Source organism: Gordonibacter faecis (assembly GCF_030077735.1).
In the GTDB taxonomy this organism is placed as follows: domain Bacteria; phylum Actinomycetota; class Coriobacteriia; order Coriobacteriales; family Eggerthellaceae; genus Gordonibacter; species Gordonibacter faecis.
The window spans coordinates 1-56284 of record NZ_JASJEU010000012.1; the positions used below are offsets into that span (position 1 = coordinate 1).

Annotated in this window: 53 protein-coding genes (1 of these 53 cut by a window edge); 32 read left to right on the forward strand and 21 right to left on the reverse strand. The window is 57.9% G+C overall.

Translation table 11 applies throughout. The features are described from left to right. Positions 1–664 precede the first annotated feature (664 nt). Together QNJ86_RS05135 and QNJ86_RS05140 are read right to left on the reverse strand one after the other, a co-directional pair. Entirely contained in the window at positions 665–1534 is an 870-nt protein-coding gene (locus QNJ86_RS05135; RefSeq protein ID WP_283831526.1) for a TrmH family RNA methyltransferase, read from the reverse strand. Next, positions 1528–2175: a cysteine hydrolase family protein gene (locus QNJ86_RS05140; protein WP_283831527.1), complete on the reverse strand. Its 648-nt coding sequence runs from the start codon at positions 2173–2175 to the stop codon at positions 1528–1530. The genes QNJ86_RS05135 and QNJ86_RS05140 overlap by 7 nt, the downstream gene beginning before the upstream one ends. Before the next feature lie 698 nt (positions 2176–2873). On the opposite strand from QNJ86_RS05140, the gene tet(W) reads away from it, so the two are divergent. From tet(W) to QNJ86_RS05165, 5 genes are all read left to right on the forward strand, one after another. Next, positions 2874–4793 (forward strand): tetracycline resistance ribosomal protection protein Tet(W), encoded by a 1920-nt coding sequence (tet(W), locus tag QNJ86_RS05145; protein ID WP_000691721.1) that lies wholly within the window; start codon positions 2874–2876, stop codon positions 4791–4793. A gap of 81 nt (positions 4794–4874) precedes the next feature. Further along, the gene (locus tag QNJ86_RS05150; RefSeq protein ID WP_283831528.1) at positions 4875–5360 is read left to right on the forward strand and encodes a helix-turn-helix domain-containing protein; all 486 of its coding nucleotides are present in this window, start codon (positions 4875–4877) and stop codon (positions 5358–5360) included. A gap of 573 nt (positions 5361–5933) precedes the next feature. Beyond that, positions 5934–6332, forward strand: coding sequence for a plasmid mobilization protein (locus QNJ86_RS05155; RefSeq protein WP_001126628.1), 399 nt, complete (start codon positions 5934–5936; stop codon positions 6330–6332). Positions 6333–6423: 91 nt separating this feature from the next. Further along, complete coding sequence (locus QNJ86_RS05160; protein ID WP_000945966.1) at positions 6424–8043, forward strand: recombinase family protein; 1620 nt, start codon at positions 6424–6426, stop codon at positions 8041–8043. 431 nt (positions 8044–8474) lie between these two features. Beyond that, positions 8475–9770, forward strand: coding sequence for an ATP-binding protein (locus QNJ86_RS05165; protein ID WP_283831532.1), 1296 nt, complete (start codon positions 8475–8477; stop codon positions 9768–9770). 156 nt (positions 9771–9926) lie between these two features. Here QNJ86_RS05165 and QNJ86_RS05170 read toward each other — a convergent pair whose 3' ends face one another. Both QNJ86_RS05170 and QNJ86_RS05175 read right to left on the reverse strand, forming a co-directional pair. Beyond that, complete coding sequence (locus QNJ86_RS05170; protein WP_283831533.1) at positions 9927–10835, reverse strand: VIT1/CCC1 transporter family protein; 909 nt, start codon at positions 10833–10835, stop codon at positions 9927–9929. A gap of 179 nt (positions 10836–11014) precedes the next feature. Continuing rightward, on the reverse strand, positions 11015–11464 hold the full coding sequence (locus tag QNJ86_RS05175) for a hypothetical protein (protein ID WP_283831534.1): 450 nt from the start codon (positions 11462–11464) through the stop codon (positions 11015–11017). A gap of 109 nt (positions 11465–11573) precedes the next feature. On the opposite strand from QNJ86_RS05175, the gene mazG reads away from it, so the two are divergent. The 4 genes from mazG to QNJ86_RS05195 all read left to right on the forward strand — a co-directional run bounded on the left by mazG (position 11574) and on the right by QNJ86_RS05195 (position 17616). Beyond that, a complete protein-coding gene (gene mazG, locus QNJ86_RS05180; protein WP_283831535.1) occupies positions 11574–12467 on the forward strand; it encodes a nucleoside triphosphate pyrophosphohydrolase in 894 nt (297 codons plus the stop codon). Positions 12468–12781: 314 nt separating this feature from the next. After that, positions 12782–15280, forward strand: coding sequence for an EAL domain-containing protein (locus tag QNJ86_RS05185; RefSeq protein WP_283831793.1), 2499 nt, complete (start codon positions 12782–12784; stop codon positions 15278–15280). Between the two features lie 173 nt (positions 15281–15453). Beyond that, entirely contained in the window at positions 15454–16197 is a 744-nt protein-coding gene (locus QNJ86_RS05190; RefSeq protein WP_283831536.1) for a GTP pyrophosphokinase, read from the forward strand. Positions 16198–16266: 69 nt separating this feature from the next. Next, on the forward strand, positions 16267–17616 hold the full coding sequence (locus QNJ86_RS05195) for a glycoside hydrolase family 30 protein (protein ID WP_283831537.1): 1350 nt from the start codon (positions 16267–16269) through the stop codon (positions 17614–17616). 86 nt (positions 17617–17702) lie between these two features. Here the strand turns inward: QNJ86_RS05195 and QNJ86_RS05200 are convergent, their stop codons facing one another. Further along, positions 17703–18692 carry a TDT family transporter gene (locus QNJ86_RS05200; RefSeq protein ID WP_283831538.1) on the reverse strand — a complete coding sequence of 330 codons (990 nt, stop codon included), beginning with the start codon at positions 18690–18692 and terminating at the stop codon, positions 17703–17705. Positions 18693–18940: 248 nt separating this feature from the next. Between QNJ86_RS05200 and QNJ86_RS05205 the strand changes: the two genes are divergently transcribed. Together QNJ86_RS05205 and QNJ86_RS05210 are read left to right on the forward strand one after the other, a co-directional pair. Next, positions 18941–19855: a LysR family transcriptional regulator gene (locus tag QNJ86_RS05205; RefSeq protein WP_283831539.1), complete on the forward strand. Its 915-nt coding sequence runs from the start codon at positions 18941–18943 to the stop codon at positions 19853–19855. Between the two features lie 48 nt (positions 19856–19903). Next, on the forward strand, positions 19904–21028 hold the full coding sequence (locus QNJ86_RS05210; RefSeq protein ID WP_283831540.1) for an aldo/keto reductase: 1125 nt from the start codon (positions 19904–19906) through the stop codon (positions 21026–21028). Between the two features lie 230 nt (positions 21029–21258). On the opposite strand, the gene QNJ86_RS05215 is transcribed toward QNJ86_RS05210, so the two are convergent. Next, on the reverse strand, positions 21259–21849 hold the full coding sequence (locus tag QNJ86_RS05215) for a hypothetical protein (RefSeq protein WP_283831541.1): 591 nt from the start codon (positions 21847–21849) through the stop codon (positions 21259–21261). Between the two features lie 244 nt (positions 21850–22093). On the opposite strand from QNJ86_RS05215, the gene QNJ86_RS05220 reads away from it, so the two are divergent. Continuing rightward, positions 22094–23548 carry a L,D-transpeptidase family protein gene (locus QNJ86_RS05220; RefSeq protein WP_283831542.1) on the forward strand — a complete coding sequence of 485 codons (1455 nt, stop codon included), beginning with the start codon at positions 22094–22096 and terminating at the stop codon, positions 23546–23548. A gap of 31 nt (positions 23549–23579) precedes the next feature. On the opposite strand, the gene QNJ86_RS05225 is transcribed toward QNJ86_RS05220, so the two are convergent. The 3 genes from QNJ86_RS05225 to QNJ86_RS05235 all read right to left on the reverse strand — a co-directional run bounded on the left by QNJ86_RS05225 (position 23580) and on the right by QNJ86_RS05235 (position 25356). Then, on the reverse strand, positions 23580–23861 hold the full coding sequence (locus tag QNJ86_RS05225; protein ID WP_283831543.1) for a helix-turn-helix domain-containing protein: 282 nt from the start codon (positions 23859–23861) through the stop codon (positions 23580–23582). After that, positions 23862–24419 carry a hypothetical protein gene (locus tag QNJ86_RS05230; protein WP_283831544.1) on the reverse strand — a complete coding sequence of 186 codons (558 nt, stop codon included), beginning with the start codon at positions 24417–24419 and terminating at the stop codon, positions 23862–23864. Between the two features lie 478 nt (positions 24420–24897). Then, positions 24898–25356 (reverse strand): Panacea domain-containing protein, encoded by a 459-nt coding sequence (locus tag QNJ86_RS05235; RefSeq protein WP_283831545.1) that lies wholly within the window; start codon positions 25354–25356, stop codon positions 24898–24900. Between the two features lie 133 nt (positions 25357–25489). Between QNJ86_RS05235 and QNJ86_RS05240 the strand changes: the two genes are divergently transcribed. The 8 genes from QNJ86_RS05240 to QNJ86_RS05275 all read left to right on the forward strand — a co-directional run bounded on the left by QNJ86_RS05240 (position 25490) and on the right by QNJ86_RS05275 (position 33729). Then, positions 25490–26494: an FAD-dependent oxidoreductase gene (locus QNJ86_RS05240; RefSeq protein WP_283831546.1), complete on the forward strand. Its 1005-nt coding sequence runs from the start codon at positions 25490–25492 to the stop codon at positions 26492–26494. Between the two features lie 97 nt (positions 26495–26591). After that, positions 26592–27941 (forward strand): SLC13 family permease, encoded by a 1350-nt coding sequence (locus tag QNJ86_RS05245; RefSeq protein WP_283831547.1) that lies wholly within the window; start codon positions 26592–26594, stop codon positions 27939–27941. 212 nt (positions 27942–28153) lie between these two features. After that, complete coding sequence (locus QNJ86_RS05250; protein WP_283831548.1) at positions 28154–29077, forward strand: branched-chain amino acid transaminase; 924 nt, start codon at positions 28154–28156, stop codon at positions 29075–29077. 171 nt (positions 29078–29248) lie between these two features. Continuing rightward, positions 29249–30832 (forward strand): citramalate synthase, encoded by a 1584-nt coding sequence (cimA, locus tag QNJ86_RS05255; RefSeq protein ID WP_283831549.1) that lies wholly within the window; start codon positions 29249–29251, stop codon positions 30830–30832. Position 30833: 1 nt separating this feature from the next. Next, positions 30834–31127 (forward strand): YerC/YecD family TrpR-related protein, encoded by a 294-nt coding sequence (locus tag QNJ86_RS05260; protein ID WP_283831550.1) that lies wholly within the window; start codon positions 30834–30836, stop codon positions 31125–31127. 234 nt (positions 31128–31361) lie between these two features. Beyond that, positions 31362–32432, forward strand: coding sequence for a C40 family peptidase (locus QNJ86_RS05265; protein ID WP_283831551.1), 1071 nt, complete (start codon positions 31362–31364; stop codon positions 32430–32432). Positions 32433–32476: 44 nt separating this feature from the next. Further along, entirely contained in the window at positions 32477–33040 is a 564-nt protein-coding gene (locus tag QNJ86_RS05270; protein WP_283831552.1) for an NAD(P)H-dependent oxidoreductase, read from the forward strand. Positions 33041–33159: 119 nt separating this feature from the next. Beyond that, positions 33160–33729 carry a cysteine hydrolase family protein gene (locus QNJ86_RS05275; protein WP_283831553.1) on the forward strand — a complete coding sequence of 190 codons (570 nt, stop codon included), beginning with the start codon at positions 33160–33162 and terminating at the stop codon, positions 33727–33729. 67 nt (positions 33730–33796) lie between these two features. Here QNJ86_RS05275 and QNJ86_RS05280 read toward each other — a convergent pair whose 3' ends face one another. After that, positions 33797–35482 carry an FAD-dependent oxidoreductase gene (locus QNJ86_RS05280; protein WP_283831554.1) on the reverse strand — a complete coding sequence of 562 codons (1686 nt, stop codon included), beginning with the start codon at positions 35480–35482 and terminating at the stop codon, positions 33797–33799. Between the two features lie 210 nt (positions 35483–35692). Here QNJ86_RS05280 and QNJ86_RS05285 point away from each other — a divergent pair, with 210 nt between their 5' ends. Further along, positions 35693–37216, forward strand: a complete 1524-nt coding sequence (locus QNJ86_RS05285) for a helix-turn-helix transcriptional regulator (RefSeq protein WP_283831555.1) — start codon at positions 35693–35695, stop codon at positions 37214–37216. Here the strand turns inward: QNJ86_RS05285 and QNJ86_RS05290 are convergent. The 5 genes from QNJ86_RS05290 to QNJ86_RS05310 form a co-directional block, all read right to left on the reverse strand. Next, the gene (locus QNJ86_RS05290; RefSeq protein WP_283831556.1) at positions 37213–37857 is read right to left on the reverse strand and encodes an NUDIX hydrolase; all 645 of its coding nucleotides are present in this window, start codon (positions 37855–37857) and stop codon (positions 37213–37215) included. The genes QNJ86_RS05285 and QNJ86_RS05290 overlap by 4 nt on opposite strands. 197 nt (positions 37858–38054) lie before the next feature. After that, positions 38055–38804, reverse strand: coding sequence for an NAD-dependent protein deacylase (locus QNJ86_RS05295; protein ID WP_283831557.1), 750 nt, complete (start codon positions 38802–38804; stop codon positions 38055–38057). A gap of 437 nt (positions 38805–39241) precedes the next feature. Beyond that, positions 39242–39706 carry an Hsp20/alpha crystallin family protein gene (locus QNJ86_RS05300; protein WP_283831558.1) on the reverse strand — a complete coding sequence of 155 codons (465 nt, stop codon included), beginning with the start codon at positions 39704–39706 and terminating at the stop codon, positions 39242–39244. Positions 39707–40197: 491 nt separating this feature from the next. Continuing rightward, positions 40198–40407 carry a helix-turn-helix domain-containing protein gene (locus tag QNJ86_RS05305; RefSeq protein ID WP_283831559.1) on the reverse strand — a complete coding sequence of 70 codons (210 nt, stop codon included), beginning with the start codon at positions 40405–40407 and terminating at the stop codon, positions 40198–40200. 15 nt (positions 40408–40422) lie between these two features. Beyond that, complete coding sequence (locus tag QNJ86_RS05310) at positions 40423–40608, reverse strand: helix-turn-helix domain-containing protein (RefSeq protein ID WP_283831560.1); 186 nt, start codon at positions 40606–40608, stop codon at positions 40423–40425. A 168-nt stretch (positions 40609–40776) separates the two neighbouring features. On the opposite strand from QNJ86_RS05310, the gene QNJ86_RS05315 reads away from it, so the two are divergent. Together QNJ86_RS05315 and QNJ86_RS05320 are read left to right on the forward strand one after the other, a co-directional pair. Next, complete coding sequence (locus tag QNJ86_RS05315; protein WP_283831561.1) at positions 40777–41301, forward strand: metallophosphoesterase family protein; 525 nt, start codon at positions 40777–40779, stop codon at positions 41299–41301. Between the two features lie 2 nt (positions 41302–41303). After that, positions 41304–42623 carry a S41 family peptidase gene (locus QNJ86_RS05320; protein WP_283831562.1) on the forward strand — a complete coding sequence of 440 codons (1320 nt, stop codon included), beginning with the start codon at positions 41304–41306 and terminating at the stop codon, positions 42621–42623. On the opposite strand, the gene QNJ86_RS05325 is transcribed toward QNJ86_RS05320, so the two are convergent. Together QNJ86_RS05325 and QNJ86_RS05330 are read right to left on the reverse strand one after the other, a co-directional pair. Then, complete coding sequence (locus tag QNJ86_RS05325; RefSeq protein WP_283831563.1) at positions 42620–43180, reverse strand: beta-class carbonic anhydrase; 561 nt, start codon at positions 43178–43180, stop codon at positions 42620–42622. The two genes, QNJ86_RS05320 and QNJ86_RS05325, sit on opposite strands and share 4 nt — an antisense overlap. Before the next feature lie 387 nt (positions 43181–43567). Beyond that, positions 43568–43837, reverse strand: coding sequence for a hypothetical protein (locus tag QNJ86_RS05330; protein ID WP_283831564.1), 270 nt, complete (start codon positions 43835–43837; stop codon positions 43568–43570). A gap of 71 nt (positions 43838–43908) precedes the next feature. Here QNJ86_RS05330 and QNJ86_RS05335 point away from each other — a divergent pair, with 71 nt between their 5' ends. Further along, complete coding sequence (locus QNJ86_RS05335) at positions 43909–44124, forward strand: helix-turn-helix domain-containing protein (RefSeq protein ID WP_283831565.1); 216 nt, start codon at positions 43909–43911, stop codon at positions 44122–44124. A gap of 423 nt (positions 44125–44547) precedes the next feature. Here the strand turns inward: QNJ86_RS05335 and ngr are convergent, their stop codons facing one another. Further along, entirely contained in the window at positions 44548–45150 is a 603-nt protein-coding gene (gene ngr / locus QNJ86_RS05340; RefSeq protein WP_283831566.1) for a nigerythrin, read from the reverse strand. A 404-nt stretch (positions 45151–45554) separates the two neighbouring features. On the opposite strand from ngr, the gene QNJ86_RS05345 reads away from it, so the two are divergent. From QNJ86_RS05345 to QNJ86_RS05370, 6 genes are all read left to right on the forward strand, one after another. Then, a complete protein-coding gene (locus QNJ86_RS05345) occupies positions 45555–45824 on the forward strand; it encodes a type II toxin-antitoxin system prevent-host-death family antitoxin (RefSeq protein ID WP_283831567.1) in 270 nt (89 codons plus the stop codon). After that, positions 45784–46119 carry a type II toxin-antitoxin system RelE/ParE family toxin gene (locus QNJ86_RS05350; protein ID WP_283831568.1) on the forward strand — a complete coding sequence of 112 codons (336 nt, stop codon included), beginning with the start codon at positions 45784–45786 and terminating at the stop codon, positions 46117–46119. The genes QNJ86_RS05345 and QNJ86_RS05350 overlap by 41 nt, the downstream gene beginning before the upstream one ends. Before the next feature lie 121 nt (positions 46120–46240). Further along, entirely contained in the window at positions 46241–47674 is a 1434-nt protein-coding gene (locus tag QNJ86_RS05355) for an aminopeptidase (RefSeq protein WP_283831569.1), read from the forward strand. 515 nt (positions 47675–48189) lie between these two features. Then, a complete protein-coding gene (locus QNJ86_RS05360) occupies positions 48190–48495 on the forward strand; it encodes a helix-turn-helix domain-containing protein (protein ID WP_283831570.1) in 306 nt (101 codons plus the stop codon). Continuing rightward, a complete protein-coding gene (locus tag QNJ86_RS05365; RefSeq protein WP_283831571.1) occupies positions 48492–49736 on the forward strand; it encodes a type II toxin-antitoxin system HipA family toxin in 1245 nt (414 codons plus the stop codon). Before QNJ86_RS05360 ends, QNJ86_RS05365 begins: the two co-directional genes overlap by 4 nt. A gap of 175 nt (positions 49737–49911) precedes the next feature. After that, positions 49912–51303, forward strand: coding sequence for a sodium-dependent transporter (locus tag QNJ86_RS05370; RefSeq protein ID WP_283831572.1), 1392 nt, complete (start codon positions 49912–49914; stop codon positions 51301–51303). 141 nt (positions 51304–51444) lie between these two features. Here QNJ86_RS05370 and QNJ86_RS05375 read toward each other — a convergent pair whose 3' ends face one another. After that, on the reverse strand, positions 51445–51879 hold the full coding sequence (locus QNJ86_RS05375) for a hypothetical protein (protein ID WP_283831573.1): 435 nt from the start codon (positions 51877–51879) through the stop codon (positions 51445–51447). Beyond that, entirely contained in the window at positions 51872–52078 is a 207-nt protein-coding gene (locus QNJ86_RS05380) for a helix-turn-helix transcriptional regulator (protein ID WP_283831574.1), read from the reverse strand. Before QNJ86_RS05380 ends, QNJ86_RS05375 begins: the two co-directional genes overlap by 8 nt. A 274-nt stretch (positions 52079–52352) precedes the next feature. Here QNJ86_RS05380 and QNJ86_RS05385 point away from each other — a divergent pair, with 274 nt between their 5' ends. Beyond that, positions 52353–53876, forward strand: coding sequence for an IMP dehydrogenase (locus QNJ86_RS05385; RefSeq protein WP_283831575.1), 1524 nt, complete (start codon positions 52353–52355; stop codon positions 53874–53876). Positions 53877–54027: 151 nt separating this feature from the next. Here the strand turns inward: QNJ86_RS05385 and QNJ86_RS05390 are convergent, their stop codons facing one another. Beyond that, the gene (locus tag QNJ86_RS05390; protein WP_283831576.1) at positions 54028–54948 is read right to left on the reverse strand and encodes a LysR family transcriptional regulator; all 921 of its coding nucleotides are present in this window, start codon (positions 54946–54948) and stop codon (positions 54028–54030) included. Between the two features lie 302 nt (positions 54949–55250). Between QNJ86_RS05390 and QNJ86_RS05395 the strand changes: the two genes are divergently transcribed. Next, positions 55251–56284, forward strand: the 5' portion of a protein-coding gene (locus tag QNJ86_RS05395) for a phenylacetate--CoA ligase family protein (protein ID WP_283831577.1). Its footprint extends 310 nt past the window's final position; 1034 of the gene's 1344 nt are visible here — the first part of the coding sequence; it begins with the start codon at positions 55251–55253; its stop codon lies beyond the right edge, outside the window.

The window sequence follows — 56284 nt, forward strand, 5'->3', positions numbered from 1 at the left end:
AGTCATCTACAACAGCGGCAACATGGTCGTGCTTGGCGATGTCGATTCCGATGAAGTACAAGGCTTTTCCTCCTTACTTTACGCTTTTTAAAAGACAGAGGTCTCCATCCGACGTCTGCGACACACAACCTCATGAGAGATACAACCCTTTGGCCATCCAGCCTAATTCATGTCCAATCGCAAGAGTCGGAGGCGCGATCCTACGAAACGAGGCTTTACCTCAGGGGCGATTCACGCGCCCTCCGTCTGTGTGTACGCCCTTTATCTCACATGCAACCTACATTGGAAAGGACGTACTCGCCATAAATCTGGCGACATAAAGAGTATATGAGGGGCGGTTCACGAACCGCCCTTTCGCGCGAAGCGCGAAAATGCAGGTCAAGACTACCATTCTGCCCACTAACGACAACTAGGTACGTCAACTTCTGTAGGGATGCTCTCTAGAGCATCCGTTCGCGCGAAGCGCGAAAACGCAGGTCATGGTTGGATTCTCCGCCTGACGGCGGAGAGGGCGCTTCGTGAAGCGCCCCTACTAAGGTAACCTTTTTAGTTATGATTATCGTACATGAAAGAGCCCTCGTCATAATGGTAGGGAGGGTAACCATCTTTTGGCGTAATCAGTAGCGCGAAAGCGCGTCACTCTTTGCGAAGCGAGAAGGGGCTGCTACCGCGTGCGCAATTGCCAGAAGGCGACGGCGCTGGCGGCAGCTACGTTGAGGCTGTCCACGTTGTGATACATGGGGATGCGCACGGTGTAGTCGCAGCGCGCGACGGTGGCGGGGGACAGGCCGTCGCCCTCGGTGCCCAGCACCAGCGCCAGACGTTCCTCGGCGTTGAGTGCAGGGTCGTCCAGCGACACGGAATCGTCCGACAGGGCCATTGCTGCCATCTTAAACCCCAGCTCATGCAGTAGCGGAATGCCCGTCTCGGCCCAGCCGCCTGCGCGCATCACGTTGCCGTGCACGCCCACTCCCTGCACGTCTTCGCCAATACGCGTCCACGGAATTTGGAACACGGTGCCCATGGACACGCGCACGGCGCGGCGGTAGAAGGGGTCGTAGCAGGCGGGTGTCACCAGCACGGCGTCCACGCCAAGCGCCGCGGCCGAGCGGAAAATGGCGCCCACGTTCGTGTGGTTCGTGATGTCTTCCAGCACTGCGACGCGGCGCGCCCCGGCCACCACCTCGGCCACGGAGGGCAGCGCGGGCCGGCGGAAGGCCGCCAGCGCACCGCGGGTCAGTTCAAAGCCCGTGAGCTTCGTCAACTCATCATGCGGCGCCACGAACACCGGCACGTCCGCGCCCCAGCGCGCGGCTACCTCATCAATGACGGGCGCCAACGCGTCAAGCCATTTCGCCTCCATGAGCAGGGATAACGGCTGCAAACCCGCTTCCAGTGCGCGCTCTATCACCTTGCCCGACTCGGCAATAAGCAGCGCGCGTTCTGGCTCCAGCTTGCTGCGCAGCTGCGCGTCGGTGAGGCGCGCGTACACGTCCAGCCGCAGGTCGTCGAGCGTTGCCACCTCCACTAGCACGGGCGCATCTCCCGCACGGCAGCCGCCACCTCAGCCGTAATGTCGCGCACGTTGTCCAGTCCGTGCGTGCAGAAGTCATCGCACGTGAGCATCTGCGCGCCGATGTGCGCCATATCCTCAATGTTCGCCGCTTGCACAGCGGGCGTGCGCGAGGACGTGCAATCTTCCAGCACCACCACGTTGTAGTCGAGCGAAAGCGCGTCGTAGCAGGTGGTACGGATGCAGTTCGGCGTGGTGGTGCCCGCGAGCACCACCGTGTTCACGCCCAGGCGGCGCAACACGTTGTCGAGATTCGTGTTGAAGAACGCCGAGAAGCGCGGCTTCACCACCACGCGGTCGCCGGGCTGCGGCGCGAGTGGCGCGGGCTCATCGAGCGAGTGCGGGTTCACGCAGGCGCGCGACACGGGTTTGCCGCCGTCGTGCCAGGCCGTGTGGCGCACGGCTTCCACATCCGAGCCATCTTCAGCGTACTCGCGCACTACGTGGAACACCGGCATCCCCAGCTCACGCGCCCGGTCAAGCGCTCGCGAGCACGCCGGCACCGTAGCCGCCGCCCCCTCCACGCACAACGCCGAGTTCGGATCAACAAACCCATTCTGCATATCAATCAAAAGCAACGCCGCATTCCCAGCCTCAACCATAGCGCGCTCCCTTCTACCACTTGTTACCCTGAGTGGATGCTCATGTACGGTAAAGAAGCAAGCAACCGAAAACAATAGATAGACCGCCAGCACTACACTATTCCGAACCAAAGACCAAAAGATAAGCATTTTGAGAAAATCTAAACTTTTGGATTTTCCTACAATGCCGACTACGGCGGAATCCCTCCCACTCCTTATATATTTCTTTCTGTATACATTGAATTTGTATTTAGTAAAATGCAGACAACACCACGGATCGGCTTTTGGCTGGACAATTCCAACCAAACACCGCAGCAGACAGTAGAAACCATTCTGAACGTTAGGAAGCCGGTATGATTGTTACATATAAGGGGAAGAAAAATTTCTTTTAGATACTTGTTTTCCTAAAACTGATGTGATATAATAATTCAATTCCAGAAAAGGAGTAAAAAATATGCGGCAAGGTATTCTTAAATAAAACTATAATCAAATAGTGGGAACAAAGGATTATGATAGTCCCTTTTGTAGGGGCTTAGTTTTTTGTACCCAATTTAAGAATACTTTTGCCTTATCAATTTTGACATATCCCCAAAAACAGCACTCACAAACAGGTGTATGCTGTATATGTGTATGTCCGCAAATTATCATCCCCAGTGGTAAAAGTATTTTACTGCTGGGGATTTTTATGCCCTTCGGGGCAGTAAAGGGAGGACAATCACATGAAAATAATCAATATTGGAATTCTTGCCCATGTAGACGCTGGAAAGACGACCTTGACGGAGAGCCTGCTATATGCCAGCGGAGCCATTTCAGAACCGGGGAGCGTCGAAAAAGGGACAACGAGGACGGACACCATGTTTTTGGAGCGGCAGCGTGGGATTACCATTCAAGCGGCAGTCACTTCCTTCCAGTGGCACAGATGTAAAGTCAACATTGTGGATACGCCCGGCCACATGGATTTTTTGGCGGAGGTGTACCGCTCTTTGGCTGTTTTAGATGGGGCCATCTTGGTGATCTCCGCTAAAGATGGCGTGCAGGCCCAGACCCGTATTCTGTTCCATGCCCTGCGGAAAATGAACATTCCCACCGTTATCTTTATCAACAAGATCGACCAGGCTGGCGTTGATTTGCAGAGCGTGGTTCAGTCTGTTCGGGATAAGCTCTCCGCCGATATTATCATCAAGCAGACGGTGTCGCTGTCCCCGGAAATAGTCCTGGAGGAAAATACCGACATAGAAGCATGGGATGCGGTCATCGAAAATAACGATAAATTATTGGAAAAGTATATCGCAGGAGAACCAATCAGCCGGGAAAAACTTGTGCGGGAGGAACAGCGGCGGGTTCAAGACGCCTCCCTGTTCCCGGTCTATTATGGCAGCGCCAAAAAGGGCCTTGGCATTCAACCGTTGATGGATGCGGTGACAGGGCTGTTCCAACCGATTGGGGAACAGGGGAGCGCCGCCCTATGCGGCAGCGTTTTCAAGGTGGAGTATACAGATTGCGGCCAGCGGCGTGTCTATCTACGGCTATACAGCGGAACGCTGCGCCTGCGGGATACGGTGGCCCTGGCCGGGAGAGAAAAGCTGAAAATCACAGAGATGCGTATTCCATCCAAAGGGGAAATTGTTCGGACAGACACCGCTTATCCGGGTGAAATTGTTATCCTTCCCAGCGACAGCGTGAGGTTAAACGATGTATTAGGGGACCCAACCCGGCTCCCTCGTAAAAGGTGGCGTGAGGACCCCCTCCCCATGCTGCGGACGTCGATTGCGCCGAAAACGGCAGCGCAAAGAGAACGGCTGCTGGACGCTCTTACGCAACTTGCGGATACTGACCCGCTTTTGCGCTGCGAGGTGGATTCCATCACCCATGAGATCATTCTTTCTTTTTTGGGCCGGGTGCAGTTGGAGGTTGTTTCCGCTTTGCTGTCGGAAAAATACAAGCTTGAAACAGTGGTAAAGGAACCCACCGTCATTTATATGGAGCGGCCGCTCAAAGCAGCCAGCCACACCATCCATATCGAGGTGCCGCCCAACCCGTTTTGGGCATCCATCGGACTGTCTGTTACACCACTCCCGCTTGGCTCCGGTGTACAATACGAGAGCCGGGTTTCGCTGGGATACTTGAACCAGAGTTTTCAAAACGCTGTCAGGGATGGTATCCGTTACGGGCTGGAGCAGGGCTTGTTCGGCTGGAACGTAACGGACTGTAAGATTTGCTTTGAATACGGGCTTTATTACAGTCCGGTCAGCACGCCGGCGGACTTCCGCTCATTGGCCCCGATTGTATTGGAACAGGCATTGAAGGAATCAGGGACGCAACTGCTGGAACCTTATCTCTCCTTCACCCTCTATGCGCCCCGGGAATATCTTTCCAGGGCTTATCATGATGCACCGAAATACTGTGCCACCATCGAAACGGTCCAGGTAAAAAAGGATGAAGTTGTCTTTACTGGCGAGATTCCCGCCCGCTGTATACAGGCATACCGTACTGATCTGGCCTTTTACACCAACGGGCAGAGCGTATGCCTTACAGAACTGAAAGGGTATCAGGCCGCTGTCGGCAAGCCAGTCATCCAGCCCCGCCGTCCAAACAGCCGCCTGGACAAGGTGCGCTATATGTTTCAGAAGATAATGTAACGTCTTGCGCAATGCAAGCGTTCATTGCTGGCTATTGCGAAATATCATTGATAAAATCAGTATCAGAGAGGAGAAACTATTTTGAACCAGGAACAGACGAATATTACAACAGGAAAGCAAATACGTCATCTGCGAACACAATTGGGAATGACACAGGAAGAACTAGCCGGGGAATTGAATGTTACCCGGCAGGCACTATCGAATTGGGAGAGAGATGTTAATGAACCCGATTTAAATATGTTGAAAAAAATTTGCTTTCTTTTTGGAGTCAACATGGACGATTTTGCGAAGGAGGTAATAACAAAGATGGAAACATATGAAAAAAAGGAGAAACGACAATTTAATAAGTACGATATGGCAATTGGACTTTTTTATGGTGTTGGTATATTTCTTGGCATTGGTATTTTCTTTGTTGGCGGTTTTATGACAATGTCAGGTGCAGGGTGGGGAGCATCACTATTTGGCGGTGGCTGTTTTTCTCTTGTATTTGGCTTGATATGCCATGCAGTTATTACATTGAGAACAGGAATTTATTGTGCTATCCATCATCGGGCCAACCTGACCTGAACTTTCAAAACTGAATATCCACCGCCCATCGGCGGCCAGCGAAAGCAGTAAGTCTGAAAAAGATTTGCTGCTTTTTTCTTTATCCGTTTGGCAAAATCGCAAAGTCATCCGTAGTAGGTAGGTGAAGCCGGAAACAAAAAATTTTCTGCGGCGGTAGCCAAATCTGCATTTTCTGTATTTCTAAGGCAAAGGAAAATTTGAGAAAATTCCCGGCAAGCGGGTAGCTGGCGGCCTTTGAAATGTATCTTTAGCGGAAAGAAAGAACTGCGGGTAAAAATCGCCCCACGCCGTAAGATTTTTGCAGAAATCCGGCCAAAACAGGCGGCAGCTATACGAGTAGTAAGTGCAAGGGGAAATCTACGGCTTACTTAGAGCAAGTTTCTACCACGGTGCCAAAATCCGCAATTCTGCGGTTTTGCCCCTCGCGGGAAACTTGTTGGGGAGTGCCTTCCCCAAACCCTGCTATGCGGCTTACGCCGCAAAAATATTTCTGTCCGGCAGACAGGAAATGCCCCGAAAATAGCTAACAGACCAGCCCATTTTTTGTGATAAGTGAAAGGAGGTTTACAGCCCATGCCGAAGCGATACAACACCCCCCACCGCAGCCATGTTGTGAAAACCCGGCTGACCGATGAAGAATACGCCGACTTCACAGAACGGCTTGCGCCCTATGGTATCAGTCAGTCCGAATTTCTCCGGCAGGCCATCCGGCGCACTACCATACGCCCCGTACTCCATGTGTCGTCAGTCAATGACGAGCTGCTCTCCGCTGTCGGGAAGCTCACAGCCGAGTACGGCAGGATTGGCGGCAATCTCAACCAGATTGCCCGCACCCTCAACGAGTGGCATAGCCCCTACCCGGCTATGGCAAAGGAATTGCGGGAAGCGGCCGCCGACCTTGCCGCCCTCAAGTATGAAGTCCTAAAGAAAGTAGGTGACGCCGTTGGCAACACTCAAGCATTTAGGCTCTAAGAACGCCGACTACCGCTGTACAGCCGCCCCTGTTCCGTGGTACAATGAAACCACGGAATAGTGGGGCTGGCTGTCGGAAACGGAGGATTTTATGTTAAGACAAGCCACCCAAAACCTCATTACCGCCCTTTATCCGAGATTGTCCCATGAGGACGAATTGCAAGGCGAGAGCAATTCCATTTCCAACCAGAAACGGATTTTGGAAGCCTACGCCAAGCAGAACGGCTTTACCAATCTGCGCTGGTACACCGACGACGGCTACTCAGGTGCGAACTTCCAGCGGCCCGGATTTCAAGCCATGCTTGCAGACATTGAAGCCGGGAAAGTCGGCACCGTCATAGTCAAGGACATGAGCAGGCTGGGGCGTAATTACTTGCAGGTGGGATTTTACACGGAAATGCTGTTCCCTCAAAAGGGCGTGCGTTTTATCGCTGTCAATGACAACGTGGACAGCGCAAACGGCGGCATGGACAATGATTTTACCCCTCTGCGGAACTTATTTAACGAATGGCTGGTGAGAGATACGAGCAAGAAAATCAAGGCAGTAAAGAAAGCAAAAGGCATGAGCGGCAAGCCTGTAACCAGCAAGCCAGTCTATGGCTATCTCATGGACAAGGACGAGAACTATATCGTTGACGAGGAAGCCGCCCCGGTTGTCCGGCAGATTTACCAGCTTTGCCTTGCGGGAAATGGCCCGACCAAGATTGCCCGTATGCTGACGGAGCAGCAAATCCCCACGCCGGGGACGCTGGAATACCGCAGGACGGGCAGCACCCGACGCTACCACCCCGGCTATGAGTGCAAGTGGGCGACAAACACCGTCGTCCATCTGCTGGAAAACCGGGAGTACACTGGCTGTCTGGTAAACTTCAAGACGGAGAAGCCCTCTTACAAGGTCAAGCACAGCGTTGAGAACCCCATCGAGAAGCAGGCTATCTTCCCAAATCACCATGAGCCGATTATCGACACGGAAACATGGGAGCGTGTGCAGGAGTTACGCAAGCAGCGAAAACGCCCGAACCGCTATGATGAAGTGGGGCTGTTCTCTGGTATGCTGTTCTGCGCCGACTGCGGCCATGTGCTGTATCAGCAGCGGTATCAGAACAAGAACCGCAAGCAGGACTGTTATATCTGCGGCAGCTACAAGAAGCGTACCCGTGACTGTACGGCACACTTTATCCGCACCGACCTTTTGACGGCGGGCGTGCTTTCCAATCTCCGGCAAGTGACGGAATACGCCGCCAGGCATGAGAGCCGCTTTGTAAAGCTGCTCATCCAGCAGAACGAAATCGGCGGCAAGAGAAAGACCGCCGCAGCCACGAAGCAGCTTGAACAGGCCCAGACACGCATTGCCGAAGTGAACCGCATTATCAAGCGGCTGTATGAGGACAATGTAAGCGGCAAAATCAGCGACGAGCGTTTCATGGAGCTGTCGGCGGACTATGAGCAGGAGCAGCGGGAACTGAAAGACCGGGCTGCCGCTTTGCAGGAGGAACTTTCCAAGTCGCAGGCCGCCACCGTCAACGCCGAGAAATTCATGGGGATTGTGAGAAAGCACCTTGCTTTTGAAGAATTGACCCCCACCCTCTTGCGGGAAATGATTGAGAAAATCGTCGTGCATGAGTGCAGCTATGACGAGAACGGCACCCGCAGGCAGGACATTGAGATTTATTACAGCTTTGTCGGCAAGATAGACTTGCCGGAAGCCTAACGCCTGACCTATCCGACACAGCCCTAAGTGCCGGATAGGAACGGCAAAATTTTTTACACTTCTATTACTTCTTTATCGCACATTAGCAAAACTATAAGGTTTGTCATCCTGAGCGGAGCGCCGTAAGGCGCGAAGTCGAAGGATCCCGTGTGGCGTTAGCTGGAAGTCTCCCGGCTATTGCCGCACGGGATCCTTCGACTTCGGCGCTCTGCGCCTCCGCTCAGGATGACAACCTCGCAGTGCTCAGGATGGCAAATTTCCTGGAAGTCATGATACCTTCTTTTGACTCGCAACAGCACACTCCACCTTCGAAGGTAACCATCTATCCTCTAAAACCGGATACAATTTGCCTCTAAAAGCGGATTCATTTATACTCTAAAACCGGATTCCAAATGCCTCTAAAAGCGGATCGCTATACGAAAGGGCTGGTCATGCAGCAGGGATCGCTTAAGCCAGAAGGATATCTGCCCAGGGTGTGTGACAGCGTGTTGTCCGAACTGCTGGAAACGTTCGCGGCTGTTGAAGTGGCGGGTACCATGTGGTGCGGGAAGACGTGGACATCCCTCTCGTTTGGGGAAAGCGTGACCCGGGTGGGGCGCGCTAACGTTAGGCAGGCGGTTGAGACCGACCCTGCGGTTGCGCTTATTGGTGCCAAGCTTCACGTCATTGATGAGTGGCAGAACGTGCCTCCCATCTGGGATGCCGTGCGTGATGCTGTTGATAGCTCGGAGGGCGAGACCGGGAGTTTCATTCTCACGGGATCTTCATCGCCCAACAAGCACCTGGTGAGCCACAGTGGTGCGGGGCGCATTGCGAAGCTTCGCATGCGCACGATGTCGCTTGCTGAAACGGGAGAATCTTCCGCAGCGGTTTCTCTTGCGGGACTGTTCGATGGGCAGTTCAAGCCAGCGCTTGTGCAACAGCGACTTGCCCCGCTTGCGGAAACCATCTGTCGAGGTGGCTGGCCTGCCTTGCGCAACGCGGATTCCAACAAAGCTTCCCGTTATCTCGATTCGTACTTCGACGCCATTTTTGAAACCAGCATTCCGCGTCGAGGCCTTGATGGTGGCGATTCGCGAAGGGTTGCTCGGTCGCTCGCGCGTAATCTGGGAACTTCTGCGAAGCTGGCAACCATTGGGGCCGATGCTTTTTCTGACAAATTATCTGCGGATACCATCGAGAAAAAAACGGCAGAGCATATTGCTGCGCTTGAAGCGTTGTACGTAATTGAAAACGTTGCAGGGTGGGATGCGCCTGTCCGGTCAAAGAGCCGGCTGCGTACCAAGCCAAAGCGCTACTTCGCCGATGCATCGTTGGCGGCTAATCTGCTGCAAGTAGATCCGCAGAGGTTGGTGCTGGACGGGCAGCTTTTCGGTATGCTGTTCGAATCGCTTTGCATGCACGACTTGGCAGTGTACGCTTCTGCCTTGCCGCACGCTCCCGCAGATCCCCTCCACTATTATCGCGACTCCGACGGGCTGGAAGTGGATGCCATCATCGAGTTGCGCGACGGAAGATGGGCCGGCTTCGAGATAAAGCTAGGCGACAGCAAGGTGGAAGAGGGTGCCGCAGCGCTCAACCGCTTGCGCGCGAAGGTGGCCGCGAATCCCGCTGCCCGCAACCCCCAGCCCGAGTTCATGGCGGTGATCGTAGGAGCAGGGGAATTCGCCCGCTACGATGCCGCATCAGACGTCTACGTAATCCCACTTACCGCCCTGGGCGCGTAAAAGTGTGACGCGCTACAGCGCTAACTAGTACGCCAGCGCGAAGCACGTCACACCAGGGTGTAAAAGCCGTAACGGTTAGGGTGTAAAATCCGAAATGAAAAGGGTGTATTTTCCCGAATTACCTGATGAGACGCTTGCCTGTTCAGGACCTGCTTTCTAAATATCTACGCCCAGGAATTGTTTGACCAGGATGCCTATGACGAAGGAGAGGGCGGCCACACCCAGGCTGATGCCGGCCATTTGACCGAGACCGAAGCGTTTTTTGAACGGCAGGTCTTGCGCCACGGAGATGTAGTAATTGAACACCACAAGGATGAGCAGCACAATCACAATCATGGTGCCCATGGCCCACAGGTAGTGCTCCGCGTCGAACAAGAGGTACGGCAAAATGAGCAGCGCCACCGTAATAAGGTACGCGATGCCTGTGTAGGTGGCGGACTTGAAGGCGTCCTCGCGGTCCTCGCTTTTGGCCGACAGGTATTCGCTCGACGCCATCGACAGCGTGGCGGCAATGCCGGTGATCAGGCCCGATAGCGCAATGAGGCGCGTGTTCTGCATGGCTAGCGTGAGGCCCGCTAGCGTGCCGGTCATCTCCACCATGGCGTCGTTCATGCCCAGCACCATGCTGCCCACATACGACAGGCGTTCCTCGTCCAGCATGTCCAAGAGCGCTGCTTCGTGCGCTTCTTCGTCATCGCGAATGCTCAGGGCTTCGGGCGCTTCCTTCGCCAGTTCTTCGTAGGAAATTTGGGCTTTGGCCTCGCCTTTCTCCATCAGCTTAACGGCGAAGGTGAAGCCGAATATGAGCGCAAGCAGCGCGTACCGGCGCACTCTGCCGCCTTGCGGTCGCAGTTCCTCGCCCGTGTAGCGCTGCCAGATGGCGGCGTGCTTTGCTTCTTCCTCGGAAATGCGCAGCAGCGTTTGCCGGTTGCCTTCGTCCTTCGTGCGCGCTGCGATGCGTCGATACACTTCGGCTTCGGTAACCTCGTTTTGCTGGAAGGCGCGAATTTGCGCGAGCACCGCGGGCGACAGGTTCTTTCCGCGCGCGTCCGTGTCTGCTGCCATGAGAAAACTCCTTGTCGTGGGTCGTTTTTGAACAACTGCCCAGTATAGCCGATTTTGTATACGCTCGGCAGAAGCGGGTTTTAAGGCAAGGGAGAAATGTGATATACTCGCCTTGCTGGCGGTGCCCGAGTGGTTAAAGTGATCGGGCGACGCTTAGATAGTTGGACCGGTAGTTGCCGCTACCGGTCTTCCTTTTTACTGCGCGACATCCTTTTCAAAATTATAAACGTGGCGGTCATGAGAATGAGGCCGGCGGCGTCGAAGGTGATGAAGCGGTTGATGGTGGCGGCGAGAGCTGCGTGGTTCGCGGGTAGCGTGAGGCGGATCCACGACTCGCCGACAACACCGATAACTTGCTGCACCAGCACCATCACGTAGAGCGCACGAAAGCGCTGCGGGTTCGCGATGACGGCGGGGTAGGTGGCGTTCCACATGAGAAAGGCCACGCCCAGGCCGCGCACGGCGATGACGCCTTCTTCTCCGGGCAGCTCGAAGCCGGCGACGTACGCCTCGGGGTGCACTACGTACAGTACGGCGCACTGCACGTTGATGACGAACACCAGCGCTACGGCCACACGCGCGGCGAACGCGGCGGCCTTCTGACCTCGTGTTTCCGTGCGCTCGTTCATGGTGTCAATCCTTTCGCTTGGCGCTTTCGCCGATCATAGCGCATTCGGCACGCCCCGGGTTAACGAGGGGTATACTGCTTGCAGACTATTAGCTTGAAAGGAATCCGCGATGAACGAATCCGAACGTACCGCGCCCGCCTCGGCGGCCTCGGCGCATCCCGCCTTCGACGACTTTGTGGCCACCATTGCGGCGTTGCGCGCGCCGGACGGGTGCCCGTGGGATCGCGAGCAGACGCACGCAAGCATTGCGCACAACATGATTGAGGAAGCGTACGAAGCGGTGGATGCTATCGAGGCTGGTGACGTGGCACATCTGCGCGAGGAGTTGGGCGATGTGCTTTTGCAGGTGGTGCTGCAAAGTCAGATTGCCGCCGACGCGGGCGAGTTCACCATTGATGACGTGTGCGCCGACGTGAACGCGAAGATGATCCGCCGCCATCCGCACGTGTTTGGCGAGGCTAAGGCCGCAAGTGCTGGCGAGGTGCTGGATCTGTGGGACCAGGTGAAGCTGGCCGAGAAGGGGGAGGCCGACGCCGCCACCACCGCGGCCGCCGACGCGCCCGAAGGCCTGCTTAATGGCGTACCCACCAGCTTTCCCGCGCTCATGCAAGCGCAGAAGGTGTCGCGCAAAGCCGCAGCGGTAGGCTTCGAGTGGGACACGGTTGATGACGTATGGGACAAGGTGCGCGAGGAAGAGGCCGAACTCAAGCATGCCTACGCCGCCGCTGCGAAGGAACCCAACGGCAAAGTGGAAGGTGCGGATGCAGCGGCCGTGGAACTAGAGCTGGGCGACGTGCTGTTCTCGCTGGTGAACGTCGCGCGCCGCATGGGCTTGGACGCCGAGGGCGCGCTGCGCGCCACCTGCGCGAAGTTCCGCCGCCGCTGGTCGTTTATGGAAGGCGCCGCATGGGTGCAAGGCCGCCGCATTGAGGATCTGTCGTCCGACGAATTGGAAGAGTTGTGGGTCCAGGCAAAAACTCAGGAAGCGCAAGGTTGCTCGTAGGACAAAGGTCTTACGCGGCGAACCCTTCCCTCTGTTTTAATCACAAGTTGTAGCTCCTTCCGATGGCACTATCCCCCTGCTAAAGGGTAAACTAGAACCCTATACATGAAGTATGGTGGACAGGCGATGCAGATAACCACACGATCAAACGGAGGCGAGGGGGGCGATGCGTCCTGTATGGCAAACTGGAGGCGCAGAAGGCTCGACGTCGAAAAAGGCAGACGGGGGGGGGGCGCTCACGTCACTCTTTTGGGCAAGACTCCCTTACAGGGCTGCTGAGCCGCAGCGGATTTAACTCTCGAGTTAGAGCGCTTATCAGCGAAAATCCCGGCGAGTCGTTCGTCATTGTGTACGGCGATATCGACCGTTTCAAGGTCTACAACGACCTCTTCGGCACCCACGCGGGCGACCAGTTGCTGGCCGCAATCGGTGCCATGCTGCGCGACCTGCTTCCTCCGAACACGGCTGTCGCTCGCCTGCGCGCCGACCACTTCGTGTGCTGCTGTCCTCATTCCCTGCTTTATCCTGATCGTTTGCTATCCCTGCTCGACGACTGGTTCGCGAACTATCGAGAAGACTTTACCTTCTTCGTGCGCCTGGGTATCTACGTCATTGACGAGCCTGAGCTTGACGTCAGCCTCATGTGCGACCGCGCGCTGTTGGCGCTGAAGGCCGCGAAGGACGGGCATGCGGGCAGCAAGTATGCCCTGTATGACGAGACGCTGCGCGCCTCGGTGCTCAAGGAGCAGCAGCTGGCGGGAGAAATGGTAAAGGCGCTGGAGGAGGGCCAGTTCGTGCCCTATTTCCAGCCGCAGTACCGCTACGCTGCTGGCCGCATGACGGGCGCTGAGGTACTGGCGCGTTGGAATCATCCGGAGCGTGGGCTGGTGTCGCCCGCCGAGTTCATTCCGGTGCTTGAGCGCAATGGGCTGATTGCGCGGCTCGACTACTATTTATGGGAGCAGGCGTGTAGCTGCTTGCGCGACTGGATTGACCGCTTGGGCGCCGACCGGGTGCCGCGGCTGTCGGTGAACCTGTCGCGCGCGGATATCTATCGCGCCGATTTGTGTTCCTACTTGAATGACCTGCTGCGTCGTTACAATCTGCCCACTGATTTACTGCATTTGGAAATTACCGAGACCGCCTACATGGAGGCGCCCGAACAGCTGGTGGATGCGGTGACGAAGCTTCGTGCCGCCGGTTTCGTGGTGGAAATGGACGATTTCGGTAGCGGTTATTCGTCGCTCAACACGCTGAAAGATGTGCCCGTTGATGCGCTCAAGATTGACATGGGCTTTTTGGACGCACGGGACCGTACGCGTGGCGGCATCATTTTGGCTTCGGTCGTACGCATGGCGCGCCTCTTGGATTTGCCCGCCACGGCTGAGGGTGTGGAAACGCAGGAGCAGGCCGTTTACCTGGCGAGCATTGGCTGTGAGTACATGCAAGGCTACTTGTTCTCAAAGCCGCTTGACCGCGCATCGTTTGAGCGCCTCTTAACAGAACAGCCTTCAGCTGGTGAAGAGCCACCAATTTCAGAAGATGCGCGTGAGGACGCCATTCAGCAGCGACTCTACGATGCTATTCCGTGTGGCATCGTGCGCTACACCGCCGACGATATACCGCGCATGTTGTTTATGAATCGGAAGGCGTGCCAGATTCTGGGCTATCGCGATTTGGTGGAGTATCGCGAGGTGACGGGCGGTGACGCGTTCGCGCCCATTCTGCCCGATGACCTCACTGTCCAACAGTCATATTTCGAAACCTTGCGCGAGGGTGAGCCGCCGTGCGATTTCGCGCTCCGGTATCAGCGTCGCGATGGTTTCGTTGGCTGGATTGAGGGCACGTCCGCGTTTGAGGTGAACGAGGAGGGTTGCCCACTCGTGCAGAGTGCCTTTATGGAAGTGACTCAGCAGCGCCTCGACCGCGCCGAGAGCGCATGGCAAAACGAGCGCTATCGCCTGCTCAGTGAAATGACCAACACCATCAGCTTTGACTATGATTCCGAGTCCGATACGGTGCTGCTCTACATCGACCGTACGGGCAAGGGCATGGAAGCGCAGGTCATTTCCCACTACTTGGAAACGTTGGAATCGACGCGCAAAAGCGTGCTGCACCCAGACAGCGTGGCGGATGTTCGCGCCATGTTCGAGCGGGCGCGTGCCGGAGCCCAAGAGGTGGGCACCGAATATCGCGCCGACTACTATGGGGGAGGGTATGCGTGGTATCGCACGAAGCTGTATGTGGTACACGACCAAAATGGCGCCTGGCACTTAGTGGGTATTATTGAAGATATTGAAGACGAACGTGCGCTGCGGTTCCGCGCAGAATTCGACGCCGTTACGGGGCTCACGAATCATGCGGCCACGCAGGAGCTGGTGTCTGCGGCACTGGCCAACCCTGACGTGCGGGCAAACAGTGTGTGCGTGGTGTTGGACATTGATGACTTCAAGCTGGTGAACGACACGTGCGGTCACATAGAGGGTGATGCGCTGTTGCACGCGGTGGGTATGGTGCTGCGTACGAATTTCCGCGAAGGTGATGTGGTGGGCCGTGTCGGCGGCGATGAGTTCGTGCTGCTGCTGAAAAACATCGACCCCGAGGTGGCGCTCCGGAAGCTTCAGCGGGTGCGGACGCAGATAGCTGCCGTGCCGGTGGTAGGCAGAAGCACGGGGGCTTCTATTAGCGCTGGCGTGTACCTCACCTGCGACGATGATCGTTCCTATCGCGATGTGTTTGTAAAGGCTGACGAGGCGCTCTACCAGGCGAAGCGTGCGGGCAAGGATCGCATTCAGATGTATCAGGAGGGGTAGGGGTGCGTGTCGGCTGACGCACCGGGCCGCGCTGGTGGGCGGCGGTGACCGGGTGCGGCATGTTCCCCACCACGGCATTTGGTGTTTTGCCAGAATGAGGCGCGGCGGCTACGCGGGTGTCCGTTGACGGGGTATCATGGAACCGTTGATAAACCGTCGCCGAGGAGCACCACATGCCAGAAGTAGCGCAGCCAGATTTCGATCACCGCATGGAAGCCCAGGCGAGCCCCGAAGAACCGGGCACCCGCTCCGCGTTCGACGTGACCGACGATTTGCGCGAGCCCATCGACGATATCACGCGCCTCAAAGATGCCGAGGCGAAAACCCGCGAGATCATCCAGAAGTACCAGGCCGCCATGCGCGAAATGGAAGTGCGCTTCGAAATTCTTGACCAGGACCTCAACCTCAAGAAGCACCGCAACCCCATCCACCACGTGGAGTCGCGCATTAAAAAGCCTGCGAGCATTTTCGAAAAGCTGGGCCGCTACGGCAAAGAAGCCACGTTGGAAAACATGGAACGCTACATCATGGACATTGCAGGCGTGCGTGTGATCTGCTCTTATATTCACGACGTGTACAACTTGCTGGAGCTGTTGCGCAAGCAGGACGATCTCGTCATTGTCACGGTGAAAGACTACATCAAAGACCCGAAGCCCAACGGCTACCGCAGCCTGCACGTGATTGTGCGCATTCCTGTGTACTTTTTGGACAACAAGGAACTCATTCCCGTGGAGGTGCAGCTGCGCACCATCGCCATGGACTTTTGGGCCAGCCTTGAACACGATTTGAAGTACAAATCGGTGAGCGAGGTTCACGGTATTGACTCGTATGATGAACTGAAAGATTGCAGCCGCATCATCGAAGACGTGGAATCTCGCATGCAAATTCTTGCCCGTGCGTTGGAAATTGAGGACTGACGCGGCACGGGCCTGAGGCGCGGCGGACGCGAACTGAGGCGGAGGCAGGCCTTGAAAGGAGTCACGCCCATGCGCACGTATACAACCGATGCTCACGGCACATTTCAACGCTCCGACGTGGAGTTTCATCGCAACGAGAGGGCGGAAATGGAGTTGGTGGTGTGCCGGCCCGACCGCACCTACCAGCGCATCGTGGGGTTCGGCGCGGCGTTCACCGAGGCCTCTGCCTACGTGTTTGCGCAGATGCCGCCTGCGGTGCAGGATGACTTTCTGCTGCGGTGCTTCGGCGGCGCGGTGGAGGGCGACGAAGGGCGCGGCGGCAATGCGTACACGCTCTGTCGCACGCACGTGCAAAGTTGCGACTTCGCGCTGGGCAACCACGCCTATGTGCGTCCGTTCGACCGCACGCTGCGCACCTTTTCCCTTGAGCGCGACCGGAAGCTGCTGCTGCCGTTCATTAGCTGCGGGCTGGCCGTGAACCCGGCGCTTCAGTTGATTGCGGCACCGTGGAGTCCGCCGGCCTTCATGAAGACGAACGGCCGCATGAATGGCGGCGGGCGTTTGCGCCGGTCATGTTACGAGCCGTGGGCGCGGCTGCTGGCGCGCTACGTGGAAGCGTACGCCGAGGAAGGCGTGAACATTACGCGCATGACGGTGCAAAACGAGCCGTGTGCGGTGCAGACCTGGGATTCGTGCCTGTTCACAGCCCAGGAAGAGGCGGAGTTTGCCGTGCACTATCTGCGGCCGGCGCTGGATGCGGCGGGCTTTTCGCACGTGCGGCTGCTGGCGTGGGATCACAACACCGATCGCATTCTTGAACGGGTGGACGACACGTTTACCGTGTCCGGCGCGGCGCAAGCGTTCGACGGCGTGGCCTACCACTGGTATGCGGGCGACCACTTCGAGCAGCTGCGCGCCGTGGTTGACGAGCATCCCGACAAGGAACTGCTGTTCACGGAGGGATGTGTGGAATATTCGCACGGCGGCTCCTGCGCTTCCACGGAGGAACGCAAGGCCGAGCAGTACGGGCATGCGCTCATTGGTGCGCTGAATGCGGGCGCGAACGGCTTCATCGACTGGAACATGCTGCTGGACGAACGCGGCGGTCCCAACCACGTGGGCAACTTCTGCGAGGCGCCGCTCATGTACGACCGCGCGACGGGTGAGCTTATGGAGCACCGCTCGTTCGCCTACCTGGGGCAGGTGTCGCGGTTTGTTTCGCCGGGGTCGCGGCGCATGTTGGTGTCGCGATACTGCGATGACGTGGAGTGCGTGGGCTTTGTGCGGCCGGATGGCCAGCGCGTGTTGGTGGCGCTCAACCGCCGCGACGAGGTAGCGCGCTTTGACGTGGCCGAACGCCCACGCGTGGTGCGCATAGAGGTGCCGCCCCACGCTCTCACCACCATGGTGTGGGAGTGAGCGCAGGGCGGCCGGAGAAGGGGTAGGCGGGTTCGCTGGATTGCCGGTGAGGGTGAATCGCCAGGCTGCCAGCTCGTTCGTTCCCGCTAGTTGTCGAAGTTCTCGGAGAAGTGGGCGATCTGGGCGTTCTCCTTTTGCACAGCGGCGCTTTGCGGCTGCTCCACGCGGCGGACGAAGAAGCGTACGTAGTGGATGAGCACGTAGGCTACCATGAGCGTGGCCAGGCCCGTTTCCACGTAAAACAGCACGTCAAAGGCGAAGGGGAGCGCCAGGCCGTTCGCGCGCAGAAACGCGGTGGCCTGCCCGAGCGCGGTGGCCGTAATGACGAAGGGGAACGTCATGGCCGCGTAGCTGGGGTAGAACTTGAGGCGCAGCAGTTTCGGCAAGCGCCACAACACCACGGCGAACAGCAGTTGGGCCAGCACCAGCAGCACGCCCACGAATACGACGCTCGGGCGGGCGGCCGTAGCCAGGTAGCCCACGATGGACAGGCTCATGGGAGCGGTGTAGATGCAAAACAGCGGACGCGCGGCCTCGGGCGCCTCGTGCTTCGCGTAGCGGTAGGTGACCAGGCCAAGCAGCGCCACGTAGCAGATGAAGCCGAACCAAAACAGCAGGTGACCCGTTTGCTGCATGCCGAACGTGGGCGACGTGGCCGACGCCACCCCAATGCCCACGTAACAAATAAAGTAGGTGGGGAACACCTCGTGCAGCTTGAAGTCGCCGAAGAAGCGTGTGGTGAACCAGGCGATGAGCACCAGGTGGCCGACCACAGCCGCAATCCACAGCGCGAAGGCGGGCACGTACGCCACCGGTGCGAGGTAGGCCGAGAACTGCATGAACGTCATGAACACGGTGCCGCTGACGCTGGCCATGATGGAGTTGTGCAGGTCGTCGCGGATAAGCTGCGGAAACAGGATTACTTTTGCAGTCAGCAGCGCCACCAGCGCAAGTGCCAGCACGCCGCAGAGAATGTGGATGCCTTCGTAGGCGGGCTGCAACAGGTTGCCGAGTGCCGTAAGAGCGAGGGCGACGCCCGCAGTGGGAATGGGGACTTTCTTGATGATGTCGCGCATGGGACACGTGCCTTTCTTTCGCTTTCGTCGTGTGCTTTGAAGAATTCTGGCAGTGTTTTATCAGAAAGAAAAATGATAAATTGTTATGCTGTGATAACATTAGGTAATGGTTATGGAACGTGTCGGAGCGCGCCGAGTTAGGTTGTAGGCTGCGCGGCACGTATGACGTGCGCTGTTGCCGCGACGTTTCCACGCGCGTAGGGCATCTGGCACCGAAAAACGAAAGGGTTCCCGTGCAAGATTTCCGCATGAGTACGTTTCTCAGCGTGTGCCGAACGTTGAACTATACCCGGTCAGCGGTAGAACTCAACATCACGCAACCCGCCGTGTCGCAGCACATTGCCCACCTGGAGAAGGCGTACGGTGCGAAGCTGTTCTCATATCGCGGGAAGAAACTTGCGCTCACGCCGGCGGGCGAGTTGGTGCGCGATGCGGCCGCCACCATGGCGCACGACGAGTCCGTGTTGCGGGATGCCATTGCCGCGCAGACGGGGCAGCGCCGCACGTTGCGCCTGGGCATGACGCTGACGGCCGGCGAGTACGTGTTGGCGAAACCCCTGGCCGTGTATCTGACGGAGCACGAAGATGTGCAGGTGCGCATCGTGTCGCACGACACGGAGCGGTTGCTGGCGCAACTGCACGAAGGCTCCATTGACTGTGCACTGGTAGAAGGCTTTTTCGACAAGAGTGCGTATGACTGGCGCGTGTTCGGCACAGGGAGCCTGGTGGGTGTGTGCGCACCGAGCCATCCGTTGGCCGGGGATGAGGCGGGCGAGAGCGCGGCTGTCGCGTACGACCTCGCGGACCTGCTGGATCAGCACGTTCTCATACGCGAAAAAGGTTCAGGCACGCGTGCCGTGCTGGAGCACGCTTTGGTCGCGCGCAACCTCACGGTGGAAAGCTTCGCTCGTGTAACTGAGGTGGGCAGCATCAACATCATCAAAACACTGGTGGAAAGTGGCTATGGCATCTCGTTTCTCTACGAGGCGGCCGTTGCTCGCGAGCTGGCCGCCGGCACGTTGGTGCGCATTCCCCTCATCGGCCGCCCCATCGAACACGACATCACACTCATTCGCCTCAAAGGCACCGTCTTTCAAGAAGACTTTAACGAGTTCTACCAATCTCTCCGCGCCGCTGCACAGAAAATGCCCCTCTTGACTTGAAGTATGCTCCAGGTTCTATGATGGGGTTACCCAACGAGAGGAGAACCTTTGAAACCCGAGTTTGAATCAATACCTAAGCTGGGCTTTGGCTGCATGCGCCTGCCGCTTTTGGATGCCACCGATCAGACGAGCATCGATGTGGAACAGTTTAAGCAGATGGTGGACGCGTTCATGGAAGCCGGCGGCACCTATTTCGACACGGCGTTCGTGTACCACGAGGGCGCGTCGGAGAAGGCGCTGAAGGAGGCGCTGGTGCAGCGCTACCCGCGCGACGCGTTCACGGTGGCCACGAAGTGCCTGGCGTGGGCCATCGACAGTAAGGAAGAGGCGCAGTCGAACTTGACTACCTCGCTTGAGCGCATGGGCCTGGATTACGTGGACTTCTACCTGCTGCACAACGTGGGCGGCGGGCGCACGGCGAAGTTCGACGAGTACGGTATGTGGGATTTCGTGAAGCAAAAGCAAGAGGAAGGCCTCATCAAGAATTGGGGCTTTTCGATGCACGCCGACGCTGACACGCTGGATGCGCTGCTGACGGCGCACCCCGATGCTGACTTCGTGCAGCTGCAGGTGAACTACCTGGACTGGGACGACCCGGTGGTGCAGGCTCGCGCGTGCATGGACGTGGCTGCGCGCCATGGCGTGCCGGTGGTTATTATGGAGCCCGCGCGCGGCGGGCGTTTGGCTGAACTGCCTGAAAGCGTGGCTGCGCCGCTTGTGGCCGCCGACCCCGACGCGCCGCTCGTGTCCTGGGCGTATCGTTTCTGCATGAACTTGCCGAACGTGCTCACGGTGCTGTCGGGCATGTCCACGCTGGAACAAGCGCGCGAAAACGCTGCGCTGCTGCGCGAAAGCCGCCCGTTCTCGCCCGACGAGCAGCGCGCGTTGGACGAGGCCGTGGAAGTGCTGCGTGGCCTGGCGAACATCCCGTGCACCAACTGCCGCTACTGCGTGAAGGACTGCCCGCAAGGCGTGGTTATCCCCGAGATTCTGGCGCTGATGAACCTGGAGCTGATGACCAAGAACCGCGACTTCGTGAAGGGCCTCTACTCCTGGCAAGCCGCCCCCGGCCCCGCCTCCAAATGCATAGCCTGCGGTGCCTGCGAAGCCATGTGCCCCCAAAGCATCAATATCATCCAACACCTGGAAGAAGCTGCAGAGCACTTCGAGTAACCCTGCCCGCGAAGGGCACACGTTTCGCGCTGCGCCCTTCGCACTTGTCTTAAAAAGTTCTCAATCAAATGAAAACTTTCCCCCAATTTCCCAAAAGTTCTCAATCAATTGAGAACTTTTTGAATAGCGCCTACATAGTGCATCTCGTTAAGCGCTACAACATGAAGGGTGGGAAACTAGCGAACTAGTCGAGGGCTTATCTGCTTTGGCTTGAAACGTGGGGAGCCGTGCTACTTCACCTTGATGCTTGCGAATATGCTGTCGTAAAAGCTGGGATCAGCATTGTAGGCGGACTCGGGATATATTCCCGTGATAGCGGCTGCGATGGCCCCATCCGCTTCCACGTAGTAGTCGCGCACTATAACTCCCTTAAGCGTCATGGTGCGTGTGAGTGCGCTCATGCCGTTAAGTTCGACTACTTCAGCATCGGAGAATTGTGCATCCTTCGTCCCTTCGGCAACCTTAAGTTCAAGTTCGCTCATCTCGCTGGGGTCTTTCGCAACGGGCTCCAGCACGGCCTTTGCTGCTTCAAGTCCTACCCGATTGGGATCATCGACTTCGGCTACAACGAAAGCAATGCTTCCATCGTCATTTGCAACCGTCTTTGCCCATGCGTCCATGTCTTCGGGCAAGGATGCACTGGCATTCGTCCTTTCATTGTGAACCGAAAACCCGTCGGGAAAACTGAGGGAAACGCGACCTACTTCCACGGTTTGACCGCTGGCGCAACCGGTGATCAGCGCAAACAGTACAACCGCAATGCCGAAGAGAAGACCTGCCATCGCGCCGTGGATCCGTCGATTACCTGTCGCTGTGCTCATGTCTTCTCCTTAGAATGCGGTGGCACACGCGTGCGGCTTGGAGAACTTCCGCCACTCATAAAGTACAGCAGGTGTTTCCTGCAAAATGAGTTCTTATGATAGTATCATGCTGACCATATTCTATCAATTAATTACCATGTTCGCTTAATTGATTACTAGATAACTAGTTATTTACTGAGCATATAACGAGGCGAAGATGATTGGCGTTTTCGATAGTGATTCACCCAATAACGAACCTCAAGACATGCTTGCGGAGAACTCAGAATCGTTCGATGTTGGTCAAAAGCCGAACGGGAGACGGAGGTTCGCCTGTGTGTTTGGGGTGCTCATTGGGCTGCTGCTGATGGTGTATCTTGCCGGTTCTTTCTTCTTCGCTACCCACTTTCTTCCTGGGACAACACTTTCGCAGCGGGATATTTCGCTGAAGACCCCAAGCGAGGTGGGTGATCTCATTGAGGCCGATCTTGCTAACTATGAAGTAACGGTGTCGGGCCACGGGTTTTCGACGAAGATATCAGCGGCACGTGCCGGTGTGAGGCTTGACGCCGAAAGAACGGCTGCAAACATGTTGGCGACCACCAGCTTCTGGCTCTGGCCTGTGAACATCTGGCAAGAGCGCGATGTTGCCAGAGAACTTGCGGCCTCCTACAGTGCAAGTTCGCTTAATGCGGTGGTTCGCGGCGCAGTGGATGCCTTCAACGAAACCGCTGATCTTCCGGTTGACGCATGCATCGTTTTTGATGAGCCGTCCGAGTTGTTCGTTGTGCAGCCTGAGAAATTGGGAACCGCCCTTGATGCCTCCGAAGTGACCAAGTCGGTTGCCCAGGCGGTTGCGTCGTTGCAGCCAACGGTCATGCTCACCGACGAGCACTTGCAAACGCCGGCACTTCTTGCCACGGACGCCCACCTGAAAAGCGCGGCCCACGAAGCGAACGCGCTCATTAAGGCACACATACAACTCACGCTGGGCGGAGCGGAGGCCGGTGTGGTCTCACCTGCGCTTGTTGCCTCATGGGTTCGCTTCGGTGGTGACCTCGCGGCAACTCTCGACGAAGGTGCTCTTTCTTCATGGGTGCACGACCTGACCACCGCCTGCACCACCACGGGCGCGCAGCGCACCTACACAAGACCCGACGGAAAGGTGATAAGTGTTTCCGGTGGGCCCTACGGGTGGTCGATTGACGAAGAACTTCTCCTTGCCCTGGTGAAAGAGGGGGTGGTGAACGGTTCGGTCGGCCCGTTCGAGATTCCCTGCAAAACGACCGGTACCGCCTTCAACGGACTAGGGGCGCAGGATTGGGGAGCGCGCTATTGCGATATCGACCTCTCAGAGCAGTACGTTCGCTTTTATGATGACGCGGGGGCTCTTGTGTGGGAATCGGCTTGCATTACGGGCACACCGAACGGCGTGCACAATACGCCCGCTGGCGTCTATTGGCTCAACCAGAAGCAAAGTCCCTCCGAGTTGAAGGGTACGAATCTGGATGGCACGAAGTACACCTCAACAGTTCAATATTGGATGCCCTTTGTGGGCAACGTCATTGGGCTCCACGATGCCGACTGGCAAACCTCCGGTTTCGGCGGTGACCTGTATCGCCAAGGCCTCGGAAGCCACGGGTGCGTGAATCTTCCTCCGTATCAGGCGGCTGCGCTTTACTCCCTTATTCAAGCGGGGGATGTTGTGGTGTGCCATTGGTGAGGCACGGGTGAGGTGCGCTTTCGCCGGAATCTCATTCGTCAAGATAGCGGTGATACTTTTCGACAAAGTCGTCTCCGTATCGCTGGCGCGCTTCGTCGTCGGGGATGTATTCAATAATATCGCCAGGTTGGCAGTGAAAAATCTCACACAGTTCATCAAGGGTATCAATGCGTAGCGCTTTAATTTTTCCGGTTTTGATCCGCGATATGGTTTGCACGGTGCAGCCAAGTTTCTCCGCCAGTTCCACGCCGCGCATCTTGTGTTGGGCCAACAACCGATCTAACCGGAAAATGATCACAGCAGCATCAACCACCTAAACAGTATCGTCGGAGAGCCGCTGGAGGAGCGCGCCATATTTGAAAACGTACGAGAGAAAGAAGCAGATGATAGCCGTAATAAACGCCGAGATGTCAATGGTGGTCATAGGTGTGCCGTTTCCATAAGAGTGTGGCACGAAGCCAAATTCGACAGCATCAGTTTCGAGAAAATCCACGGAACCTGTTGGTATAAACAGTTTTAATACGAAGGATATAAGCAGAAGAATTCCAATGACTTTTATTCTTCGAGCTTGAATAAGCGTGAAGGGAGAACTGCCTTTGGCTATATCTTCAGCAACACTGATAAGCACAAACAGCGCAATAGCTCCAGTGATTATACTAAGAAAGAGAGCCAAAAAAGACAAATTGATTGGTAGTGTATTGAAAGGTAAGACGCCAGGTGCCAGATAGGTTATTGCTACTGCACCATAAAAAAGAAGTATACAAAAGCAGTATGCCACTAAGAGAGCCTTAAGCAGACGAGCAATAGAGCCACATACCTTACTCATATGAGCAAGTGAATCTGCAATGCGTAAAGAATCCTTGGATGCCATAGCACATATTCCTTTCAGGCGATTGCGTTTCCAAGGGGAGTTCGGCCACGATCATAACCTATTTTTCTGCAGCACATTCGCCAACTAGCCAGCGTAAAGAAAAACAACAGGCCTTTTGTATATTATGAGCAAAATGAATAGGGCTGTAACAAAGTTCCTTACCTGTCTCACCGTAGACAAAAGTGTGACGCGCTATTGCGCTAGCTATTATGCCACGGGTTTCTCACATCCCTTGCCTTACGACGCGGGTTGACTGGCTGGTGGGTGTTAGCCAGCGATTGGCATAACCCCCCGTAGGGGATTACCAAACAAGTACGTTAACCAGATGAGAGTATATCCTCGTCATTATGATAGGGAGCCGCATTGCATTTTGGCGTTATCGGTAGCGCGAAGCGCGTCACACTTTTGCGGCAGGTGAGTGCGGCTCCCTACGGACTACCTGCAAAGGGCTTTTTATTGCTGCCCCTTGTAAAAGCAATTATGCGAAAACAGGGTTCGAACACGCTGGCGAAGAATAGAAGTTCCTCATAGCGGTAAGTTCGATAGGTGAACGAGAGCGAGCCCCCTCAGGCAATCCATATCGTGCATCACGCCAGGGACTTTCGCTGTGAGTCAAGTCGCTCAACTGGGCTCCTGTCAAACATCCAAGAACCTCAATAACATGGTCAATGGTATGGGCTTCTTCACCCTGAATGTGATTGGCACGAGCATTCGGCAAGTCTTGCTGGTTGATGACGTAAATTCCTCGATGCTGCGCAAAAAGCTCGGGTACTACCGGGCCGTTTGCCCATGCTTCGACCGCTTCCGAAAAAAGAGGGCGTCCTGTTTTCACGAAATGATAGGCTTGGCTGTAGTAAACGAGTTTCTGAAGTTTCATGGTGGACACGTCTCCCGTTTTGCCAAGTACATACGCCGCTACGTCAAGCACGTTAGCCATGTCCACTCCTTTCGATATTCCTGCGTCTTCTTTTCAACAACGCAATCTTTCAGTTCTTTTAGCTATAGCATATCACGTTAAAACAAGTGCTCTATGAGAAAGGAATATAACTTAACGAGGGGGGTGAGTATCTGTGAGAATTGAACCAAAATATTCAAAGAATAGAGTGCGGTCGGCGGGCGAAAGGTTGTGCGAATCAGGCCAGGTCAATTCGGACGAATTGGACGTTGTTGACTATTGGCGAGCAGCTCATCAGCACCCTCTTGACCAAATGTCTGAAGTGCTAGAACGCTTTATCCGAAAGGGCGACGGATCCTTTTTAGCATGTCGTCTAAAGCGTATCGACTCTATTAAAGGGAAGCTTGCGCGCGAGAGTCATACCTATAAACTTAACAGCATGTATGACATAGCTGGTTGTCGTTTTGTGGCGAGTGACTTAGAACGCGTATATCAAGTGGTGAACGATCTTTCGCATCTCGATACCTACCGCTCGAGCAAAGATTATATCGCGCATCCGAAATTGTCTGGTTATCGCTGTGTTCACCTTATCCACTGTTTTGATTCGCCAGAATATGGATATCAAGGACTTCGGGTCGAAACGCAAATCAGGACGAATCTTCAGCATATGTGGGCAACGGCTGTTGAGGTTTATGACGTGGTAACACAAGCATCCCTAAAGTTCGGGGCTGGATCTCGAGATGAGGAATATTTCTTTGCGCTTGTTTCGCAATTGTTTGCTATCGAAGAGGGCACCTCTTGCGTACCAAATGTTCCTTGTAATTCGCGAGACGTACTGAAAGAGCTAGTTCGCCTCAATGAGCAGTTGCGGGTGACAAGCAAGTTAAGAGCGTATTCTGAGTCTGTCTCTGTGGTTAACGAAGTGGCGCAACAAGTTCATGCGGACTACGTTCTGCTCACGATTGATTTTGATGTTCAACAGATCAGGCTTGAAACTTTTTCTCCTGGAAAAGAGAAAGAAGCGATTGCTGCTTACGGTCGCTTTGAGCGGACAAAACGGGAGTCAGAAGATGCGGTGCTGATTAAAGCGTCTTCGATGGAAGATATTCAAAGAGCGTATCCTAATTACTACTCAGATATATCATCGTTTATTGATAAACTCCAAGAATGTTTACCTTAGATCTTATCGAAGAATCTTTTGACATTGTGGGTAGATATTCTTGGCTACTCTGCGTGCTACACTGTGCGGCATGAGAGTGTGGAAGGGTGACAAGGTTATGACGAGTGCCTCCGGGGGTCGGGGGCACTTTCGCGTGCGGGGTGTGCGGGCCTGGGTTGGGCGGTTTGTGCGGGGGCATGTGGTGCTGGTGGTGTCGGCGGTGGCGGCGCTGGTTACCATGGCAATGGTGCCGCCGGATGCAACGTATCTGGGGTATTTCGATCTGAAGACGCTCGCGTGTTTGTTTGGGATTTTGGCGCTGGTGGGGGCGCTGCGCGGGGTTGGGGTGTTTGAGCGGGCGGCGCAGGCGTTGGTGGCCCGGTTCTCTACGTGCCGCGCTGCGGTGGCGGCGCTGGTGGGGTCAACACTGGTGCTGTCGATGTTCGCCACCAACGACATGGCCCTGGTCATGATGTTGCCCCTAGCCGCAGCCACGCTGCTGAGGGCGGGATGGGAGCGTGTGCTGCCGTTCACCTTCATCATGCAGAATCTGGCGGCGAACCTCGGCGGTATGATTCTGCCGTTTGGCAACCCGCAAAACCTCTACCTGTCCGAGCGTTACGCCATCCCGCTGGGCGACTTCATGGCCACCATGGCGCTGCCTTTCGCGGTGTCGATGGCCCTCATTGCGCTTTGCTGTTTTGCGTTTACGAAGCCCGAGCCGCTACAGCCCGCGGTGGGGAAGGGGAAATCGAAAGGGGAAATGCAGGCTGAAGCGCCAGCTGAACAGGCGGCGGGTGCTAAGCACGCATCTCCAGATGTCTTCGGAATAACGGACAACTCGGTAACAGCTAGTCCCGAAGCTTCCGTTTCTGCCCCTGCCGCAACTCCCGCAACTCCAAAAGACTCTCAACTCTCACGTCGCGTGCGGGCGCTTGCGTATGGGGCGCTGTTGGTGCTGGTCATTGCTTCGGTGCTGCGCGCCGTTCCCTATCCAGTGGCGTTCGGCGTGGTTCTTGTCGCGCTGGCCGTGCTCGATCGCAGGGCGCTCAAGTCGGTTGACCTGGGGCTTTTGCTCACGTTCGTGTGCTTCTTCGTGTTCGCAGGCAACATGGCGCGCATTCCGGCGGTCGAGGCGTTCTTCTCGCAGGCCATGGAGCACAGCGCCCTTTTGGTCAGTGCCGGCGCCAGCCAAATCATCAGCAACGTGCCGGCTGCGGTGTTGCTCTCGCACTTCACGGACAGCTATCCCGCCCTGCTCATCGGCGTAAACGTGGGCGGCGCGGGCACGCTGGTGGCCTCACTCGCCAGCCTCATCGCCTTCAACGAGTACCGCGCCGTGCGCCGCGGCTTCCCGCGTCGCGAGGCCCTGGCACGCGTGACCCCCGGCCGCTATTTTGTGCAGTTCACCGTCTTCAATTTCACCCTCCTTATTGTGCTTTTGGCGGTGTGCCTACTAATTATATAGGGCCGTTCGATTCTGTCTCTTTCGTCAAAATTGCGCCCCTTCGCCGGAAACGTTTCCGCACTTTACTCGGTTAGAGTACAATGAGCGAGCACATTGGGAATGAACCCGCACGTCAGACCGCACGGGCTCGTTCGTCCGCATCGCCGCCCCGCGCGGCACCCTGCGAACGATCGCGTGCGGCGGCGTCCGAGACTGCGAGAAAGGACGCGTTCATGGCCGACATCACCGAAGTGGATTACATCTGGAAGAACGGGGAGGTCATCCCCTGGGCCGAGGCCACGACGCACATTTTGTCGCACTCGCTGCACTACGGCTCTGGCGTGTTCGAGGGCATCCGCTGCTACCAGAACCCCGACACCGGCAAAAGTTACGTCTTCCGCCTGCGCGACCACATGGAGCGCCTGCACCGCAGCTGCAAGATTGCGCTCATTGATCTGCCGTACACGGTGGACGAGTTGTGCGAGGCCACGGTGGAAATCATCCGCAAGAACAACCTGCCGTCGTGCTACATTCGCCCGCTGGTGTATCGCGGTTACGGCGTGATGGGCGTCGACCCCTCGGGCGCTCCCACCGACGTGGCCATCGCCGTGTGGCCGTGGGAATCGTACCTGGGCGCGGACGCGCTGGAGAACGGCGTGGCCGTGGGCGTGTCGTCGTGGCGCCAGCGCTCGAACAACTCCATCCCGCCGGCGGTGAAGGCCACCGCGTCCTACATGAATTCAATTTTGGCGAAGCTGGAGGCCAAGGAGCATGGCTACGCAGAAGCCATCATGCTGAACGAGGCGGGTCTTGTGTGCGAAGGCACGGGCGAGAACCTGTTCATCGTGCGAGATGGTGTGCTGTCCACGCCGCCGCTGTCCGACGGTCTGCTGGAAGGCATCACGCGCGACACGATTCTCTGCCTGGCCGATGACCTGGAGATTCCGGCTATTGAGGAAAGCCTCACGCGCAGCGACCTCTACATTGCCGACGAGGTGTTCATGACCGGCTCGGCTGCCGAACTTACGCCCATCGGCAGCGTTGACGGCCGCGTCATCGGCAAGCCGGGCGAAATCACCCGCGCGCTGCAGGATCGTTTCTTTGCTGTGGCGTATGGCCAGATTGAAGAATACGCTGATTGGCTCACCGAGATTTAGTAACCCTGTCATCCTGAGCGGAGGCCGAAGGCCGAAGTCGAAGGATCCCGCGCGGCGTTAGCTGAACGATTGTCGGTTGACACCGTACGGGATCCTTCGACTTCGCGCTGCGCGCTCCGCTCAGGATGACACGACGCAGGTGTCCTCTGGAAGTGGAAAGGTTGTTTATCTGTGAATCACATCCTCACCTACGATAGCACCTTGCGGGATGGGGAGCAGAGTGAGGGCGTCACGCTCTCGCTTGAGGACAAGCTGCGCATTGTGGAGCGCCTTGACGCGTTCGGTATTGACGCCATCGAGGGCGGGTTCCCCGCGTCGAACCCCAAAGACATCGCGTTTTTCGAGCGCGTCCGCACGATGCCGCTCAAGCATGCGCGCATCGCGGCGTTCGGCTCCACGTGCAAAAAGGGCGTTGCGGCGGCCGATGACCAGGGGCTCAAAGACCTCGTCGCCAGTGGCGCACCCATCGTTACCATCGTGGGGAAGACATGGGATGCCCAGGTCACGCGCGCATTGCAAACCACGCTCGACGAAAACGTGCGCATGATTGCCCACTCCGTGGCCTTCCTGAAAGCGCAGGGTCGCGAGGTGGTGTTCGATGCCGAACACTTCTTCGATGGCTACAAGGCCAACCCCAGCTACGCGCTTGCCTGCGTGCGCGCGGCTAGCGAAGCGGGCGCGGATTCCATCGACCTGTGCGAAACGAACGGCGGCGCGCTGCCCCACGAAGTGGAAGACATCGTGGCGGCCGTCGCGCGCGAACTGCCTGGTCAGCAGCTGGGTATTCACTGCCATAACGACTCGGGCTGCGCCGTGGCGAACACGCTGGCCGCCGTGCGCGCCGGCGCAACTCAGGTGCAGGGCACGGTGAACGGCATCGGCGAGCGCGTGGGCAACACCGATTTGCTCACGGTTATTGCGAACCTCGAACTAAAAATGGGCTGCAGCACGGTGGGCCCCGACAACCTGCGCGACCTCACCAGTGTTTCCCAGTTCGTGGCCGAGGCGTGCAACATGTCGGTGCCGGTGCACCACCCCTACACGGGCGCGTCGGCGTTCGCGCACAAGGGCGGCCTGCACGCCAGCGCCATCGCGCGCTTCCCGGAGGCCTACGAGCACGCGCGCCCCGAAAGCGTAGGCAACACCCAGCGCATGCTGGTGAGCGAGCTGGCCGGCAAGGCGTCGCTCGTGGCGAAGGCGAAGGGCCTCGGCATTGACCTGGCCGAACATCCCGACAAAACGCAGGCCATCCTTGACGACATCAAGGCGCGCGAGGCGCTTGGCTACTCCTACGAGACTGCCGACGGTTCGCTCGCGCTCCTGCTGCAACGCCATCTGGGCGCGTACCGCCCGCACTTCACGCTGGAAAGCTTCCGCGTTATTGTGGACGACCACGAGGACACGGGCGCGCTCGCGAAGGACGCCATGTCGGAAGCCACCATCAAAATCCATGTGGGCGACCAGCGCTTCGTGGCTACCGGCGAGGGTGCGGGCCCGGTCGGCGCGCTCGACAACGCGCTGCGCATGGCCATCGTGGCGTTTTATCCCCAGGTGGCGGACATGGAACTGGTGGACTACAAGGTGCGCATCCTCGACGAAAACGTGGGCACCGACGCCATCACCCGCGTCATCATCACCACGCACGACAAGCACGGCAGCTGGGGCACCGTAGGCGTATCGGAAAACATCATCGAGGCCTCATGGAACGCGCTCGTCGATTCCATCGAGTACGGCCTGATGCGGATAGGGGACTAACATGAGCGATATTCGGACGCCGGAAGTGGAGAACCTCTTGCGCGTGCTTGCGGCGCTCGACGACGAGGACACCGTCTTCGCTCTGCTCGAGGACCTGTTCACCATTCGCGAAATCAAGGAAACGTCGCAGCGCTTGGCCGTGGCGCGCCTGCTTGACGCCGGGAAATCCTACGCCGCCATCGAGGAGGCCACCGGCGCGTCGGCCACCACTATCGCGCGCGTGTCGAAGTGCCTCTCCTACGGCAGTGGCGGCTACACGGCCGCGCTCAATGTGTTGGACGACACCCGCAATTGATGCCACACGCCGATTTTTCGTGCCAAAAAGCGGCTTGCAAGCGCAAAACAACTTCGCTACACCCTTCGCCACCAGCGAGTACGTGCAGCCCGTGAAGATGCTTGGGTGTGAAGCCAGATCGTGCTATAGTCGTCACCGACGCGGGAAGCACCAAAAACAGCCTTAAAACAACAACGATGACCTGGGGTTTATACCCTACGGGAAGGCTTTCCGCTTCGAGGGAGGTTTTCGCACATGGACGAATATTCGCGCGGCTTAGATCGCCGCACGTTTCTGACGGGCGCCGTGGCCCTTGGCGCTGCTGTGCTCTTGAACCCGTCGCGCGCCTTCGCCGAGCCTACGGCTGCCGATAAACTTGCCGAAGCCGAGGCCGTGCGCGCCCGCATTGTGGGCATGCAATCCCAGTTGGACGTGGTGACGGAGGAATACTACAAGGCGCTCGACGAGCATGCGGCCGCTCAACAGGCCGTTTCCGATGCTCAGGCGCGCATCGATGACGCGAACGAAAAGATTACCGCGCTGCAAGACCGGCTGGGTGCCCGCGCACGCAGCATGTATCGTTCGGGGCAGTCCTCGGTGCTTGATTTCGTGATGGGTGCCGCCACCTTTGAGGAATTTGCCAAGAACTGGGACCTCTTGGAGCAGATCAACGACAACGACGCCGACCTCGTGCAACAGACGAAAGACCTGCGCGCCGAAGTGGAAGCTGCCAAGGTGGAACTCGAAGCGCAGGAAAAGCTTGCTGCCGAAAAGGCCGCCGAGGCCCAGCGTATCAAGGAAGAGGCCGAGCGCACGGTGAAGGAGCTGGAAGAACTCCTGTTGAAACTGGACGCCGAGGCCCAGGCGCTGCTCGAAAAGGAACAGGACGAAGCGCGCGCCGCCGCCATTGCCGCTGCGCGTTCGCGTTCGTATAGCTACACCGGTACGAGTTCGCCCATTCCCTCGCAGGGATCGGTGGTGGATTACGCGCTCTCGCGCATTGGGTGTCCGTACGTGTGGGCGGCCGAGGGGCCGGACGCGTTCGACTGCTCAGGCTTGGTTCGCTGGGCGTATCTGCGTGTGGGCATGTCGCTGCCGCACCAGACCGAGGCGCTGTACCACGCCGCGAAGGCGCGTTTGCCCGTGTCACAGGCTCGTCCCGGCGACGTGCTGTGGGTGGGTTACGGCGATGGCTTCAACGGCCACGTGGGCATTGCCTGCAATGATGGCGGCACGCACTACGTGCACGCGCCCACCTTCGGCGCTTACGTGCGCGACACCGACGACCTCAGCTGGGCCGGCTTCACGCACGCCCTGCGCTTCTAACCAACCCGCGCCCCCGGCGCCCGCATCAGTATAAGGAGAAACCGATGACCACCCTGTTCGTGAACGCCTGCATGCGCGGCGAAGAGTCTCGCACCCTCACCCTTTGCCGCGAGTATCTGGCTGGCATTACCGATGATGTTGTAGAAGTGGATCTGGCCGCGCTTGACCTCAAGCCCTTCGACGCTTCGAAGGTGGCGTATCGCACCGAGAAGCAGAAGACCCAGGCCTGGGACGACCCCATCTTCGACCTGTCGCATCAGTTCGCCGAGGCCGACCACATTGTGGTGGGCGCGCCGTACTGGGACTTGTCGTTCCCGTCGGCGTTGAAGGTGTATCTCGAATACGTAAGCGTGTGCGACATCGCGTTCCACTATACGGAAGACGCGCGCTGCGAGGGCATCTGTAAGGCGAAAACGCTCACGTATATTGCCTCGTGCGGTGGCTTCGTGGAGGGCGCGAACTTCGGCTACGAGTATCTGTGCGGCATCGCGAAGATGTTCGGCATCCCCGAGACGCGGTTTGTGGCCGCCGAGGGCCTGGACATTGTGGGCATTGACGTGGACGAACAGATGAACAAGGCGCGCGAGCAGATAGCCGCGCTGCGCTAATTATTCTTGGAACTTCGCCTGCCGCGCCGCTCGCCCCGTCTGCGCGGCCGCCCGGCTAGTCTTCTGGCGCGCGGTGTCGCCGGGGACGATAATGGCGGTTCCGAGATGAGGAGGATAACATGAAACGGCTGCTGCTGGTGGTCGACTTCCAGAACGATTTCGTGGATGGTGCGCTGGGGTTTCCCGGTGCTGAGAAGCTGGAAAAGCCCATTGCCGATAAGATTGCCGCTTACCGCGAGGCGGGGGATGACGTGGCGTTCACGTTCGACACGCATCATCGCGATTACCTGCACACGCAGGAGGGGAAGAACCTACCCATAGAGCATTGCGTGGAAGGGACGCCCGGCCACGAGTTGTATGGCCAGGTGGCGGAGTTGATGCGGCCTTCCGATACCATGTTCTGCAAGCCGGCGTTTGGCTCGGCCGCGTTTTTTGAGCGCTGCCGCCAGTCGCAGCGCGCGGCCGACGAGGTAGGCAAGCTGCCCTTCGAGAGCATTGAGATTGTGGGTCTGGTGTCCAACATCTGCATCATCTCGAACGCCATCCTGGCGAAGACCGCCTGCCCCGAGGTCCCCGTCATCGTAGACGCCGCCTGCACCGCATCATTCGACCCCGACCTGCACGAAAAGGCCCTCGACGTCATGGAAGGCCTCCAGATCCAAGTGATCAACCGCCCAGAAAAAGCGTAATCGCAACCAAAAAGGGCCGCGCATGTGCGGCCCTTTTTGCATTACTGCGGAATGTCCGCGCAAGCTCCTACTTCGCGAGCGCTTCCACGTCGGCTTCTGTCACAGGTTTGGCCGACTCAAGCTTGCCGCCGGTGGCTGCTTGGATGCCGCAGATGCGACCCGTCATGATGCAGTGGCCGGCCGACATGCCGCCCTGGTACATCGACCAGTCGGGGCTGCCGCACAGCTGACCTGCGCTAAAGCCGGTCACCCACAGGCCTTCGATAACCTCGCCGTCGGTGCTGAGCGCCTGGTAGTTCTCGTTCACGGTCACGCCGGCGCACAGGGCAGACACGCGCACGTGCTTGTGGATGCCCCAGAACGGTGCCTTCTCGATCTTCTTCAGGTACTTCTTCTGCTTGCCGAAGTCCTCGTCGAAGCCCGCATCCACCATTTCGTTGTAGCGTGCGACGGACTTCTTCAGCGCGTCGGCGGGGATGCCCAGCTTTTCGGCCAGCTCATCCAGCGTATCGCAGCAGTGCGTGTCAATGAGGCTTTCGATGACGTTCGCGCCGCTCTCGGCCGAGCGATCCATCTCCACCGCAGGCATGTAGACCTTGATCTTCTCCTTGTCGGTGGGCTTGCCGCCCCAATCCGTGACCTGCTCAATGTAGTTGTCGTCGAAAATCTGCGAGTACCAACCGGGTTTCGGCTGGTTGCGCAGCACACAGTTCACTTCCTCGAACACGCAGTCCTCGTTCATGAAGCGCTCGCCGTTCTCGTTCACCATGAGGAACGGCTCGTTGAACATGGGGCCCGAGTCGAAGTCGTGCATCATGTGCGCGTGACCGACGGGCACCAGGCCTGCGCCGGCGGCCATGGACATGAGGATGCCATCGCCGGTTTTGTTGTTCTGCTTGCGGTCGAATTCCTTCACGTCGGGGCAGTAGCGCTCCACGAGGCTTTGGTTGTTCTGGTAGTCGCCCGTGGACAGGATGACGCCCTTGGTAGCGTTGAACTTAATGAACTTGTTGCCGTCCTTGCCAACGACGCCGGTCACGCGGCCGCTGTCGTCCTTGATGAGCTGCACGCCCGGCGTGGAGTAGAAGAATTCGACGCCCTTACTTGCGGCGAATTCGGCCAGGTGCTCAATCATGGTGCCGTTGTTGTAGGGCTTGGGGCCGAACACGATGCTGCGGCGCGCGCACTTGCTGCCGTCGTCGTACTCGGCTACGGCCGTGGGGCGCACCTGATAGGGCGGGAAGCCCGCTTCGGCCGTGCGCACCTGCGTCCAGCGGATGGCCTCGCCGGAGTACTTGCAGTACGTTTCGGCCAGTTTGCGGTCGGCGCGCCAGCGGCAATCTTCCAAGAAGCCTTGCAGGTAGTTCATTACGCCCTGCTCATCGCTTTGATCCAGCAGCACGCCGGAGCAGGTGCCGCCCTGAGCGACGGGCTTGGATTCCTTCTGCAGCACGGCCACGGTGGCGCCTTCTTCCAGCGCCGAGAGCGCGGCGGGCACGCCGCCCGTTCCGGCACCAACCACCACGACGTCGTAGGTTTTTTCTTCGGCGAAGTCTTTGATGGGCTCCAAGATGGCGGCCGAGGCGTCGAAGTCGCTGGCCTGCAGACCCTCGGGGTACGCCACGCCGTTCTCGGATTTCGCGGTGCCGTCCTTGGCGGCTGGCGCGCAGCCGGTCAGGCCCACGCCCGCGCCCGCAGCTACGATGCCGGTGGTGAGCGCCCCCTTCAGGAAATCACGTCGATTCAGTTCCATATCCCTCTCCTTCCCTCTGTTTTTGTGCGGTCGAACCGCGCTCGCGTTCCCGCGTGGGAGGGGTTGCGGTGTGGCGAGCGGGGTTCGATGTGTCTCTTACCCTACCGACGTCGCGGCTTTTTTTCCTACCACAAACGGTATGAAGTTGCCGCGTTGGGCCTCACCCGCATGCGATTTCTGCTATAAAGGCGAGGTGGGGAGGGGGTTGTTATGCGATCGTTTCTGAAATACACGCCGGGTGTGTGGCAGGCCGTTGTGGGGCTTGCGTGCGCGCTCATGGTGCTGGAGATTCAGCGTATGCCGGCGGCGCGGTTCGTGAGTTTTTCGATGTTTGCGCCGGTTCCGTATGTGGTGGAAGTGGTAGTGCTGGTGGCGGTGGCCGCGTGGTATATGCTGCGGCCCGCAGCGCGCACGAGCGGGTGTGCGGCGCTGCGCGTAAGCGTGGCGGTGGTAGCGATGGCGTCGGCGTGGGGCGTGCTGTACGGGCCGGGCGTTGGTTTCGGCAACGAAGTGTTGCTGGTGGTGCAGATGGCGTACCGCGTGAGCAGCGGGCTGTTGTTTGTGCTGTGGGGCGAGCGGCTGATGGCACTGGGCGCGCGCCGTGCCGCGCTTGCGTTCGCCACAGCGTGTTTGCTGTCGGGTGTGGTGACATTGGTGTTCGCGCTGCTGGGAAGTGGGGCGGTGCGCGTGGCGCTGGGGCTCTTGCCGGTGGTTGCGGGTGCGCTGTTTGTGGGATATCGGCCGGTGGTGTGCGCGGTGCCGGCGGAAGCGGGGACGCGGGATGTGCGGGAGGCGGGCGATGCGCAGGGCGCGGGTGCGCAGGCGCGGGCGCGGGCTCCGTTTGAGTTCGACAAGCCGCTGACGCGATTCGCGTGCGCGAGCAAGCGCGATCTTCTGCTGGCTGTGGGGCTGGTGGTGTTGCCGCTTATATGCCGGGGGCCGGTTATATCGCTGCAATCATCGTGGATGAATGTGCAGGAAAACCCGGCCATGGCGGCGTTCATTCAAGCGGGCATCGGTTGCGGCATTGTGCTGGCGGGGTTCGTGGCGCTGTTCGTGGTTGTGTATGCGTGGAACCGCAGCTTCGTGCTGGTGTACGAACTATTTGTGCTGCCGGTGACGTTCATTGCGTTCTATACGGCACAAGCGTCGGTTGACCTGTGGTTTCTGCACGTTCTCATACTTGATGCCACGTATAAGGTCACGCTGTTTTTCATTCTGATGACGCCTTTTCTGTTTCCCGAGCGCTCGCGGCGCAACCCCGTGGTGCCGCTGTTTGCGTCGTTTGCGGTGACGATAGGGGTGCGTGCGCTGTTTGTGGGGCTGTATTCCGTCATGACGCCTTCGGCATTTATTGGGCTGGCTACCGTGGTGGTGCTGGCCACGTTCATCGGTGGCGGGGCGCTGGCCTTCCTTGTTATTCAGCAGCAGGCGAACGAGCGCGAAGCCATGGAGCGCGCCGCCGCCGCTGCGGCGCAGGCAAGCCTTGAGGAACGCTGCGCCATCCTGGCCCGCCGCTGCGACCTCACGCCACGCGAACGTGAGATTCTCATTCTGCTCGCGCAAAACTACCGTGCCCCCTACATAGCCGAGCACCTGGTTGTAAGCCCGTCCACGGTAAAAACTCACATGCGCAACCTCTACAGCAAACTAAACGTCCACTCTCAAGCCGAACTTCTTCTGTTGCTAGACCAAGAATCCAACAGCATCTCCACCGAAGACCCACTGAACTAGAGAGGGTTGCAAGTTTGGTGGCGGCGGGTGAAGGCTTCGAGGATTAGTTGGGCTCGGGTGCCGATGGGGGTTTTGTTTTCGGCGAGGAATTGTGGGATGTCGGCGATGTCCAGCAGGAAGGGTTCGATGAGTTCCGACGGCTCTGGTTGCGCGTCTCCTGCGCGTTCTACCTGCGCAAATACAATGTGGACGGTCTCGTCGGTGAGGCCGGTGGACGAGAAGCCCGCTTGCGGCAGCGGGTCAAGCGCCGCGTCGCCCAGGTCGGCGCGCAAGGCGTAGCCCGTTTCCTCGCGCAGTTCGCGGTCAACGCAGGAGGCAAGGCTTTCGCCCGGTTCGGTAAGTCCGGCTGGGAATGCAATACACCAGCTATTTAACGGATAGCGAAATTCGCGAATAAGCAGCAGCTTTCCGTCCGCCGTTTGCGGCACGATGCACACGGCATCTGCGGCAGGCTGCTCTCCGCGCGCGTTGGCTTCCAGTTCGGCACGATAGGCGTCGATGTTTTTTCGTGAGGCGCTTTCGTACTCATACGACGACCCATCGGGCATGGTATACACCAGCACGTATTTTTTAATCCACCCGTCCGACACCTGGCGAATATCGGCCAAAACCGGTACGCTTTTGGTTGCGTTGCTATCCATGGAATTCCCTCGCTTCGTTTTTTAATTTTTGATTTTTTAATTATTCGATCTTCAATTTCCCCGATTACTCTTTTTCGCTCACTCATTTTTTCATTAACCTGAAGCGACTTTCGCGCTTTCCGCACCGGGCCCACATGTTTCACGTGAAACATGTGTTCCATCGTGCGTTCAACGTGCGGTTATTCGAAGTTTCGCATTCAGAAGTCGAATACATCGCCTACGTTAGTGGCGAGGCAGAGGTTGGCTTGCCGGTCGCGCGGAGTGGGGGTGCGGTTGACGATGACCAGGTGGTCGCCCTGGAAGTAGTCCAGCAGACCCGCTGCCGGATAGACGGAAAGCGAGGTGCCCGCCACCACCATGAGGTCGGCACGCGCGATGGCCTCCACGGACGCGCGAAGTGTGCGCTCGTCGAGCGGTTCCTCATACAGCACCACGTCCGGCTTCACAATGCCGCCGCACGTGGGGCAACGCGGCACGCCGTCGGCCGCTTGCGCGCGCAGCGCCAGCAGGTCTTCCACTGAATGCGTCGCCCCACACTCCTGGCAAAAGTTGCGCAGTACGCTTCCGTGCAGCTCAAGCACACGTTGGCTGCCCGCCTTCTGGTGCAAGCCATCAATATTCTGCGTGATGACAGTCGACAAAGTGCCGGTGCTTTCCAGCTCGGCAAGTTTTCGGTGCGCCCGGTTCGGCTCGGCGTCCAGCGCAAGCATATGGTCACAGTAGAAGTCGAAGAACTCGCTTGGGTGTGCGTCGAAGAAGCTGCGCGAGATCATCTGCTCGGGAGGGTGAGGGTACTTCTGCGCGTACAGTCCGTCCGGGCTGCGGAAATCAGGGATACCGCTCTCGGTAGACACGCCCGCACCGCCGAAAAACACCATGCCGCCAGGGCGCGTCTCGTTCACCCATTCCCGAAACGTCTCGACGTCGCGCCTCGTTCGCTCATCCATGACCAGCCCTTTCGTCGCGATTGCGACCCTATCATAGCACGGCTGTCACGCGTATGTTTCACGTGAAACATCTGTGCTAAAACACCCAGTGTTTCACGTGAAACATTCTCGCTCATGAAAAGAATGCCCCCGCTGAATCACCTGCGAATACGTGCAATAACCGTCAAAAAATGACGATCAAGAAAAAAAGTATGAACAAGGTGAGAACGAAAAAAATGAGAAACGAGAAAATGAAGAACGAAAAAATGAGTGACAGAAAGAGGGGGGAAGAGGTGGAAGAGTGAAGAGAAGTGAAGAGTGAAAACCGAATAATGAAAAGCGAAAACGAATGGGAATTATTGATAATCGCTTAGTTCGTTTTTTGAATAACGAAAAAATGAATGAAAGGAGGGCGACCGAGTGGCCGCCCTCCAATGCTGCTAATTGCCTCGCCTCGATTAGCCTTCGATGGCGATGGTCTTTTTCTCTTCGAGCTTGGGCTGCTCCTGCTTCTTCGGCACGTCGATCTTCAGCACGCCGTCTTCGAACTTCGCGTGGATATCGTTTTCCTCAATGTCCTCGCCCACGTAGAACGTGCGGCTGCACTTCCCGCTGAAACGCTCCTTGCGCACGTACGTGCCCTTCTCGTCCTTGTCCTCGGACTCGGACTGCGTCTGCGCGGTAATGGTGAGTTGCCCGTCCTTGAGTTCGGCCTGCACGTCTTCTTTCTTGAAGCCGGGCAGGTCAATGGTGAGCTCGAACCCACCGTCCGTCTCCTTGATGTCGGTGCGCATCAGCGTAGGCGACATCTTCTGCATCGCCTGCATGGGCGCGGCGGCCGCGTCGAAGAACGCGTCGAACGGATCGGACATCAGCTCGCTCAGCAGGTTGCGATTCCTCCGCATGGGTACCATCATGGCCATACTAATCATCTCCTCAACGTGTTGGCTAGATTTTCTTAAAGTACGCAAGGGGAACCTTAAGAAAATCTAAGCGCCTTTCTGTGCGGTTTTCTCTGTACACGGCTGTTATAAATCGTTCCATTAGCACTGTCAAGCCGAGAGTGCTAAAAGTTACGATTTCGTCAATTTCGAATGGTAGCCCCGCTTTCGCGCCGCCATGCCCGCCATCCACAAACAGCCGCAAAAACGAAACACGCCGGCTGCCGACACGTCACTCTTCACTGTTGGCAAAAGTGTGACGCGCTATCGCGCTAGCTAGTACGTCACGAGTTTTCCAACGCCCTTTGTCTCATGACTCGGGCTGACTGACTTGAAGACATTGACACGTTATGCAACAAAAGCCCTCGTCATAGTTGTTGGGAGGGTGGCCACCTCGTGGCGTAATTAGTAGCGCGCAGCGCGTCACATTTTTATGCGACAGCGCGGGCGAGTCGCACCTGTGGAAGCGCAGCCTACAAGCCCTTGAACAACTCTTCCAACGTAACGCCGAAACCAGCTGCAATCTTTTCAATATTTGCGAGCGTGAGGTTTCTCTTACCCAGCTCGACATCAGCCAGGTACACATGATGCACGCCTAGGAAATCCGCACACTCGCGCTGCGACCAGTCCCTGGCCTCCCGCAGGTCCTTGATGCGCATGCCGAGTTGTTGGTTAGCGGCCATAAATGGACGGCCTGCCTACAAACCCTTAAACAACTCTTCGAGCGAGATGCCGAAACCGGCGGCTATTTTGTCGATGGTGGCAAGCGTGACGTTCTTTCCGCCAAGTTCTACACGCGCGATATAAGAGGGATGAAACCCCAGATACTCCGCGCACTCAACCTGCGTCCAGCCCTTGCTGTCACGCAGCTCCTTTATTCGCAAGCCAAGATTTTTCGCGGAATTCGTCATAGAACTGGGATTATAACTTACTATGCGGCGCTTTAAGACAAACTGGCAAACAAAGCGGTTTGGGTGGGGGTGGTGACGTATACTGGTGCTCGTAAATGCGGCGGGTGGTTGGCGTAAGTGCTGGGCGCGAAGGGAGCGAATATGACGCTGGTGGGGGTTATTTCGGATACGCATGGGCGGTTGTCGGATGAGGCGTATGCGGCGCTCGTGGGTAGCGACCATATCATCCATGCGGGCGACATTGGCGACCCGGCCATTCTGCGCGAGTTGGAAACCATCGCGCCGGTCACGGCTGTGCTGGGCAACAACGACTTCGACGAATACGGCGCGTCGGTCGGCCGTTTCGCGCATCCGGTCATCGACGGTGTGCGTTTCCTCGTGGCGCACTACCCGCGCGACGTGAAAATCACCTTTGCCGGCTCGGCCGCCCTCGCGCCGGGCGACCCTATCCCGCAGGTGTGCATCCATGGCCACACCCATGTGCCAGAACTCATCACCGGCCCCGAGGCGCGCCCCGCCACCTACATCCTGTGCCCCGGCGCGGTGTTCCGCCCTCGCGGCAACTTCCCCCGCTGCATCGCCAAACTGCAACTCTCCAACGGCCGCGTAGAAAGCGCCCGCATAGAATCCCTCGACGGCACCATCGTACTGGAAGCGGGGGAGTAGCCATGGCGGAACAGAATGAACAGTATGAGCAGGTTATTGCCGCAGTGCTGCATGTTATGCAGAACGATTACGCCGGCCAGCCCGAGTGTGAGACGCGAAGTAACCCGCTGTCGCTGCTTGAGGCGCTGGGTGCGGCTGCGGGCGCGGGAACGCTTGATGACGCCTTGTTCGTGCGTTACGTGCGTCAGTACTTGTCGGGCTTTCAGGATCCAACGCTTTCGTTTGAGGTGTCGTCGAAGGCTGATTTCACGTCTGTGACGTGTGGTTTCTCTGTGCGCCGCTTCGGAGATGAGTTGTATGTGACCGCAGCGCGCGACGACAAGCGCTTGGTGCCGGGTGATGCTCTGGTGCGCTTGGATGGACATACGCTTGACGAGTATCTTACGCGTCTGATAAACAACCCTGTCAACGGCGACGATTCTGAGCGACAGCTGTGGAATGACGTCCTGCCGTACTGCGCGCATATGCAGGTACGCCACGCCGACGGCGCAGAAGAAGACCTGCCTGTCCGCACGTTCCCTGCGCGGGGATTTCGGGAAAGCCTGCGCGCGCCGACGGTTGAGGTAGTGGAAAACGTGGGCCCACGCGGAAACGAGTTGGCTGCCGTCATCACGGCGCACCACTTCGTGGATGATTCGCTGCTTGCCCTTCTACAGGAACGCTTCGCCGACATTCAGCGCGCCGACCGCGTGATCATAGATGTGCGCGACGTAACCGAGGGCATGATTGGGAACGCCTACGGCTTGCTCGCGCTCTTTTTCGACCGCGAAGCCAACCTGAAGGATCTCATGGGCGAGCAGTTCATCTACACGCGCTACACACAGCTGAACGCTCACCTGCGGCAACGGCAACTCAAACGCTTGCTTGACTTGAGCGATGCGGAGGGTCGTGCCTGGGTGCAGGCCGAGATCGACCATGTGGCAGAATGTGCTGGTGCGGGATTCGTGAAGGAGGCCGAGTTCGAAGAGGACATGCTGTTCCCGCCGGCACCCGAGCATCAGCGGACATTCCTGCTCACCGACGTGAGCACATCCGGCGTGGGCGAGCGGTTGGCCGCTATTGCTGCGCGCGCTGCTGAAGCGGGCTGCGGCAACGTACAGCGCGTGGGTCGCGCAACCCGAGGCAGCCTGGATTATTCAAACCTGGTATCCGCGGTGCTTACTGAGAAGTTCTCACTCGTGTTCCCCATTAGCAAAACGGAAGCCGCCCACGAAGGCAACGGAACGCTGGGCCGCGGCATCGCCCCGGACGTATACATCCCTTTCACTCCTGCTGAATGTGCGCAGGATGTGGTGCAACAACAAGCCTTGGAACTTCCCTAGCATCCCACCGGCATTAACTCGCCGGTGTGGGAGTCCATTATGTAGCCGGATACGCGCACGTGAGGGGGCATGACGGGGTGGTTGCGGACCATGTCGACGCTGCGCCGGACGGCTTCTTCGGTATCGCCGAAGCCAGCGAGCCAGCGGTCGAAGTCAATGCCACAGTGGCGGACGAACCCGATACGCTCGTCGGTCACGCCGAGGCGCTGCATGTTCGCCACCATTTCCGTGCCGCTCATGTGCTGGGCGCCGCAATTCGTGTGCGCCACCACCATGATGTCCTCTACGCCCAGCTCACACACCGCAATCAGCAGCGAGCGCATCACGCTGCCGAAGGGATGCGCCACCTCGGCACCCGCCACCTTGATGATTTTTGCGTCGCCATTCTTGAGCCCCAGCGCCGCCGCCAAAAGCTCCGTCAGCCGCGTATCCATGCACGACACAATGGCCAACTTTTTGTCCGGGTACTTGTCCGTGACGTAGCGCTCATATTCGCCACGCTCAACAAATGCCTGATTATGCGCCAAAATACCCTCAACAACAGCGGAATTCTCCATGAGCCCCTTCTTTCATCCAAGCCCTCATGATAACGCAAAAAACGACCGCCGGTGGGGCGGTCGTTTTTGGGAAAGGTGCGTTCGGTGGGAAGTGAACGCAGGGTTAAGCCCCAAAAAGCAAGTTACCGTCAAGTTAGAATCAAGTTAAAAATACCTAAAGCGCCAGAGCATTTCCCCTGATCAGATGAGCGGTCTCTTTTCGAGAGCCCATTTTAATTCCAAAAAGGGCCCTATGGGACCCAGAAAAGCAAGTTAAAAGCAAGTTAAAAGCAAGTTAGATTTATACCCAATACGGTATGTATTTCATATAGCGCGGTGTGGTATCGCGATGGCTTTGGTTTGTGTCGCTTCGGATATGCAATAACGCAAATGCGGGTACGTACGCTTTTAGGAAGAGGTTTGGCGAGTTGCAACTTCATCTAAAACTTCCAGTGCTTCATCAATTTCTTCCATAACTTCATGAAGAATCGATATAGCACCGAGGAGAGCTTTGGATTCGCAATGGCTGTCTTCAACAGTTGCCAATCCTTGACAGCACATCGTAACAGACGCCAGCTTATTTATCGTGGCATTAAGGCAGGGTGCCACGCGATATATTGGATCAGCGGTTGGCCCTCCACCCTGCATTACATAGCTAATGAGTGGTATATCTTCCATTTGAGCACCCTTTTCGAATCGTAAACTTATATGCGGTGATACAGTGCACACGCTCGCATAGCTTTGTGGGTATGAATACGAATGCACAAATCGGGCAGGTGTTGAAAGACCTTCGTGATGAGCGTGGGTGGTCTTTGCGTGAGCTTGGTTTGGTGGTGGGAATGAATAAGACGTATCTGGGTGACGTTGAGTTAGGGAAAAGAAATCCCACTATTAACAGTCTTGAGAAAATCGTCGCAGGGTATGGGTTAACGCTTAAGGAATTCTTCGCTAGGATGCCGGACTAAGTGTTCACTGGCTGTACCTCCACAAACGAAAATCGACCGCCAATGGGACGGTCGATTTGGAGAAAGGTGCGTTTTGTGGAAAGCTAACGCGGGTTCTGCTTAAAGGGAGCCCCAAAAAGCAAGTTACAGTCAAGTTAGAATCAAGTTAAAAATACCTGAGGCGCCAGAGTATTTCCCCTGATCAGATGGACACGCTTCTTCTGAACCCCCACTTTAACTCCAAAAAAGGGCCCCGCGGGGCCCAGAAAAGCAAGTTAGCGTCAAGTTAGATTGATGGTGTACGGATGCCCTTGGAGTCTCAAGCATCCAGAGATATCCAAGCCCTCATGATAACGCAAAAAACGACCGCCGGGTGGGCGGTCGTTTTTTGGGAAAGGTGCGTTCGGTGGGAAGTGAACGCGGGGTTTCGCTTGGGGTTGTGGCTTAGAAGGCGCGGAACGTGCTCTTCGGGCAGAAGCAGATGGGGCACTTCTCGAAGTCTTCGCCCTTGTGGATGTAACCGCAGATGGGGCACAGGTAGAACGTGTCGTCGTCGGGGACGTCGATGTCGTTGTACGCGGCCAGGTAGCGCTCGGCGTGCACGGACTCGGCCAGCTTGGCGCGGGTGAACACCTGCACAGCCTTGGCGTTGCCCTCTTCCTGAGCCTTCTTGATGAACGCCGGGTACATGTCGGACGTCTCGAAAATCTCGCCCTGGGCACCCATGATCAGGTTCAGGTCGGTCTGCACGCCCTCGGCCTCAGGGGCGGCCGGCTTCTCGAAGTCCGGCTCAACCTCGGCAACAAGCGCGTACTCAAGGCCGATGTGAATCTGCTCAGCGGCGGAAGTGGCCTCGAACAGGCGGGCGATCTGGTCGTAGCCCTGCTCCTTGGCGGCCTTGGCGAAGGCGGCGTACTTGGCTGACGCGCCCGTCTCGCCACTGATGGCGGCCTTCAAGTTCTCAAGCGTGGTGCCAACTTCGCAGGTGCCGAAGCCGTCCATGTTCGTGGTGTTTTCAGCGGTGGGGATCTCGGAACGTACCTTCATGGAGCATTCTCCTTCTCGTCTGACGTTTCCCTGGTTCTCTTATTGAGAATCAATCTCAATAAGCATCATACGCCGTTTCGCGAACCGACGCAAGAGGGTAATCGAAGGGAATTCGCATTGCTCCGCACAACGTCCACAACCGCAATGGGTTGCAGCGGGCTGCCCTTCTGGGGGCGCTCGCGCTACGCCTTATCCACCAGGTCAATCAATTCCTGCTGTGAGTTCACTGATAGTTTACGGTAAATGCGGTAGATGTGCGTGCGTTGTGTGGGGATGTGCCGGGAATCTTTGGCTGATTGAGGCGCCGAGGTTCGTCTTATGTGCTGAGTCCACCGGCTGTTGACTGCGCTTCTGCTTGCGCGTATTCTAAGGTACCATAATTATGGCCCCTTTGGAGGTGTGTGATGACGGTTTGCATTCCCATTAAGGAATTGAAGAATACGGCCGCGTTTGCCAGGACGGTGGAAGAGGCGTCCGAGCCCGTTATTGTGACGCGGAATGGCTACGAGACGTTTGCGGTTATGACCGTTGAGAAGCTTGATGCGCTGAAGCAGGAAGCGGCTCGGGTAAGGCTGTATCGCGATATCGACGAGGCTGAAGACGACTTCGCGTCTGGCCGCGTGGTAGATGGCCATGAGTCTCAGCGTGCGGCGCGCGAGCGTTATGGCCTGTGAGCTGGTATTTTCGCGTTCGGCAGAGCGCGACCGCGACCGCATAGTAGAGTATCTGCTGTACGATGTGAAGAGCCCCCAGGCGGCTGGGCATTTTCTCGATGAGCTGGATGAGGCACTTGATCTGGTGTGTTCTAATCCTGCCTTGTTTGCGGTATCGCGCGAGCCGCGGCTTGCGCGCTTGGGGTACCGGCCGTGCCTGTTCATGAAGCACATCGCGCTCTATAAGCACGAGGACGGGGTGGTGAAGGTGGCGCGTATTTTCCATCAATCACAGGATTACGCGCGGCTGGTGTGAAGCTTCCTTCGACTTCCTTCGTCTGTGGTTCTTTCGATACCAATGAGGTACCTCTGTTGTGTCCTGCGCTCGGGCGAAATGGGGCATAATAGTGGCAAGCAACTGGAGCGAAAGGACGAATATGGAGCACGAAACTGCGTGGAAGAAGTACGATGAGGCCGACCTTGAGGCGCTTGAGCAACTGTCGGCTGAATACATTGACTTCATCAGCGAAAATAAGACTGAGCGTGAGTGCGCGACCACGGCGGTTCGGTTGGCGGAAGAGCACGGCTACGTTGCGCTTGATAGTGCGGTGCGCGAGGGGCGCGCGCTGAAGCCGGGCGACAAGGTATGGGCGCTTTCGCACGGCAAGGCGCTTATTCTGGCGCATCTGGGTTCGGCGCCGCTGGCCGAGGGCCTGAACATTCTGGGCGCGCACATTGATTCGCCGCGCCTCGACATCAAGCAGAACCCGCTGGCTGAGGCGAACGGGCTCGCGCATCTCGACACACATTATTATGGCGGCATCAAAAACTACCAGTGGGTCACGCTGCCACTGGCGCTGCACGGTGTCATTGCGAAAACCGATGGCACGGTAATTGACGTGCAGGTGGGCGACGACCCTAACGACCCGGTATTCTGCGTGACCGACCTGCTCATTCACCTAGCCAGCCAGCAAATGGGCAAGAAGGCCAGCGAAGCGGTTGAGGGCGAGGCGCTGGATATCCTTGTGGGGAATAGGCCGCTGGTTATTGAAGGCGAGGAGTTTGGCGATGACGAAGGGGAAGAGCCCTTCGCTAAGTTGGCGGAGAAGGAGCCGGTGAAGGCGTTTGCGCTTAAGCTTTTGGCTGAGAAGTATGGTATCGAAGAAGAGGACTTTCTTTCCGCTGAGATTGAGGCGGTACCTGCGGGGCGTGCTCGTGACCTGGGCTTCGACCGTAGCATGGTTATTGGCTACGGACAGGATGACCGCGTGTGCGCCTACACCTCGCTCGCGGCACAGCTGGCGCTGAACGAGACGCCGGCCAAGACGGCGGTGTGTGTGCTGGTGGACAAAGAGGAAATTGGTAGCGTGGGTGCCACCGGCATGGCATCGCAGTTTTTCGAGAATACCGTTGCTGAAATCATGGAGTTGGCGGGCGAGGGCGGCCCTTTGTCGCTGCGTCGAGCGCTGGCTGCATCAAGCATGCTGTCCTCCGATGTGTCCGCCGGTTTCGACCCCGCTTACGCGAGCGTGTTTGAGGCGAAGAATAGCGCGTATTTGGGTCGCGGTCTGGTGTTCAACAAATACACGGGCAGCCGCGGAAAGAGTGGCTCCAACGACGCCAGCGCCGAGTACGTGGCGCGTATCCGCCGCATCATGGGCGACGCCGGCGTGTCGTTCCAAACCGCTGAGCTGGGCAAAGTGGATGTGGGTGGCGGCGGAACCATCGCCTATATTCCCGCAAAGTACGGCATGGAGGTCATCGACTCCGGCGTTGCTGTCCTCTCGATGCACGCCCCCTGGGAAGTCACGAGCAAAGCCGACATCTACGAAGCCTACAAAGGCTACGAAGCCTTTTTGAAGAACGCATAAGTTTTACGAGAGCGCCCCGGGGGGTTGAACCAACCCCCCGGGGCGTAAAAGTGTGACGCGCTTCGCGCTAACGAATACACTAAGAGATGGTTGCCCTCCCTACCACCATGACGAGGGCTCGCTCATGTACCATTAACCTAACTAAAAAGGTAACCCACGTAGGGGCGCTTCATGAAGCGCCCTCTCCGCCGAAGGCGGAGAATACAGCCATGACCGGCGTTTTCGCGCTTACGCGCGAGTGGCGCATCTCTAAAAGGACTAGGCGTGCGCCCCGTCGCCGCGTACGTCGCTACGGAGGTTATACCTCTTGTAAGTTAACGTCCACAAGCCAGTCAGCCCGCGTCGTAAGGCAAGGAATGCGAGAAAACTCGTGGCGCACTAGCCAGCGCGATAGCGCGTCACACTTTTGTCAACCTGGCGGGCGTGAAATTTTGTTGCAGCTCTAGGCAAATAGTGTATGATAAGACGGACATTAACTTTAATAACGTTCGATATATCGAACAGTAAGGTTCTTCATGAAACGACCGGTACCCGCTCAAAGCAGGCTCGCTGCAAAACGCATCGGCGAGAACATTGCCACCTGGCGCAAGCTTGTCGGCATGACGGCCGAAGAACTTGCGGCTAAAGCGGCCGTGTCGCGCGGCACCATCTCGCGGCTTGAAAGCGGCGACCCAACGGTCAGTTTCGCCACTATTTTGAACGTGTGCCGATCCCTCGACATTCTCGACCGAGTAGTTGACGCCACCGACCCCTACGAAACCGACCTCGGCCGCGCCCGCTCCGACCAAAAACTCCCCCAACGCGTAAGAAGGCCCTCGTGAAATCTCCGGTTGATATCTATCTCGATGCCACGGTTCCGCAAAAGGTAGGTACCGCGCACTTCAATTTGCGTCGAGGACGTCTTTCGACCATGTTTTCCTATGACGCCGCCTACTTAGCTAGCGGGAGTTCTTTTGCGATTGATCCCCACTTACCGTTGGTAGCCCAAGCGCACTATTGCGACGGGATGCCTGGGGCGTTTCGCGATTCATCCCCAGACCGATGGGGGCGAAATCTAATTGCGAAGCAACAACGCGAGGAAGCCGGACGGCCTGGTGAGCCGCTTCGAACTTTAGATGAAGTCGACTATCTGCTGGGTGTGCTCGACCGCACAAGACAAGGGGCTTTGCGATTTTCGCTCTCAGGCGAAACGTCGTTCCTGTCGGCGTCATCCGCTATTCCCCCCATCATTCAACTGCCGGAGTTGCTTGAGGCAAGCGCTACTATTGCACGTGAGCAAGAAGGGCGAACGGAACTCAAAATGCTGCTCGATGCGGGATCGGGTTCGCTTGGCGGCGCGCGCCCAAAGGCTTCTGTTGTCGAAGGGGATCGGTTGATGCTTGCCAAGTTTTCTCATCCTGGTGACGAATGGGATGTTATGGCTTGGGAAAAAACGGCCCTTGATCTGGCTCAAGCGGCGGGAATTGTGGTTCCAGCAACTCGGCTTGTGCCCATCGGCGACCAAAAAGCCCTCGTGATTGAACGGTTCGATCGTGCAGGTTCACGTATTGATGGCGCGCGTTTGCCATATCTGAGTGCCATGAGTCTCCTTGGAGCCCGCGATGGGGAAGTGCGCGACTATGCCGAAGTTGCCGAGGCGCTTGTGCCGTTTGTGGGTGATGTCGAAAAGGGGCTCGAAGAGCTTTTCAAGCGCATAGCCTTTTCCATCGCCATTCACAACGTCGATGACCATCTGAGAAACATTGGCTTTATCCGCATGCAAAGTGGCTGGACGCTGGCGCCGCTTTTTGACGTGAACCCCGATCCCCATAAGGATGCTTCACGTTCGACGACCATCATGGGTGAGGCAGGCCGCGATGAGGTGGAGGGTCTCAAAGCGATGCTTTCCGATTTCGGATTAGACCTCAATCGTGCCAGCCAGTTAATAGAAATCGTACTTGCTGCTATAGGGCGTTGGCAGTCTTTTGCGCGACGCAATGGTTGTCGTGATGCCGAAATGCGTCTTTTTGCTCCCGTGTTTCAAGATCGGGCGCGCGCGTTAAAAGAGGCGTTCGTGCGATAACCCAGAAAGCGCGGGACTGAGTCTGTATCTGTGGGGCGTGGCGGGGGCTTGTTTGGGTGTTCGGGTTTTTGACGGGGTAACGTTTCGTGCTTGTGGGTTTTCCGGTACACTGCTCGCATTTGATTACGCGCGCTCGCGGCTTGGCTGCTGGGCGCTTACTTATAAGCGAGGCAGAATGGTTCGGGAGAAGTTTGGGTCTCGGTTGGGGTTCATCCTGATCAGTGCTGGGTGCGCTATTGGGCTGGGGAACGTGTGGCGCTTTCCCTATATTGCGGGGCAGTATGGTGGCGCGGCGTTTGTGCTCATGTACCTGGGGTTTTTAGTGGTGTTCGCGCTGCCTATTCTGGTGATGGAATTTGCCGTGGGGCGCGCGAGCCAAAAGGGTGTCGCGCGCAGCTTTGACGCGCTGGAGCCGGCGGGTTCGAAGTGGCACCGTTTCAAGTGGGTGGCGCTTGCGGGAAACTACCTGCTCATGATGTTCTACACCACAGTAGCCGGGTGGATGCTGGCCTTCATGGTGATGAGCGCCACCGGTACGTTCGAGGGGCTTGACGCGGGTGGCGTGGGTGACGTGTTCAACGGCATGCTGGCCAACCCGCTGGAGATGACCTCGTATATGCTGGTCACGGTGGCCATCGGCGTGATGGTGACGCGCGCGGGTCTGCGCAACGGTGTGGAGCGTGTGACGAAGGTGATGATGGGCGCGCTGTTCGCCGTGCTGGCTGTGCTGGTGGTGCGCGCGGTCACGCTGCCGGGCGCGGGGGAGGGCCTCGCGTTTTACCTGATGCCCGACTTCGACAAACTGTTCGCAAGCGGCTGGGGCACGTTTGCCGATGCGGTGTTTGCGGCCATGGGGCAGGCGTTTTTCACGGTGTCCGTGGGTGTGGGGTCTATGTCCATCTTCGGCAGCTACATCGACAAGCGCTACCGGCTCACGGGCGAGGCCGTGCGCATCGCGGGACTCGACACGGTGGTGGCGCTTATGGCGGGCCTCATCATCTTCCCGGCGTGCTTCGCGTTTGGTGTGGAACCGGGCAGCGGGCCGGGGCTTGTGTTCGTTACGCTGCCGAGCGTGTTTGCGCAGATGCCGTTTGGCCAGGTGTGGGGCACGCTGTTCTTCCTGTTCATGAGCTTTGCGGCACTGTCTACCGTGGTGGCGGTGTTCGAGAACATTATGAGCTTTGGCATGGATGAGTGGGGCTGGTCGCGCCACAAGTCGTGCCTGGTGAACGGCCTGGCGCTGGCCGCGCTGTCCATGCCGTGCGTGCTGGGGTTCAACCTGTGGGCGGGCGTAGAGGTGCCGGGCATCGGCAACATCCAAGCCATTGAGGACTTCCTCATGTCGAACAACGTGCTGCCGCTGGGCGCGCTGGTGTTTTTGCTGTTCTGCACCACGAAGCGCGGCTGGGGCTGGGACGCGTTCGTGCGCGAAGCCGACACCGGCGAGGGCCTCCGCTTCCCCCGCTGGGCCCGTGGCTACGTCCGCTTCGCCCTGCCCGTGCTGATCCTGACCGTGTTCGTGGCCGGCTACGTCCCCATCATCCAAGTATGGCTGGGCTGGGGGTAGGAACACAGCGGGACAATGCCGTACGGACTGCCGCCAATGGCGTCGAGCACGGTGCCCGAAGCAGAACGAATTCACTTTGCCATGTCAAAACCCTATCACATATGGCAGGGTTTTGACATGAAGCTGACTACCTTCTTGCCCCTACATTTCGCGCTGTAGGCGGGCTATGTAGATGGCGTAGGTTACGAAGGTGACTACCTCGATGCCGATGATAACCAGCATCGCGGTGAGTGACACCTGGTCAAGTACATAAAGTACCAGCGCTACAAGCGGCATGAATACGCTCATGAACGTGAATGCTTTGCGGGCGGCAAGATTGCCGATGGCTTGGTTGCGCTCGTCGGCCTGCTCGATTGCCTCCTGCGGCGTGGTTTTGTGCGTGAGCGCGGCGACGCTGCAGATGAACAGCGCGAATGCGCAGCCCGCAAAGCCCCAGACCGCCTTTGCTGCGGTGGGTACAAGAGTTGCGACACCTCCCACGTTAAAGGCAAGCGCAAGCGTTATAAGGGTAAGCACCACGGCAATTGCCAGGGTGATAAGACCGGCTTTCCGGTTGGTGGTTTCGGGGTTATTCATGATCGTCCTCTCGGTAAATAAACACGTCTTCGATTTGCAGGTCGAAGTGCCGCGCAATCTTGAATGCCAGCAGGATGGAGGGGTTGTAGCGCCCCTTCTCAAGTGAGCTGATGGTTTGACGCGACACACCCAGCTCCTGCGCGAGGTCTTCCTGCTTGATGCCGCGCTCGTGGCGCAGTTCCTCCAAGCGGTTCTCCATGGGCTTCCTCTCCTTCTGCTGCGCAGCACTCAGTTAATGTAAAGTTAACTTTCCATACAGCATACACGCTTTCAGTGCGAATGTAAAGCAAACTTTCCATTCGCTTACCAACGGATATTTCTCCATATTCCGCAGCGTTCTTCTCGCGCCCGCCGTTGCCGTGGCTATAATAGCGGGTAACACCTAAGCAACGAATGCGTGACGGGCTGGCCGCCTGCCGCATTCGCGCCGCACCCACCCGCGCTGACCGCGCCTATCGCAGATGGAGGAGTTCATGGCCTACTATTTCGATGAACCGTCCCGTACGTTCAACGAGTACCTGCTTGTCCCCGGGCTCACGCCGGCAACGTGTGTGCCCGCGGCCGTGAGCCTGAAAACGCCACTGGTGAAGTACCGCAAGGGCCAGGAAGAATGCCCGCTCACGCTGAACATTCCCATGGTGTCGGCCATCATGACCGCCGTGTCTGACGACCACATGGCCGTGGCGCTGGCCACCGAGGGCGGTCTGTCGTTCATCTACGGCAACCAGTCCATCGAAGACGAGGCCGCTATGGTCGCGCGCGTGAAGGACTACAAGGCCGGCTTCGTTACCTCCGACGCGAACCTGTCGCCCGACATGACGCTGGCCGACGTGGTGGCGCTGAAGGAAGAACTTGGCCACTCTACCATGCCTGTCACCGACGACGGCTCCGCGCACGGCAAGCTGCTGGGCATCGTCACCGGACGCGATTACCGCCTGTCGCGCATGTCGATGGACGAGAAGGTGGTCGACTTCATGACGCCGCGCGACAAGATGATTGTGGCGCCGGCCGACACCACGCTGAAAGTGGCCAATGACATCATCTGGGATAACAAGCTGAACTCGCTGCCCATCGTGGACGATGACGACCACCTGGTGGCCGTGGTATTCCGCAAGGACTACGACTCGCACAAATCTAACCCCAACGAGATGCTGGACGATCATAAGCGCTACATGGTGGGCGCGGGCATCAACTCCCGCGATTACGCCGAGCGCGTGCCGGCGCTGGTGGAAGCCGGTGCGGACGTGGTGTGCATCGACAGTTCCGAGGGCTTCTCCGACTGGCAGAAGATGACCATCGACTGGGTGCGCGAGCACTACGGCGACGCGGTGAAGATTGGTGCCGGCAACGTGGTTGATGCCGACGGCTTCCGCTTCTTGGCCGAGGCGGGCGCGGACTTCGTGAAGGTAGGCATCGGCGGCGGCTCCATCTGCATCACGCGCGAGACGAAGGGTATCGGCCGCGGCCAGGCCACGGCGGTCATCGAGGTGGCGAAGGCGCGCGACGAATACTTCAAGGAGACGGGTGTGTACGTGCCCATCTGCTCCGACGGCGGTATTGTGTACGACCACCACATCTCGCTTGCGCTGGCCATGGGCTCCGACTTCGTCATGCTGGGCCGCTATTTTGCTCGCTTCGACGAAAGTCCGTCGAACAAGGTCATGGTGAACGGCACCTACATGAAGGAATACTGGGGCGAAGGCTCGGCCCGCGCGCGCAACTGGCAGCGTTACGACCTGGGCGGCAAGAAGAAGTCGCTCACGTTTGAGGAAGGCGTGGACTCGTACGTGCCCTACGCCGGCCCGCTCAAGGACAACATCGACGTCACGTTGCTGAAGCTGAAGTCCACCATGTGCAACTGCGGCGCTCTCACCATCCCCGAGTTCCAAGAGAAGGCAAAGCTAACGCTGGTCAGTTCCACGTCCATCGTAGAAGGTGGCGCCCACGACGTGTTGCTGAAGGACAAAACGCCGTATGTGAGCAACACGATTCACTAGGCAAGTTTGGCACCGCGCGTCGTGCCGCGCAATAGTGCCACTCCAAACAGCCCGCCCGCGCCCTCCGCGCCGGTGGGCTGTTTTTGTGTCACTTTGTCATTCTGAGGCCGAGGGACTATGCTCGCGGTATTCGCTAGGATCACAACCTTTGTCAGTGTGCCTCTACGGTGGGGTTGGCGCCGATGACGGCGTGGAGTTCGTCGATGAAGCGCAGTAACAGGTCGCTGGGGCGGCGTTCGTTGTGCATGAGGTAGCCTACTTGCATGGTTTCGCCGCTGGCTAGCGGGATGCTGGCGATGCCGGAGTGCATTTCGGCAGACAGCACGCCGGTTGAAATAGTGTAGCCGTTGTGGCTGGTAAGTAGGTTGGTAAGGGTACCGCGATCCGAGATGCGGATGTTGCGCTTATGGGGTAGGTGTGCAAGCGGCTCTTCGGAATAGTAGAACGAGTTTGTTGTACCTTGCTCGAACGAGTAGCGCGGGTAGGGCTCCAGGTCTTCCGGGCGCAGCTCCTTGGCGCCGGCCAGCGGATGGTGTTCGCCCACGAACACGTGCACGCGTGCGTCGAACAGGGGAAAGTACGCCACGTCGGCATCGTCGAACGCCTTCTGCAGCACGCGCCGGTTGAAGTCGTCGGTGTAGAGGATGCCCACCTCGCTGCGGAAGGTGCGCACGTCGTCGATGATTTCGGCCGTGGTGGCCTCGCGCAGGATGAACTCGTATTCGTCGCCTTCGCACGCTTCCACCACGTTCACGAATGCCTGTACGCTAAACGCGTAGTGCTGCGTGGACACGGCCAGCCGCAGGTGGGTGGAACCCTTGTCGGCGTAGCGTTCCTCCAGCATAGCGGCCTGTTCAATCACCTGGCGCGCGTAGCCCAGAAGTTCCGTGCCGTCGTTTGTGAGCGTGACGCCGCGGTTGCTGCGCGTGAACACGGTAATGCCCAGCTCCTGCTCAAGTTCCTTGATGGCCGTGGACAGGTTGGATTGCGACGCATACAAATTCTGCGCCGCCGCATTGATAGAGCCATATTCCGCAATAGCAATAAGGTAACGCAACTGCTGGAGAGTCATGGGGGCCTTTCGTCGAACGACTGCTTCACGTGAAGCCTTGCACGCTCATGTTCACGAAGTAATTGTACCCAGCTATCGGTATGAGCGATAGCAAACCATCAAAACATCGAATGACGGTTTTGGTTGTGTTTGGGGGCGGTTCGTGGTTTCATGCAATACGCTGCTTTTTACGTGAGAAAGCCCTGATGGCGAACAAGTGTTTCACGTGAAACATTCGAATGGTGGAACATTCGAAAGCCTAACTCGGCAGGGCTGGCGCGCGGCAGGCAGCAACCAGAATCGCACACGAACAAGGAGCAACCATGGCGAAGGACATCCCCTACGATCAGAAATACTATGATCCGGAGATCGAATGTATGCCGCGGCCGGAGCTTGAGGCGCTGCAACTTGAGCGCCTGCGCGCCATGGTCGCCTACGCATACGACAACACGGTGTACTACAAGCGCGCGTTTGACCAGGCTGGCGTCAAGCCGAGCGACCTGCAGAAGCTCGCCGACATCGCGAAATTCCCCTTCTGCGACAAGAAGACGGAGCGCGAAACGCAGCATGTGGGCAGCTTCTTCGGCGAGATGTGCTCCGTACCCGAGGAAGAGGTCATCTTCATGGCCACGTCGTCGGGTTCGACCGGCGTTCCCACGGTGAGCCCCTTCACGCAGGAAGACTTCGACCTGTGGCAGGACACCGAGGCGCGCCTGTTTTGGCAGGCCGGCATGCGCCCGAACGACCGCTACGTGCATGGCCTGAACTTCGCGCTGTACGTGGGCGGACCGGACGTCATCGGCGCGCAGCGTTTGGGGGCGCTCGCCATCTGGGTGGGCGCTGTGCCGTCCGACCGTCTGCTGTTCGTGCTCAAACAGTACCAGCCCACAGTCATTTGGACGTCGCCGTCCTACGCGTGGCACCTGGGCGAGATTGCCAAGGAGAAAGGCTTCGATCCGAGGAACGACTTCAACATCCACACCATCATCGTGGCTGGTGAAGCGGGCGGTTCCATCACGTCGACGCGCGAGGCCATCGAGAACCTGTGGGGCGCGAAGGTGGTGGACTTCTACGGGCTGTCCGACATCTACGGCGCCTGCGCCGCCGCCTGCGAAGCGCACGACGGCCTGCATATCGTGGAGGACCAGATCCTCGTGGAGACGGTGGATCCCACCACGGGCGAGGTGCTGGCTCCCGGCGAGACGGGCGAGCTGGTGTACACGACGTTGATGAAAAAGGCGCGTCCGATGATTCGCTTCCGCACGGGCGACATTGGCTACGTAAGCACCGACACCTGCGAATGTGGCCGCACGCTGGCGCGCATCCACGTGACTGGGCGCAAGGACGAGATGTTCAT

Excerpts from the sequence above, each read along its gene's own strand:
- QNJ86_RS05140 (WP_283831527.1), bottom strand. The coding sequence starts at position 2,175 with ATGGTTGAGGCTGGGAATGCGGCGTTGCTTTTGATTGATATGCAGAAT.
- QNJ86_RS05155 (WP_001126628.1), top strand. The coding sequence starts at position 5,934 with ATGCCGAAGCGATACAACACCCCCCACCGCAGCCATGTTGTGAAAACC.
- QNJ86_RS05160 (WP_000945966.1), top strand. The coding sequence starts at position 6,424 with ATGTTAAGACAAGCCACCCAAAACCTCATTACCGCCCTTTATCCGAGA.
- QNJ86_RS05165 (WP_283831532.1), top strand. The coding sequence starts at position 8,475 with ATGCAGCAGGGATCGCTTAAGCCAGAAGGATATCTGCCCAGGGTGTGT.
- QNJ86_RS05170 (WP_283831533.1), bottom strand. The coding sequence starts at position 10,835 with ATGGCAGCAGACACGGACGCGCGCGGAAAGAACCTGTCGCCCGCGGTG.
- QNJ86_RS05175 (WP_283831534.1), bottom strand. The coding sequence starts at position 11,464 with ATGAACGAGCGCACGGAAACACGAGGTCAGAAGGCCGCCGCGTTCGCC.
- mazG (WP_283831535.1), top strand. The coding sequence starts at position 11,574 with ATGAACGAATCCGAACGTACCGCGCCCGCCTCGGCGGCCTCGGCGCAT.
- QNJ86_RS05190 (WP_283831536.1), top strand. The coding sequence starts at position 15,454 with ATGCCAGAAGTAGCGCAGCCAGATTTCGATCACCGCATGGAAGCCCAG.
- QNJ86_RS05195 (WP_283831537.1), top strand. The coding sequence starts at position 16,267 with ATGCGCACGTATACAACCGATGCTCACGGCACATTTCAACGCTCCGAC.
- QNJ86_RS05200 (WP_283831538.1), bottom strand. The coding sequence starts at position 18,692 with ATGCGCGACATCATCAAGAAAGTCCCCATTCCCACTGCGGGCGTCGCC.
- QNJ86_RS05205 (WP_283831539.1), top strand. The coding sequence starts at position 18,941 with ATGAGTACGTTTCTCAGCGTGTGCCGAACGTTGAACTATACCCGGTCA.
- QNJ86_RS05215 (WP_283831541.1), bottom strand. The coding sequence starts at position 21,849 with ATGAGCACAGCGACAGGTAATCGACGGATCCACGGCGCGATGGCAGGT.
- QNJ86_RS05220 (WP_283831542.1), top strand. The coding sequence starts at position 22,094 with ATGCTTGCGGAGAACTCAGAATCGTTCGATGTTGGTCAAAAGCCGAAC.
- QNJ86_RS05230 (WP_283831544.1), bottom strand. The coding sequence starts at position 24,419 with ATGGCATCCAAGGATTCTTTACGCATTGCAGATTCACTTGCTCATATG.
- QNJ86_RS05235 (WP_283831545.1), bottom strand. The coding sequence starts at position 25,356 with ATGGCTAACGTGCTTGACGTAGCGGCGTATGTACTTGGCAAAACGGGA.
- QNJ86_RS05245 (WP_283831547.1), top strand. The coding sequence starts at position 26,592 with ATGACGAGTGCCTCCGGGGGTCGGGGGCACTTTCGCGTGCGGGGTGTG.
- QNJ86_RS05250 (WP_283831548.1), top strand. The coding sequence starts at position 28,154 with ATGGCCGACATCACCGAAGTGGATTACATCTGGAAGAACGGGGAGGTC.
- QNJ86_RS05260 (WP_283831550.1), top strand. The coding sequence starts at position 30,834 with ATGAGCGATATTCGGACGCCGGAAGTGGAGAACCTCTTGCGCGTGCTT.
- QNJ86_RS05265 (WP_283831551.1), top strand. The coding sequence starts at position 31,362 with ATGGACGAATATTCGCGCGGCTTAGATCGCCGCACGTTTCTGACGGGC.
- QNJ86_RS05270 (WP_283831552.1), top strand. The coding sequence starts at position 32,477 with ATGACCACCCTGTTCGTGAACGCCTGCATGCGCGGCGAAGAGTCTCGC.
- QNJ86_RS05275 (WP_283831553.1), top strand. The coding sequence starts at position 33,160 with ATGAAACGGCTGCTGCTGGTGGTCGACTTCCAGAACGATTTCGTGGAT.
- QNJ86_RS05280 (WP_283831554.1), bottom strand. The coding sequence starts at position 35,482 with ATGGAACTGAATCGACGTGATTTCCTGAAGGGGGCGCTCACCACCGGC.
- QNJ86_RS05285 (WP_283831555.1), top strand. The coding sequence starts at position 35,693 with ATGCGATCGTTTCTGAAATACACGCCGGGTGTGTGGCAGGCCGTTGTG.
- QNJ86_RS05290 (WP_283831556.1), bottom strand. The coding sequence starts at position 37,857 with ATGGATAGCAACGCAACCAAAAGCGTACCGGTTTTGGCCGATATTCGC.
- QNJ86_RS05295 (WP_283831557.1), bottom strand. The coding sequence starts at position 38,804 with ATGGATGAGCGAACGAGGCGCGACGTCGAGACGTTTCGGGAATGGGTG.
- QNJ86_RS05300 (WP_283831558.1), bottom strand. The coding sequence starts at position 39,706 with ATGGCCATGATGGTACCCATGCGGAGGAATCGCAACCTGCTGAGCGAG.
- QNJ86_RS05305 (WP_283831559.1), bottom strand. The coding sequence starts at position 40,407 with ATGGCCGCTAACCAACAACTCGGCATGCGCATCAAGGACCTGCGGGAG.
- QNJ86_RS05315 (WP_283831561.1), top strand. The coding sequence starts at position 40,777 with ATGACGCTGGTGGGGGTTATTTCGGATACGCATGGGCGGTTGTCGGAT.
- QNJ86_RS05320 (WP_283831562.1), top strand. The coding sequence starts at position 41,304 with ATGGCGGAACAGAATGAACAGTATGAGCAGGTTATTGCCGCAGTGCTG.
- QNJ86_RS05325 (WP_283831563.1), bottom strand. The coding sequence starts at position 43,180 with ATGGAGAATTCCGCTGTTGTTGAGGGTATTTTGGCGCATAATCAGGCA.
- QNJ86_RS05330 (WP_283831564.1), bottom strand. The coding sequence starts at position 43,837 with ATGGAAGATATACCACTCATTAGCTATGTAATGCAGGGTGGAGGGCCA.
- QNJ86_RS05335 (WP_283831565.1), top strand. The coding sequence starts at position 43,909 with ATGAATACGAATGCACAAATCGGGCAGGTGTTGAAAGACCTTCGTGAT.
- ngr (WP_283831566.1), bottom strand. The coding sequence starts at position 45,150 with ATGAAGGTACGTTCCGAGATCCCCACCGCTGAAAACACCACGAACATG.
- QNJ86_RS05345 (WP_283831567.1), top strand. The coding sequence starts at position 45,555 with ATGACGGTTTGCATTCCCATTAAGGAATTGAAGAATACGGCCGCGTTT.
- QNJ86_RS05350 (WP_283831568.1), top strand. The coding sequence starts at position 45,784 with ATGAGTCTCAGCGTGCGGCGCGCGAGCGTTATGGCCTGTGAGCTGGTA.
- QNJ86_RS05355 (WP_283831569.1), top strand. The coding sequence starts at position 46,241 with ATGGAGCACGAAACTGCGTGGAAGAAGTACGATGAGGCCGACCTTGAG.
- QNJ86_RS05360 (WP_283831570.1), top strand. The coding sequence starts at position 48,190 with ATGAAACGACCGGTACCCGCTCAAAGCAGGCTCGCTGCAAAACGCATC.
- QNJ86_RS05370 (WP_283831572.1), top strand. The coding sequence starts at position 49,912 with ATGGTTCGGGAGAAGTTTGGGTCTCGGTTGGGGTTCATCCTGATCAGT.
- QNJ86_RS05375 (WP_283831573.1), bottom strand. The coding sequence starts at position 51,879 with ATGAATAACCCCGAAACCACCAACCGGAAAGCCGGTCTTATCACCCTG.
- QNJ86_RS05380 (WP_283831574.1), bottom strand. The coding sequence starts at position 52,078 with ATGGAGAACCGCTTGGAGGAACTGCGCCACGAGCGCGGCATCAAGCAG.
- QNJ86_RS05385 (WP_283831575.1), top strand. The coding sequence starts at position 52,353 with ATGGCCTACTATTTCGATGAACCGTCCCGTACGTTCAACGAGTACCTG.
- QNJ86_RS05390 (WP_283831576.1), bottom strand. The coding sequence starts at position 54,948 with ATGACTCTCCAGCAGTTGCGTTACCTTATTGCTATTGCGGAATATGGC.